The sequence below is a fragment of the Streptomyces sp. SID13031 genome, from assembly GCF_010548305.1.
Lineage (GTDB): Bacteria > Actinomycetota > Actinomycetes > Propionibacteriales > Kribbellaceae > Kribbella.
Map to the genome: position 1 here is coordinate 803,143 of NZ_JAAGLV010000001.1, position 57,671 is coordinate 860,813.

The window sequence follows — 57,671 nt, forward strand, 5'->3', positions numbered from 1 at the left end:
TCCCGCGCAACCCCTCGACTACACCCACCCCCGGCAGTTTGCGCTCACCGACAGCCATGGGCACCACTCGTCCTGGACAGTGACTGTGGCGGAGGAACAGAAGAGCATTGTCATCAGCAGTTCGAACGATGCGCTGGTCGACACCTTCAACTGGGCCAAGTGGCGCGCCCGACAGCACGTCCAGACCGGTAAGCATGGACCCGTCGACGTCGAAGGACCCGTCCCGCCGAACGCGCGCGAAGCCGACTACATCCCGTCGTACTGGGCGGGCTACGCCAACCGGACAGCCTTCTACATCCGGGACTACGCACACCAGGCCGCCGGAGCGCACCTGCTGGGGCTCGACCTGGAGAACAAGTCGATGCTCCAGGCGTACGCCGCGACCTCGACCGAGACGCGCAACTGGTTTCCCTTGTGGGCGCTCAACTTCGACGGCAGCCCGTACTTCCTCGACCACCCGAGCGATTCGTACTTCGTTCGCGAGGTGCCCGCCGTCTTCGAGCTGGTCGACAAGGCCGCCGAGCAGTACCGCTGGACGGGGGACCGCACGTACCTCGAGGACCCAGTTCTCTGGGACTTCTACACCAAGGCCGTGACCAAGTTCGTCGAGTTGCACGACACTCAGCTGCCGAACGGGGTGGCCGAGGGGACCGGCCGGGGGATTTGGTACGGGGCGGCCAGCTACAACGAGAGATCCGACGCGGAGATGATCGAGGCCGGAGACGGCTTCGCCGCGCAGTACCAGGCGTTCCGTGGCTACGCCGACCTGGCGCGCGCCCGAGGTGACGTCGCGATCGCCAAGCAGTTCGACGCTCGCGCCGCCGAGCTCTTCAAATACTTCAACAAGGACTGGGGGATCACGCTCGGCTCCGACGAGTACGTCCGCGGCCGCACCCCCGACGGCGCCAAGGTGACCGGCTGGGGTCAGGAGAACTCGATGTTCATGGCGTACGACGAGATCATCGACCCGAACAGCCGGAAGACCGACCAGTTCCTCGACTACCTGTACAAGAAGTACGTCGAGAACCGGCCGACCAACATCGAGTCCAGCACCTATGTCCCCGACGTCATGTTCGCCTACGGCCGGTCCGAGCAGGGCTGGGCTTGGATGAAGGACATCATCTCCGTACTGGACAAGCCGCACGAGGTCCCGCAGCAGGGCACCAACGGCGACTACCCCGAGGTCAGCTACACCCTGCTCTCCCAGACGGTCGAGGGGCTAGCCGGAGTCGTTCCGGATGCACCGTCGCACGCGGTCTCAACCCTGTCCCGGCTGCCTCAGGAGATCGGCTGGCTCGACCTCGACCACATCACCGTGGGTGCGCACGATCTCGGCGTACGCCACGAGGGTGGCACCCGGACCACCGTGACCCACAACAGTGGGCCTCAGCCGCTGAAGACGACGATCAGCTTCTACGGGGGCTATGCCCAGATCGAGGTGAACGGCCGTCGCGTGCGGGCGGAGCACACCCTGCAGCGCGGGAAGTCCGTCAGCTCGATCACCGTCTCCCTGCCGCCCGGAGCTCACGTGACCGCCGAGGCAGTGGGCCGGAACGACCAGAAGCGTTGGGGCGACGCGATCACGACGCACCCGGACGACTTCGCGTTGGTGTCCCCTCAGGACGGGGCCGACCGGGTCCGATCCCGGAATGCGTTGCTGCGCTGGAGCCGGTCGGCGAATGCGACCGAGTACCGGGTCACGGTAGCCAGGGACCCGCAGTTGAGCGACGTCGTTCGCAGCTGGACCGTGACCGGCACAACAGCTTCAGCTCAGCGCCTGGAGCCGGGACGCAAGTACTACTGGTCGGTGACGGCTGTGAACGCCCGGACCCATCAGGAACTGCCGGTGCCCGGCGGTCCGCACAGCCTCCGGACTATGCCGGCCGCGGCGCCCGCAGCTCCGACCCACCTCGGCGCCTACCGGTCCGGCAACCGCGTGGCACTCAGCTGGAACAGTGCGCCCGATGCGTTGACCGCTACCGTCGAGCGAGCGCCCGTCGGATCGGAGGACTTCAAACCGGTGGCCGAGTCAGTGGCCGGCGACGGCTGGGTGGATCGCGAGGCCGGCGGAGGGCCATGGCGGTACCGGGTGACATCGGCGAACGAGCGCGGGCCCGGAGCTCCAGCACAGGCCGACGAGCAGGCGCTGCCGGCGGATCTGACTGCCACCGCGCTCAGCGACCGGAAGTGGGAATCGGCGACCATCGGCTGGGGAACGCTGGGCCACGACCGCTCGGTCTCCGGAGGGCCGATCTCGCTGGCCGGCGTCGAATACACCAAGGGCATCGGCACCCATGCCAACTCCGAGATCGTCTACCGCCTCGATCCGGCCGACGTCCGCTTCAGCGCCGTGATCGGAGTCGACGACTTCCAGCGGAACTCGCCGTACTCCTCGGTGATCTTCCAGGTGGAGGCCGACGGCAAGCTGATCTATGAGTCGCCCGTGATGCACGGCAACTCCGAACCGCAGCGGATCGACCTGGACGTGCTGGGCGACGACCAGCTGACCCTGCGGGTCACCGACGCAGCCGACGGCAACAACTCCGACCACGCCGACTGGGCCGACACCACCGTCCACCGATTGCCCTAACCGCCGGCGACGATCTGCACACCTGACCGCCACCGGTCAGGTGTGCTTGAGCTCGAGGACGGGGATGGTCCGATGTCGAGCGTGACTTCGACATCAGAGGTTGCGTGTCAGGCGCGTGAGCAACCGAACAGCCGGCGAGGGGTTGTCGGCTGTTCGTGGGCTGCGCAGCCGTCGCGCTTGACCCCAGAGCAGGCCGATCCAAAGGACTGGCAGCACCAAGTCGGTTAGCTGGCGCCAGCCAAGAGGGGACAGGGCGAGTTGGATTGGCCATGCCGCTACTAGGCACCAAGACAGGGCGAGCACACTCGCTAGCGCTCTGCGCTTCGTGCGGTTCGCATCTAGAGATAGAGGCTGAGCATCGACGTAAGCCTTCATCAGGCAGATCAGAACGACACCGACGACTGACTCCATCGGCTCCCATGGGCCGTCAGCAGCTGAAATGCTTACCGAGGCGGCGAGCGCAGCGCCAAGGACTGCGGCTTGGTCGACTCGATGGTTCGGCGGCGACGGCGGAAGCTTGGGTGAACCATGAGGTACCGGCTTGCGCGGAGATTGTTCGCCGGTCGTGTCAAGGGCCTGACGGTCCGCGGGCGTTGGTAGCTCGCGTTCACGGCGTCGGGTGTCTGCTTGATGGCGCAATCTATTTGCTGCGGTCATTCGATCCCCACCGATCCCACCTGGGAACACCCCATGGCAGCAATCCGACTGCGTCGGCCTGCCCCAAGACGGACGCAGACAAGGTCGGTTCGGTTCCATTCTGGTGGCAAAGTGCCGGAGCGGGGTAGCTATCGGCGGTATACGTGCTGGGCCCAGGGCCGAGCGAGAGGCCCCTGGCGACCAGCAGGCTGCAATTGAATGACGAAAGCCACGGGGCCTGTCAAATAGCGTCGACACAGCTCATAGTGGCCGCAAGTTGTATCGGCATTGGGGGAGAAATGGCAGCTACATGGATCGCGTATGGGGTGACCTTAGGGCTCATGGTGCTGGTGGCTGCAGTCGCGGGCGCCAAGCGCAGTGGATCGATATGGGGCATTTTCATAGATGCCCGCGACACTTGGAGTCTGACTCAGTTTCAGCTTGTCCTGTGGACCTTCACTATCGTCCCGGTGTTGGTGGCTGCCGTGATCGGTCGCGCCACCGAAGACCCCTCCACAGCGTGGGATCTCGTGGTTCCTGGAGAGATCTGGGGATTGCTCGGAATCTCGCTCGGCAGCACTGCGCTCGCGGTCGCTATCAAGTCACAGAAGAACGGGCCGCCAGGGAGCCCACTGGGTGCTGGCGATCGGGTGCTGGCGCGAATCGATGCGAAGAATGCGCGGATTTCCGACATGTTCGCGTATGACGAGGGCATTGGCGCCCTTACCCGGCTGGACGTCACGAAATTTCAGAACTTCGTTTTCACAGTCGCACTCGCGATCACGTACCTCTGGAGTTGCCTGTGGCTTTTCGCCAAGGCCGGCGACCCGTCGGCCATCACCTCACTGCCAACGCTCAGCGGGGCTGCTCTCGGAATTCTCGGGATCAGCCACGCCGGCTATCTGACCGGAAAGTCGATACCGCAGAGCGGAAGGCCAGCCACCACCACGCAGGAGACGGAGCTGGCGACCACGAAGTTCTCCTGAGGCAATCAAGTCACGCAGGATGGTGGCGTGGCCGCTGGTGGCGACACTCGCAGTTGTGATCAGCCCTTGGTTGATAGCCGGCTCCCCGCTGCAGAAAGGTGGATGCTGCGGCCTGGCTTCGTCCGAGCATCTGTGGTGTTTCGGAGCAGGTGGGCTTACACGCGTTGAACTCCACGCTCCGGCGTACCCGAAGTACAACGTCTTCCAGGACTGCAATGGAAGGAAGCCGAAGAACACTGGCAACGATCAGGTACGGCGTCGCAACGTCGAGCTGGTGAGACATGCCGAGGCGGTTGTCGAGGTGAGCCGCACTCGCTTGCCGGTGTCCGCTGGGCGGAGCACGGACACCGGCGGGTGCGGCGCGACGGTCATCCGGCGCTGCGGCCGGTTGGCGGGATGATCGGTAGTAGCAGCGAGGATGCGTGCTGCCCGCCGGTGAAGAGGGTGGTGGTGCCGCCGAAGACGGTGTGCGGACGGGCGCGTTCGTCGGTGTGGACGAAGATGCCGTTGCCGCGCATACGGACGCCGTACGCTTCCGGCCACGGACCTTCGCCGGCGAACGTGAAGTCGCGGCTGCACAGTGTGACGCCGAGCCGGTATCCGGCTGGAATGATCACCGAGGTAGGCCAGACCTCCATGTCGACGCCGACCGGCTGGCCAGGCGTGAGCGGCTGCGATTCGGTGTAGGTCTGCCAGGGCCGGTACGGCGTGCTGAGCGCTGGGTCGGTCGTGCGCAGCGAGGCGCGTAGCCAGCCGAACGCGATGGCGCCCTCGGGGTCCATCGCACCCGGGAACGTGACGTCCCGTCCGTTCATGTCCTGCACCCGCAGTACGAGGAACAGGTCGGCGTCTATGGTGCTGGAGGCAACGGTCAGGTGCGCGGAGGCCGGCCCGGTGATCTCGGTCTCCTCGCTCAACGGGTCCGTCCACAACGTGACCCCGTCGCCGAGTGCGGCGAAGTCGATGCTTGTCGCGGACTGCGGCGGTGTGGTGGCCAACTGCTGTCGGTCGAGGTCGAGGTGGAAGGTTGTCCAGGCGGTCCGGGCCAGTGGCCACTCGTTCTCGGCGCGCTGCGCGAAAGTGCCGTCCACGCGGCGTAGGTTGAGGTACACCGGTGGCTGGTCTGCCCAGCCGGTGTCCTCGTTCTTGAGGAAGTGGCCGAAGAACCGTTTCTGCAGCCGCAGGCCGTAGTCGGTGTAGAACTCGACCCAGTGCTGCTGCCCGTGGACCTCGAGCCACTTCTGGCCGGCCGGGATCGTGTTGTAGCCCTCGAACCCGCCGCGGGTATGCAGGTGGTGGCCCCAGTTCGTGGCGGACAGGGTGGGCACGGTGATCCGGGTGAGGTCGGCCGACCGGTCCCGGTAGTAGTCGTCCAGTATCGGGCGGCCGAGCATTTCGGCGACCACGTCCGCCCGGCTCTTCTCGAGCACGTCCGGATCGAGCGTTTCCGGGCCGGCCACTGGCACTCCGGTGACCGGATTGCGTGCCCCGCGGTCGCCGACGCCGTGCTGCATCGCCTCCACCTGCGGCGGATACCACTCGCTGAGGAAGTCGCCGGGAATACCGCCGTGGTGGGTGAACTCCCGGTAGTAGTCGGTCGCACCCTCCCACGGACAGATCGCTGCGAGGTGCGGTGGTCGAAGCGCGGCAACCTGCCATTGGTTGACGGCGTAGTACGAGATCCCGAGCAGGCCGACGTTGCCGTTGCTCCATTGCTGCACCCCGGCCCACTCGATGCAGGTGTAATAGTCGCGGGCCTCGCGCGGCGAGAAGATGTCGACATACCCGGGGGATCGGCCGGAGCCACGGGCATCGACGCGGATGACGACGTAACCGTCGGGGACCCACTTCTCGGGATCGACGGTCTCCCAGTTCTGGTAGCGGTTGGACGAACCGGCGAGTGCGTCGGGATGCTCGGCCTCCAAGTTCGACCACGCGAACGTGAACGCCTGCTGGAACGACAATCCCTTGGCATACGGCCCGTGGGTCATGATGACCGGATAACGGCCGTCCGCGTCGGGCCGGAAGATGTCGGCCCGCAGGACCAGGCCGTCGTCCATGGTGATCGGGACATCCCAATCGATGCGCATCGAGTTCTCCTTTTGTGGGTGTCTGGGTGCCATTTCCAATGAACCGCGGCCAGAGCGGCCCCAACAGGGGTACCGCGGCAGCGGCGGCAGATACTCTCGATCCGCTCAGCAGATGGAGGTTCGGGCATGGAGCTGCGCCAGCTACGCCATTTCATCGCACTCGCGGAGGAGCGCAGTGTGACCGCCGCGGCCCGTCGCGAGCTGATCGTGCAATCCGGACTGTCGAACTCCCTGCAGGCCCTGGAACGCGAGCTGGGCACCGAGCTCTACGTCCGCGGCACCCGGCCGGTCCGGCTCACCGCCACCGGAGAGGCTTTGTTGGCGCCGGCCCGCGAGGCGTTGCGCGCCGCGGAAACCGCCCGCCGCGCGGTGCAGGAGACCCGGGACGTGCTCGTGGGCCGGCTCCGCCTCGGCATCGCCCTCTCCGCCCAGTACCTCGTACCGTTCGCGGGTTACCTCGGCGCGTTCCTGCGCGACCACCCGGGCGTCGACGTCCGGATGCGCGGCACCGCCGCGCTGGCCATGCTCGACATGGTGGACAACGGCGAGCTCGACTGCGCAATCGGACCAGCTCTGGAGCAACGCGGCCGGTTGCGCCTCACCTCGCTGGCCAGCGAGCCGCTCGCGCTGACCTGTCGCAGTGATCACGAACTTGCCCGTCGTGACCGTGTGACGGTCGCCGACCTCGCCGGCGAGCGCTTCGTCGACGTGCCCCCAGGCTGGACCGCGCGGCTGCTGTGCGATGCCCTGTTCGCCGGGGCTGGAATTACCCGGCGGATCGTCGCTGAGGTCGGCGACTGGGAGGTCCTGCTGGAGATGATCGCCGCCGGCGCCGGTATCGGATTCACCCCGGTGGGACTCCAGTACAGGGTCCTGACCGGTCCCGACAGCCTGCTGCGTTACCTCCGAGTGGACGGCGCCCAGATGGATCGCCACCTCTACCTGATCCTGCCGCCGCGCGCCGAGACCAGTCCTGCGGCAGCCGCGTTCGCGGCCGGCATGCTGGCCCGGCACAGCAGCGCGCCGACGTAGATCTCGAGTGCCCGGGCTCCCTACCTCAGGATCTCCAGGAGAGATGGAAGCCATCTCATCCAGGCCCACGAAGTCTGGTATAGGCCTACGCGAGCAGGAGGTTCTCATCGAGTGGAAGCACCATTCGCTCGCGAGAGGTTTTGGAAATGAGTACAGCTACCCGTTCGTCCCGTGTTCCGGTTGCCAGCGCTGGGCGACATCTGGCCGGTTTCTGGTTCGTGGCTGCCGCGTTCCTGACCGTGATGGCGTTCGGTACCGTCCCCACCCCACTGTGGCCGATCTACCAGGTCCGGGATCACTTCGGCGCGACCACGGTGACGATCGCCTTTGCGGTGCTGGTCGTCGGCACCGGCTCCAGTTTCCGGCTGCTCGGCCACCTGTCCGATCGGCTCGGCCGCCGCCGGGTGATCGTTCCTGGACTGCTGGTCGCTATTGCCGCCGATGCGGTGCTGGCCTTCTGGCCTGACCTGCCCGGCCTGATCGTCGGCCGGGTGCTGACCGGTGTGGCGATCGGTCTGATCGCGTCGACAGCTACCGCCTATCTCGCGGATCTGTACCACGAGGCGCGGCCCGAGCGGGACGGATCACCTGTTCCCGCACTGGTCGCGACCGCGGTCAATCTCGGTGGTCTCGCACTCGGCCCGCTGGCAGCGGGAGTACTGGCCCAGTGGGCGCCGTCGCCCTTGCGTACCCCGTACATCATCTTCGGAGCGTTGATGGCGGGGCTTGTCGTGCTCGTGCTGGCCAGCCCGGAGACCATCGACACCGCAGCGGCGGATCAGGACCGGCCGGTGCGCTTTGCGCTGCGTCCAGGTCAGCGCGCAACCTTCGGGGCAGCAGCAGCCGTCGGGTTCTTCGCGTTCGCGGTGATGGGATTGTTCGCCTCGCTCGGCGCCATCATCGTGCGCGGCGAGTTGGGCATCACGTCGTACTTCGTGGCCGGCCTGGTGCCGTTCGCCGCCTTCGCCGCGTCAGCCGTCGCGCAGCTCGCGCTCGGTAAGCTCGCCCAGTCGACGGTGCTCTTGATCGGCGGGCTATTGTTCCCGATCGGGCTGGCGCTGACCGCGGTGTCGCTCTACCAGCCGACGCTCTGGCTGGCGCTCACCTCTGCGGCTCTTGCCGGCGGTGGCGCGGGGCTCCTCATCAAGAGCGGCGTGACTCAGGCCGCGATCGTCGCCGTACCGGCTTCGCGGGCCGGCGTGCTCGCCATGTTCTTCGTCATCGCGTACGTCGGCATGGGGCTGCCGTCGATCGCGTTCAGCCTGGTCATCCAGCATGTCGCGCTCCGGCCGTCGATGATCGGTTTCGCCAGTGTGCTGTCGGTGGGCGCATTCATCGCCATCGTCACCGCTCGGCGATCGGCCGCCGCCACCTCGAGGCCGCGCTGAAAATGCCGGGCTGAATGCACGGCCCGATGGCGAGGGATCACTCTCGCCGTTCGTCCGGGATCGACTCCAGGGCTGTTGTGAGGACGGCGTCGAGTATCGCCTGGGCCTGGTCGCCTGCGGGGAGGGCGCGCGCGATCGTGACGGCGCCCACGATCGAGGCGACGAGGGCCCAGGCCTGCTGCGCCTGTTCCTCCTCGTCGCCGGGCATCGCGGGGGCGATGGTGGCGATCACATCGACCATCCGGCGGCGGTATGTCTCGCGGACCGAGTCGCCCGCCCGTGCCACGTCGGCGCTCAATGACGGCATTACACAGCCGTCTCGGGGGTTCTCACGGTGCAGGTCGCTGAGGTAGATGCGGAGAACGTCGCCGAGCAAGCGTCGTCGTACGGCCGGCTCCTGGTCGGCGAGGCTGGCGAACTCGATACCCAGCTGCGTGGCCACGACCTCTTCGAGGACGGCTTCCTTGTTGGCGAAGTTGGAGTAGAGAGCGCCCGAGGTGACCTGGGCTGACGCGGCCAGTCCGTCGACGCCGACGCCGTGGAAGCCGCTCTCCTTGAGCGTGCGGCCGGCCTCCTGCACGATCGCGGCCTTGGCCTGCGCTCTGTGCTCCTTCGTGTACCTCATCCTTCACGTCCTTCCGGTTCACCGGACCTTAGCGTAGCGCTCGTTATGTAACGAGCGCTACGCCAGTACCCAGTTGATGCCGGCCCGGCCTCGATGCTTCCGGGTTGTTCAGTGGCGCAGGAAGTCCAAGGTCTGCTGCACGAAAAGGGCGTGATACTGGAAGATGCCGCCATGCCCGGAGTCGGGGTAGATGCTCAGCAGTGCGTCAGGGAGTAGCTGTGCCAGCTCGAAGGAATTGATCGTCGGCAGCATGATGTCCTCGTCACCGTTCACGACCAGGGTGGGCTGCGCGACGGTCGCCAGTCCGGCGGGTGAAGTGCCCTGCTCCCACTTGGCGAGCGCGGTGAGCTGGGCGCCGATCGACTCGTTCGTCACAGGCGTATCCCGGTCCTGCAGCGTGCGCTCGTCGAGGCGGCCCAGGAAGGCGTCGGCGGCTGCCTGACTGGTCGGCGTAGACGAGAAGAACAGGCTGTGCTTGGGGTGCTTCCCCTGGTTCGTCGCCTGCTGAATGGCACTCTGGAGCACAGGTCCGGCGTTCGCCCCTCCCTTGCCGCCGGCAGGGCCGGTTCCGGCCAGAACGAGGCGCCGGACGAGGTCCGGACGCTTTTGGGCAACGACCTGGGCGACCATGCCGCCCAGGGAGTAGCCCAGCAGGTCGACTGTGCCCAGTCCGAGGGCCTCGAGGAACGCCACGGCGTCGTCGGCCATGGCCTCGACGTTGTCGGGGGTCGTACCTCCGGATCGGCCGACGCCGCGGTTGTCGAAGGCGATCACGTGCCGCTCGGAGGCGACGCCATCGATCACCGCGGGGTCCCAGTCGTCCAGTGCGGCCGTGAGGTGGTGCAGGAATACGACTGGTACGCCGCCTTCGGTGCCCACCTGCCGATAGGCGAAGGGGACTCCGTTGACATCGACCGTGATGGTCGGCGCGTCCTTGTAGCTCACTGTCATCTGTTCACTCTCCAGCTTGTGCCGCCGTGTCGGCGGCGGGCTCAGCGGCGTAGGATAACGACCGCTATATAGCGAACGTTATCCTATGCTGGCAGCGTTCACCAACCGGACAGCGAAGGGGCAGAGATGCGATCCACCGACGAGCGCGAAGCCGGAGCGGGTCCGAACACGACCGGTTCCACGAAGATCCAGGTACTGGTGGTGGGAGCCGGGCCCGTGGGGCTGGTCGCCGCCTGTGATCTGGCACGCAGGGGGATCGCGGTACGTGTCATCGACGCCGCCGACGGATCGCCTTCAGGTTCTCGCGCGAAAGGGCTGCAGCCCCGCAGTCTCGAAGTACTCGATGACCTCGGTGTGGTCGGACGGATCATGGCGTCTGGACGCTCCCGTACGCCGATACGCAAGTACAAGGCCACGACTGTCCTGGGAACGAGCGAGGTGAACCCCGATGCCCAGGAACCGAGCAGCTCCACCCCCTACACCCGCACCATGCTGATCCCGCAGTGGCGCGTGGAGGAGGTGTTGCGCGAGCGGCTCGGGGAACTGGGCGTGATCGTGGAGTACGGGTCGCAGCTTGTGGGACTGGAACAGGACGGCGAACTCGCCCACGTCACCATCCACAACGCGGGCGGACGCGAGACCGTCTCCGTGCCTTTTGTGGTGGGCAGCGACGGGGCGTCGAGTGAGGTGCGAAAGCTCATCGGCGTCGGCTTTCTGGGCCAGACGGACGAGACGGTCAGGATGCTTACCGGTGATGTCGAACTGAGTGGCTTGGATCGCGACTTCTGGCACTGGTGGCCCAGCCCCGACGGGAAGCTCCTGGCGCTGTGCCCGCTGGCGTCGACGGACACCTTCCAGATCCAGATCGGTGTGTCTGCCGGTGCTGCTGAGGAGTTTTCGCGGGAGGAGATTCAGCGCCTGATCGACCAGCGGAGCGGGCGAAACGATATCCGCGTCCGGCGCGTTGTGTCCCAGTCCATCTGGCGTTTCAACGTGCGGATGGTCGACCGGTACAGGGTCGGCCGGGTCTTCCTCGCCGGTGATTCGGCCCACGTCCACTCGCCGGCCGGAGGGCTGGGAATGAACACCGGCATCCAGGACGCATACAACCTCGGCTGGAAGATCGCTCATGTGCTGGACGGAGCCCCGGAAGCCCTCCTCGATACCTACGAGGAGGAACGGCTCCCCATCGCCGCCGACATTCTGAGTCTCTCCTCGAAGCTCATCACCGAACGCCTCAAAGGGGGCGTGCCGAGTGAGGGGCGAAGCACGGACACCCTGCAACTGAATCTGAACTACCCCGCGAGCGCGCTCAACGAGGGCCCCGCGCGAGCTGGTGCCGTCGTCAACCCGGGGGACCGCGCACCGGACTCGCTGGGTCAGGCAGCCGACGGCACTGCCGCCCGGTTCTTCGACCTCTTCCGCGGTCAGCATCTGACCGCCCTCGCCTTCGGGCCGCAGAGCCGCAAAACCGCCCAGGTCCTCGCCGAACGCTTTCCTCGGGAACTGCGGTCGTTCGCTGTCCTTCCGCCCGATGCTCTCACCGCCGGCCTGGATACGAGTTCGGTGATCGATCACGAGGGCCACGCCCACCGCGATTACGGCATCGACGGCGACACTCTCCTGATCGTGCGGCCTGACGGTTACGTCGGCATGCGCGTCACCGACCCGGACCAGGTCCGCGCCTTGGAATACCTCGGGCGAGTCCTCCCGCCAGGAAGGCCAGTCGGCAGCTGAACCACCCGGCCGGCAGAAGTGGATCTCCAGGAGAGATGGAAGCCATCTCATCCAGGCCCACGAAATCTGGCATCGGGCTTCGCGAGCAGAGGTTCTTATCGAGTGGAAGCACCAATCGCCTGCGAGAGGTTTTGGAAATGACTACAGCCAAACGTTCGTCGCACCTGATCAGCGTGCGTGCACTCGCCATCGTCATCGCGGCGGTCGCCGGCATCGCCGGGCTGCTCACCACGGCCGGACCGGGGGCGTCCGCCCAAGCCGGATCCGCTCATGCCCAATCCGCCCCGGGCGGCGTTGCGCTTGCGGCCCAGCGGGCCTGCCCACTCAACCCGTCACCCCCGGCCGGCTTCGTCGAGCGCAAAGTCAAAGTCAACGGCATCGGCATCAACTACGTGCGCGGCGGTCACGGGCCCACCCTGCTCCTGCTGCACGGCTACCCGCAGACCTGGTACACGTGGGACCACGTCCTGCCCGCGCTCGCCCGGCACTACACGGTCGTCGCGCCCGACCTGCCCGGGGCCGGGCTGAGCGATGCTCCCGCCTCCTCCGCCGCCTACACAAAGAAGGCCATGGCCGCCGACATTTACGCGCTCATGGTCAAGCTCGGCCTCAGCCGCAACCTCAGGATCGTCGGCCACGACATCGGTACTACGGTCGCCTATCCCTACGCCGCCGCCCATCCCACTGACGTAGTGAAACTCGTGCTCAGCGAGGCCCCGATCCCGGACCCGGTCATCTACACCTTCCCCTCGCTGACTCCGAACGGTCCCGGGCTGTGGTGGTTCGGCCTGTTCGCCGAGAAGAATGGCCTGGCCGAGGACTTGATGACCGGCCGGGAGCAGCAGTGGGTGACCGACTTCATGCCGACGAGCGAGGTGGTCAAGGGCGCCGTCACCGCATGCGACATGGAAATCTACGCCCACGCTCTCGCGCAACCTGGACACCTGCGGGCGAGCATCGCGTGGTTCGCCACCCTGCCGCAAGACGTCAAGGACAACGCCATCTACCAGAAGACCAAGCTCAGCATGCCGGTCCTCGCCATCGGTGCCTCGGGCAACCTGGGCACCCGTGAGGCCACCTGGGTCCGCGAGTACGCCACCAACGTGACCGGGCTGGTCATCCCGAACTCCGGGCACTGGCTCTACCAAGAACACCCCGCGGAACTCACCAGCGTCCTCCTGCAGTTCCTGCGATAACCGGCGCTCGGGCGGCTGCCACTGCGACCAACGGCAGCCGCCAAGTGGCCGCTGGCGTCCAGGTGGAGATTCCGGTCAGCAGGCATGCACGGTGGCGGCTGACGAGGAGGACTTGCGGCCGAATCCCGGCCAGCCTTGATGCTTGAAGAACTTTCCGGTGTAGCGGCAAGGACAGCTCTGTGATCGAGGCGGGCGAACAGTCATGACGAACCCATGGACGCCGCAGCCGGCCACGACTGATGTGCCGGCGCAGCGGGTGCTGCTGGTGGAGGACGAACCGCGCATCAGGCGGGTGTTGCGTCTCGCCCTCGAAGACGAGGGTTACCAGGTCCTCGAAGCCACCAACGGGGCGGATGCGCTCGCCGCGATGCGCCGTGACCCGCCGGACGTCGTTCTGCTCGACCTGATGCTGCCGGACCAGCACGGGTTCGGTGTCTGCCGTGAGATCCGCCGGGACAGTGACGTCCCGGTGATCATGGTGACCGCCAGAACCGACAGTCACGATGTGGTCGCCGGTCTGGAATCGGGTGCGGACGACTATGTCACGAAACCCCTTGTCGCCAAGGAGTTGTCGGCCCGGATCCGCGCGGTGATGCGCCGGGCCGAGCCTGCTTCGATGCCGCAGTCGCAGCAGTTCGCTGTCGGCGATCTTCGGATCGACGTCGCCGCCTCGGAGGCAACCCGGGACGGCGTGCAGTTGCCACTGACCAGGACCGAGTTCAAGCTGCTGGCCGAGTTGGCTGGTGCCGAGGGTGCGGTCCGCAGCCGGGAGCATCTGCTCTCCAAGGTCTGGGGGTACGGCTACTTCGGCGACAGCCGGATCGTCGACGTACACATCCGCCGGCTCCGCCTGAAGGTCGAACCCGACCCTGCCAACCCTCGCCGCGTGGTAACCGCTCGCGGCCTGGGATACCGCCTGGTCGTCTGATGTCGCGCCGGCTCCACCACTGCAGTCAGTAGCGAGCCTGAGCGCTCGGTCGGGACGATGAGACTTCGAGAGGTGGGAGATGAGGCTGATGACGGTGTACAGGCTCTTGTGGGGTGCGTTGTCCGGATTGATGGGCGTCCTGGGCCTCACGGCAGGACTGTTCCTCGGGCCGGACGATCTGGTGTTCCCACTTCTCTTCGTCGCCGGGCTCGTCGGATTGACTTTGATCACCACGGCCTGGTCGAAGCCGGAGGAGAACACGGTCCTGGCCAGATCGAGGAGGAATGCTGTCATCGCCGGCACAGTGATCTCAGGGATCCTCGCGTGCGCAGGCTGTGTCGTCCTCCTGGGCGCCGCTGGTCTGGGTTTGCCCGTGGTGCTTGGTGTCACCTCACCGGCCGCGATGCGCTGGTGCGGTCGCAAGCTGGGGCGCATCCCAGGCAGGCGCGATGGCGGGGGCGCGCTCACCACTGCCGAGCTGTGCAAGCACTGGCAGGACAGCTACGAGGCCCTCCGGGTTGCGACGACGGCGGCCGCTCGACTGCGTATCGTCGAAACCAGACAGCTCTATCTGGACGAGCTCGAACGGCGCGACCCCATCGGGCTCAAGGCCTGGCTGGGAGAGAACGCCAGCGCCGCTGGTGATCCCAGCCGATTCCTGGTCAGGGATGGCGAGGACTTCCCGCCGGCTGACTGATGCTGAGGACCACGTGAGATGCTCGGATTCCTGCAGCAGGTCGGCGGACAGTTCGGGGCCTGGTTCTACCTGATCGCCGGCGGTCTCGCCTTTGCCGAGGCCGCGGTCATGGTCGGACTGGTTCTCCCCGGCGAGACGGCGTTGGTGGTGGCTGGATTCGCGGCACACCAGGGCTGGATCGCCTTGTGGCCGATGGTGGGAGTCGCGGTCTGCGCTGCCGCAGTCGGCGACAGCGTGGGCTACGAGCTTGGTCGCCGATCCGGCCCGTGGCTGCGCTCGTCCCGATTGGGCCGCCGGGTGGGAGACGACCGGTGGCGCCGTACCGACGACTTCCTTCGTCGGTACGGCGGAAGGGCGGTGCTGCTCGGTCGGTTCACCGCCGGCCTGCGAGCACTGACCCCGGGCATGGCTGGGATGGCGCGGATGCCCTACTTGCGTACCTTCCTGCCGTGGAACCTTGCCGGTGCCGCGGTCTGGGGCGCGGGCTGCGTTCTCCTCGGCTACGGGTTCTCCGCCTCGCTGGCAACCATGAGCCGCGCCGTCACCTACGCGCCGCTGGTGTTGATCGCCGTGGCTGCTGCCGTCCTCCTTCTTCTCAGGCTCCGGAAGAAGCGCAGTCCGGGGCCGACCTGGAGGAGATCGACACGATCCTGAAGTACGCCCTACCCGTCTGGGTCCACGCCCGGAAGATCTGTGAGAGGAGTACGAGATGGCGAAATTGGCATTCATCGGTCTCGGCCTGATGGGCACACCCATGGCCACTCGGTTGTTGGAGGCCGGCCACGACCTCACCGTCTGGAACAGGACCGCCCTGAAGACCAGACCGCTGACCGATCAGGGCGCGGCAGTCGCATCGACGCCGGCGCAGGCAGTCGCGGGTGCCGATGCTGTGATCACCATGGTCACCAATGCGGAAGCGCTCGAGCAGGTGGTGCTGGGTGACAACGGCCTGGCCGCCGCACTGGTACCAGGCCAGCTACTCATCGACATGTCAACGGTGGGTCCGGACGCGGTGCTCTCCGTGGCCGCCCGGTTGCCCCGAGGTGTGGCCATGGTCGACGCACCGGTCAGAGGAAGCGTGCCCCAGGCAACTACTGGCCGGCTCGCCGTGTACGTCGGCGCGGACCCGTCCGACTTCGAGCGTGTGGAGCCGATCCTGGCGTCACTCGGCACGCTGCACCATGTTGGCGGACTGGGATCCGGCGCGGCCACCAAGGTCGTCGTGAACTCCACGCTGGGCGCGGCGATCGCCGCCTTCGGCGAGGCCCTTGCCCTCGGCGACGACTTCGGGCTGGATCGCTCCGTCGTACTGGACGTACTGGCCGACACCCCGATTGCCAGCACCGTCGAGGCCAAGCGCGCCAACGTCGAGTCCGGCCGATACCCGGCCAACTTCAAGCTCAGCCTGGCCCTCAAGGATCTCAACCTGGTCAACCAGATCGCCGAGCAGACCGGCCGGCGCCTGGAGCTGGCTTCGGCATCGCGTGACTGGCTGGAGCGAGCTGCCCAGGCCGGCGCGGGCGACCTCGACTACTCGGCGGTGATCCCCACGATCACCACTGACGGGGGACGACGCCCGGCGTGACCACCAGGGAAGCCTCCTGACCGGCACGAGCGCGCCGGTTCGCCGGAACTCAGCTGGTGGTGCCAGGCGGCCGGTGCCGGACGAGGTCGACGGTGGCTAGCAGCAGGGCCAGGAGCATGAGCGCGGATGCGCTCAGCATTGCGTCGGACACCGCCGTCGGGTAGTTGTGGCCGGAGCCTGTGAGGACGCGGTAGAAGATCGTGGCCAGTACGGCGGTGCCGATCGCCGAGCCGATCCGCTGAGCGGTCTGCAGTGCGCCACCTGCCGCGCCGGCCATCCAGACGGGGACGTCCTGCAGGGAAAGCGTGACGTTGGGTGAGGTGACCATGCCGCCGCCGAGTCCGGCCAGCAGCAGTGGCCCGGCAGCCGCCCACGCCGCGGCGTCGCCACCGACGTGACGTAGCAGGAGCGCGGTGGCCACCAGGCCGGCGATCGTCGCGGTCAGGCCTGCCACGGTCAGCACGCGACCGACCCGCGACACCAGGCGACCGGCGATCGCCGCTGAGACCGCGACCCCGATCGCGAACGGAGTCACTGCCAGGCCTGAGCGCAGCGGCGAGTAGCCGAGGCCGTCCTGGAAGAACAGTGCGAGCACGAGCCAGATGCCGGTGAAGCCGATGAAGTAGACCATGCCGATGACCGAGCCGGCGGCGAAGCCGGAGGTGTGCGCCAGCCGTGGGTCGAGCACTGGCTCCCGCCCCCGCCGTACGGTGCGTAGCTCCCACCGAGCGAAGGCTGTGAGCAGCCCCACGGCTACCACGAGCAGCCACCAGTCCTGGCCCAGACCGTTGCTCTCGGCATCCACCGCCGGAAGCAGCAGGCAGAGCACGCCCCCGCCGAGCAACAGCGACCCGATCAGGTCCAAGTGGACGCCGCGAAGGCTGCTTGGAGAACCTTTCGGTACCAGCCGTGCCGCGAGCACGAGGGCGACCAGGCCGATCGGCACATTGACGTAGAACACCCAGCGCCAGGCATCCGGCCCGGCGATCAGGGTGATGATCAGCCCGCCGACGATCGGACCTGTCGCCGTGGCCAGTCCGACCGTGGCACCCAGGATACCGAAAGCCTTGCCGCGTTCGGCTCCCTGGAAAAGTTCCTGGATCAAGCCGGAGTTCTGCGGCAGCAGCATGCCGGCGGCGACACCTTGCAGCAGACGGGCGGCGATCAGCAGGCCGATGGTCGGCGCCGCACCGGTCAGTGCGCTGGCCAGTACGAACGCCGACAGGGCGATCAGAAACATCCTCCGCCGGCCTAGTACGTCGCCGAGCCGGCCGGCCGGCACCAGGGCCAACCCGAGGGCGAGCGCGTAGCCGGACACAACCCATTGCGCGGTTCCAGCCGGCACACCGAGACCGCGCTCGATCGAGGGCAGCGCCACGTTGACGATGCTGACGTCCAGCAGCGCCATGAACGCAGCTAGCTGGCTGACCGCCAGCACCCGCCAGCGCAGCGGATGGCCAGTCGTGCTGGACGCTCCGACCACGGCGCTCATCTGCTCTCCCCGGGGCCATTGCCGGCGCCGACGGCTCGCTGGCCGGCGAGGTGACGGCCAAGAATCCGGTCGACGTCGGTGCCGTCGATGGTCTCCTGCTCCTGCAGTAGTTCGGTGAGCTGGTCCAGTTCGGCGCGATGGTCGGTGAGCGCGGTGGTGGCGCGTTGCTCCGCCTCGCGCAACAGGTTGGCGACCTCCTCGTCGATCACCCGCTGGGTGGCCTCGGCGTACGGGCGGTTGCCGATCTCCTCACCGCCGAGGTATTTCGGGCTGCCCGAGCTGAAGCCGACCGGACCGAGAGTGCTGCTCATGCCGAACTCGCGCACCATCCGGGTGGCCAGCGCGGTAGCGGAGGCGAGGTCGTTGGCGGCGCCGGTGGAGATTTCGCCGAGGACGATGCGCTCCGCGACCCGTCCGCCCATCCGGATGGACAGCGAGTCCTTCAGGTATCCCTCGGACTGCAGATGGCGTTCGTCGACCGGCAGTTGCTCGGTGACCCCGAGCGCCTGCCCGGCCGGCAGGATCGTGACCTTGGCGACCGGGTCGCCGTGCTCCGCCAGGGCGGCGACCAGTGCGTGGCCGCTCTCGTGGACGGCGACCGCATGCTTCTCGTCCGGCAGCAGCGCGTTCGAGCTGTCGCGATGCCCCAGCAGGATGCGGTCCCGGGCCTCGGCGAAGTCGAACGCCTCGATCACCTCGCGACCAGCGCGGACTGCGAAGATCGCGGCCTCGTTGATCAGGTTGGCAAGATCGGCGCCGGAGAATCCGGGGGTCGCGCGAGCGACCACCTCGAGGTCGACGTCCGGGCCCAGCGACTTGCCCTGGCTGTGCACTCCGAGGATCGCCCGGCGTTCACGCTGTGCGGGCAGCGGGATGACGACCTGCCGGTCGAAGCGGCCAGGACGCAGCAATGCAGGGTCCAGGATCTCGGGCCGGTTGGTGGCCCCGATCAGGACGACGCCGGTGGCCGGGTCGAACCCGTCCAGCTCGGCCAGGAGCTGGTTCAAGGTCTGCTCGCGCTCATCGTTGGTGCCGAACTGCCCACCACGACGCTGCCCGATCGCGTCGATCTCGTCGATGAACACGATCGACGGCGCGCGCCTCCGGGCGTCCGCGAACAGGTCACGAACCCGGGCGGCGCCGACGCCGACGAACATCTCGACGAAGCTCGAGCCGGTCACGGAGATGAACGGCACCCCCGCCTCGCCGGCCACCGCGCGGGCCAGCAGCGTCTTGCCGGTGCCTGGCGGCCCGACCATCAGCACGCCTTTAGGCCCGACCGCGCCAGCCTTACGGTAGCGGTCAGGGTGTTTGAGGAAGTCGACCACCTCGGTGACCTCACGCTTGGCGCCCTGGTAGCCGGCGACGTCGGCGAACGTCGTACTCGGCCGCTCGGTGTCGAACAGCTTGCCACGCGACCGACCGATCCCGCCGAGTCCGGCGAGCTGCCGGCGGGCCGCGCGCCCGGTCCACACGAACAGGCCGACGATGATGGCCAGCGGTAGCAGGTTCAGCAGCACCGACGTGACCGACGTGCGTGCCGGCTGGGTGGTGACCTGCACTTTGTGGTCGTCCAGCAGTTGGGTGAACTGCGCGTCTTGCAGTCCCACGGGGTAGCTGGAGGTGAAGCTGGTGCCGTTGGTGAGATTTCCGTTGATGCTGCCGTCCGGGCCGATCGCGACTGACGAGACCTGGCCGGCGCCGATGTCGGACTTCAGTTGCGAGTAGTCGATCTGCTGGACATTCCGGCCTGGCAGGAGGAACAGCCCTACAGTGACCAGCAGGCCGGCCAACAGCAGCCAGTTCCGCCATTTGGGTGGTGGCGGTGGGGCAGGCGGGGTCGGTCGGTCTGGTGGTGGGCCTGCCTTGGCCGTCCCGGTCCGGTGTATGAGTCCGTTGTGCACAAGTTCAGCATCGGCGGCCCGGTGGCCGCCGGCATCGCCGTCAGCCGCCATTCACACTGCCCGGCAGGAGGGAGCCCGCACCCCTGCTAGCTGGTGGCACATTCGAGGTGGTTGGAATCTCCGAGGCCGCGAGAGGTCCCACGTTCACCTGCACCGTGACGGGACCGGCTTGGGCGAAAGTGAAGGTCACCGGAATCGCCTGGCCAGGGATGAGATGCTCACGCGTCCCTTCGAGTTCGACACCGGTGGCCCACTCGAGATCGGTCTGACTGTCGGCGCCAAGGACGATCCTGCTGACGGTATGCCCGCCGCTCAGCAGAACGGCGCGCCGGGCGGCGGGGGTCGAGACTCCCACGAGGGTATCGGCGGTCGTCGCGGACTCGTTCGTCACGGTCAGCCGCAGTGCGGCGTCGGCCCCCGGCTCGAGTCCCTGCGGCCCGTCGATCCAGACGTCGTCGATGACGAGTGGCCCGCTGAGACCATCGACTCCGCCGGCCGGGAGGTCCTGGAAGGGATCCTCAGCACTGCAGCCGGCCAGCAGCCCGATAGCAAGCACGGCAGGCAGCCAACGAAGCGTTCTCCAGCCGGGCCGCTTCGAATTCAGAATAGTCATCAGTTGTCCTGTCTGGTTGGCATCCTTGGCAAGGGTGCTGTTCCGCGGACCTGAATCCCTTACCGGCAACGGCCATCCGCCCTACCTGCTGGCCGCATCTTGGGCCGCCGAGAAACCGCGAGGGAAATTCTGGCCAGCCGGTACTGGGGATGACCGCAGACCGGGACGACCCCAAGCCGCTGGGGCGAGAGCCTTGAGCAATGACGCCAGCCATCGGGAGCAAGGTCAGCCAGCGAGCAGTTGCCGGAGAAGCTGGTCGGACTGGCCTACCCGAACTGACCTACTGGCTGACGCGAATCTGCAATCCGTCGAGGAGGCTGTCCAGGCCGAAGGCGAAGGCCTCGGTCTGGATCGTGTCGACGTCGGTTCCGGAGGTCCAGTAAGCCTGGCCTCCCGGAGCCCGGTCGTCCGCGGCGGTCTGAGTCAGTTCAGAGATCTCGCGAGCCCAGTCCTCCATCGTTTTGCCGGTCTTCGCGATGGTCGTCCGGACCGATACCTCGGAGCTGGCCGAGCCGATCACGTACGACATCACCGCCCCCATCGCATAGTCGACACCACGCCCGGTGAAACCGGCTGCGCCGAACAGGACTATCGCGCGCGAGCCGACCGACATCGCGTTCGGGCCGAGCCGTGGCCGGCTGTACAAGACCTCCGGCAACCACGCGTGCCGCAGTACGGTCGCCCGGAGGCTGTGGGCGAACAGCGTCACCCCGGCCCGCCAGCCGGCCAGCTCCGGCTCCGGTACGTCGATCTCGGCGTAGATCTCATCGATGACCAGGTCAATCAGGTCGTCCTTGGTGTGCACATGCCAGTAAAGACTCGTCGCGCCGGCGTCGAGCCTGGCGGCGAGCTTGCGCATGCTCAGGCCGGCCAGGCCCTCGGAGTCCAACAAGACCATCGCGCCTCGCACGATCTGCTCCCGGCTGAGGGTCTCGCGCGCCGCTGCTGCCGCCTTCTCCCGAGTCCAGATCGAGTCCATAGCGGCCAGTCTAGCCCGAGTCGCACGGGGTTCGGGTTGGTCGTACAGTGTGCGAGTAGCTCTCGCAGCGTGTGACAGACCAACTGCGAAAGGAGTAGTCATGGCGGTGTCGGCCACCCAAGAAGCCGTCCTGCGGGACGCCTTGTCCTACTCGCAGTTGTTTTCCAATCCCAGCAGGCGATGCCGGCCGCGGCCGCCAACATCACGGCCAGCGATTTGCTGGCGACCTTGTCAGTCCAGGTGGAGAACGGGACCGGCTACGACCGGGCGTTGTTCCCGCACTGGATCGACGCCGACAGCGATACCTGCGACACCCGCGAAGAGATCCTGATCGCCGAATCCACTACGACGCCGACGACCGGCGCCAGTTGCAAGGTCATCTCGGGCACCTGGAACTCGTGGTACGACGGTGCCATCTGGATCAACCCGAGCGACGTCGACATCGACCATGTGGTGGCGCTGAAGGAAGCCTGGGACTCGGGCGCGAACGCCTGGACCACCGCCAAGCGCCAGCGCTACGCGAACGATCTCGACTATGCCTGGTCGCTCGATGCGGTGACCGACAACGTCAACCAGTCCAAGAGCGACAAGGATCCAGCCCAGTGGCTGCCGCCGCTCGCCTCGGTCAAGTGCACCTACGCGATCCACTGGACCGCTGTGAAGTACCGGTGGCACCTCGCCATCGACACCGCCGAAAAGAACGCCCTGGCCGCCATCCTCACCGGCAGTTGCGGCAGCACATCGATCCCGACTCCGCCCCTAGGCTCGTAGAAGCTCTCTTGGATAAGTGAGTGGGGCCGCTCCCAGGCCAGAGACGATGCGTTGACAGCTCCCTGCATCAGGTGGGGAATCCGCGAATCGCCTTCCTGGCCTGGGAGTTCGTCTGAGCCGAGATCGGCTCCGGGATTGCTCGCTTTCACCTCGCAGTAGTGGAGACGAGCGGCGAACCGCCGGGCCGATGGCCCTGGCGGCTCGCCGTGTTGCTCGTCTCCTCCGGTTCGGGTCAGGCGACAGGCGAGGTGTACCCGGAGATCGCCTTACCGTTGACGGAGGCGGATCCGCGCTGGAAGGTCCAACGGTTCACCTTGTGAGACTGGTTGCCGCCGACGGCGGTGATGGTTCCGGTGCTACTCACCGAAACCACGACGTTCACGTGGTCGTCACCGGTGCCCGACGTGCCGAACTGGTAGCCGATCACGTCGCCAGGCTGGATTCCGTTCAAGCCCGGGCCGGCGTGCCAGGTGCCGCGGGTGGTGCCGTAGGTCCTGAAACTTATGGCTCCGGCGTCCAGTCCTCCGGTTACGGCCCCAGCCTGTCCCCAGGTCCAGCGGGCGAAGTCGGCGCACCAGTCCTGATAGCGCCACCCGTTGTTGCATACGCCGCTCCCGGAGATTCCGGCACCGAGGGCGGTGGTGTAGAAGTTGCATTTCGTGCCTGTCGGACTCTCGAGGTTGCGCGCGCCGTTGTCGGCTTGTGCGGTGGCGATGGTTGCGATCTTGGACCGGACGCTGCTCTGTGAGCTGCTGCCGGGGTCGCCGTTCCCCCAGTAGCGCACGGTTCCGTAGGCGTAGACCTGACCGTAGCCGGAGATAGCGGTGTAGCCCTGCCCGTCTCCAGTGACGGATACGCCGGCGATGCCGTTGGTGAATCCAGTCGGGTTGCCACGATGCTGGACCGTCCCATAGGCGTAGACCTGCCCTGTGCTGGAAATCGCCGCGTACCCCTGCCCATTTGCCGTCACCGAGATGCCCACGATGCTGCCTGTGAAGCCGGTCGGATTGCCGCGAGACTGCACCGTTCCGTAGGCGTACACCTGGCCCGCGCTTGAGATGGCCGCGTAGCCCTGGCCGTCGGCCGTCACCGAGATGCCCACGATGCTGCCTGTGAAGCCGGTCGGGTTCCCGCGAGACTGCACGGCCCCGTACGCGTACACCTGACCCGAACTCGAGATCGCTGCGTAGCCCTGGCCACTCGCGGTAACCGATACCCCGGTGATCACCCCGGAGAACCCGGACGGGTTGCCGCGGTACACCGTGGAGCCGAACGCGTAGACCTCTCCGGCGTTCGAGATCCCGGCGTATCCCCGCCCGTCAGCGGTGACGCCGATCGCTGAGTAGGTGCGAGCCGCCGCCTGTGCGGGTGCCATGAAGGCCGTTAGGAGAGCGACGAGCGCGACAACGCCTCCAACGAGCGCGCCTGGCAGAGCGAATTTCCTGGTTCTTGCTCGATGAGCCATCTTCTCTATCCATTCCGCCACCGCAGTGGCCGATCCTCGAGGCGGCCACGGCGGCCGCATCTCCTGAGACTGATCGACTGATCTGGAAGGCCTTCTGGAAGCGGAGCAGGAATCCCGTCTGGAAATCTGGGATTCGTTCTGACGAGTGCGGTTCCAGCGGCCAGTCCCGTCACGAACCCGGCATGACTGCGACAATTACAAGATGTCGGCGTACGAGGATCGATGAACCTGGACTTCCGGCTGCTGGGACCCGTAGAAGTCTGGGCCGGCGGTCGCGCCGTCCACCTCGGGTCTGCCTCCTCGGCCAAGGCTCGTTGCATCCTCGCGGTGCTGCTGCGGTCGCCTGGTGAGGTCGTCCAAACCGACGTGCTCGTAGAACGAGTCTGGGGTGAGCAGGTACCTGGGCGAGACGTTCGGTACAAATACATCGGCTGGCTGCGCAGCGTCTTAGGCGAGCACGGTGCAGCACTCGACTATCGCGCCGGGGGATACGTCCTCAACGTATCTGCCGAGCAGGTCGACCTGCACCGCTTCCGGAAGGCGGTGGCCGAGGCTCATCGGGGGTCGTCAGACGCCCCAGGTCGGGCGGTGGCGGCCTTTGAGCTCGCTCTCTCGCAATGGCGCGGCGATGCGTTGACGGGTATTCAAGGATCCTGGGCGTCCTCGTTGCGGGCGCAACTCGAGCGGGAGCGCGTCGGCGCGGTCGTGGACATGTGTGAGCTACGCCTTGATTCGGACACTGCTGGAGATATCGCCGGCATAGCGGCCGGATGGGCGGAGAGCCACCCGACCGATGAGCGGCTGGCGGAGGTTCTCATGCGAGCACTCGATCTGGCCGGCAGACGGTCCGACGCGCTCGCCGTGTACGCGGGAACGCGGCGCCGGATCGTCGAAATGCTGGACACCCTTCCGGGTCCGCGACTCGACGCGGTGCGCGAGGATCTGCAGAACGGCAGGTCGATGGCCCCGCAGGAAGTGCCACTCCCGCATTCTTCGCAACCCACAGTTGGTCCCTGGTCTGCCCGGCCTCCTCCGCACCCCGTGCCCCGCCAGTTACCCCCGGCTACGCGACACTTCTCCGGACGAGAGCGCGAGCTCGACTGGCTGACCAACCAGGCGAACCTGCCTCGACAACCTGGCAGCCCGGTGATCTGTCAGGTGACCGGCATGGCCGGAATCGGAAAGACGGCCCTGGCGCTGCGCTGGGCGCATCTCGCAGCCGGCGCGTTTCCCGATGGCCAGCTCTACATCGACCTCAACGGGTTCGGTCCTGGCACACCAGTCGATTCGCAGGCAGTGATTGGCAACATCCTGGATGCGTTCGCCGTATCGCCAGATCAGATACCGCGTGACTCAGATGCTCGAGTCTCGTTCTACCGAAGCCTCATCGCTGGTCGGCGGTGCGTGATCATTCTCGACAACGTGCGCGATTCGGCTCAGGTTCGACCACTTCTTCCGAGCACCTCTTCGTGCCTCGTTATCGTCACGAGCAGGCGGCGCCTGACTGGGCTCCTGACGACAGAGGGCGCCGCCTATTTGCCGCTCCAACTGCTGGACGATCGCCAAGCCCGCGACCTGATCACCGCAAGGCTCCTGGCCGTCCGCGGGTACACCGACGTGCAAGCTGTCGACGACCTTGCGGGGCGGTGCTCCGGTCTCCCGCTCGCCCTCGCGCTGGTCAGCTCACGAGTCGCAACTATGCCGGACCTTCCACTCGACGCGCTCGGCAGCCAGTTGCGGAGTATGCATTCACGCTTGGACCTGCCCGTGGAGACGGGTGGTGCTGAGAGCCTGCGCGCCGTCTTCTCTTGGTCGTACGAGTACCTCGACCCCGATTCTGCTCTGCTCTTCCGGACGCTCGGTGCTCATCCGAGCACGGAGATGTCATTCGCATCGGTGGCTAGCGCCGGCGGCTTGCGACCGGCGATGGCGCGAATGCTTGTCGACCGGCTGCTCGAGTCCAACCTGATTGAAGAGAAGGCCCCGGACAGGTACCGCATGCACGATCTACTGCGTGAGTACGCACTTGAGCTTGCCGCAGATCGCGACCCTGCGGATCAGAGGCAGGCCCGCATGCGCAGGCTTCTCGGTCACTATCTGCACAGCGCTTTCACCGCGGCGATGCTGATCGACTCTCAACTCGACCCGATCGACCTCCCTGTCCTTGAGTCCGGAACGTGGGTGGAGGCACTGGAGTCCAGGGACGAAGCGTTGCAGTGGTTCACTCGCGAGCACGCGTCGCTTCTCGCGGTGGTCGGCTGGGCTTGCGAGTCCGGCTTCGAGACCGTCGCCTGGCGCCTGGCATGGACACTTTCCATCTACCAGCAGATCCGAGGGCACTGGTTCGACCGAGTCGACGTACAGCGCCGAGCTGTGGAGGCCGCATCTCGGATCAACGACGCCTTGGGAGAGGCGCATGCACGACGCGGCCTCGGCATCGCCACCCAGCGAGTCGGCGCCTACGACGAGTCGGAACGACAGCTCGAACGAGCCCTCGAGCTATTCGAGCAGCTTGATGACGTTGTCGGACAGGCACGAACGCGAAACGACCTTGCTTATATCTACGATCGCCTCGACCAGTCAGAAAGTGCATTACACCAGGACGAGCAGGCTCTTTCCCTGTTTCGATCAATCGGGCACCAGGCGGGCGAGGCGACCGCCCTGAACTCAATCGGATGGAACCTGGCCAGGCTAGGTCGCTATCAAGACGCGCTCACGTCATGCACTCGCGCGTTGCAGATCATGGAGGAGGTCGGCGACAGGAGCGGCCAGGCCGCGACATGGGACAGCATCGCGCTCGCCCACGAACGTTTGGGAGATTCTGAGCGCGCCCTGGAGTGCTACGCGCTCGCGGCGGAGATGGCCCGTGACCTCGGCGAGCTTCCGCTGGAGGGAGAAGTGTTGCATCGGCTCGGCAAACTCGAGTTGGGCATGGGTCGCCGAATCGAGGGGCTACGCAGCCTCGAGCGAGCAGCATCGATCATGGAACGGATCGACCCGCCGGAGGCGACAGCGATCCGCGCCGACATGCAAGTCGACCCATAGGCCAACTAACACATTCAGCCTGACCAGCCAGCGACATCTGGCCGATGAGTGGCCAGGTGCAGCTCTTGTCCTTGGAATCGTGACTGCGCCGGTGCACTGAGCAGGCCCGGCGGCCCGGAACGAAACCTACTCGGCCGGCCTCGAGAATCCTCGCTATACGGGGTACGCGATCTATGGGCGGTGGCAGAACGCAAGTTCCTCCCGAGACAGCGATGAGTCGCGAGGAACTGGAGCGCTGAGGCTCTCGCTGGTTTATCACCACGTCGATCAGATTGTCGACGTGGAGGTCGACCCATTGGCCGACCGTGTGGATAAGTTGCGTGTCCGAGGAGCAACACGCCTGGAGCTCGGCGAGCAAGCCGTCGGACGGGGCTTTGTAGGCCTTTGCTGAGCGGCACGGGGCGAGCTGTTGCGGCGCATTGGCGAATGGGTTGCCGATGCGAGGACATGAAACACCACGTCGCAGACACGTCTGCAGCGCCCGTGTCGCCAGACATGCGAACGGCGGAACGACTCAGACCACCGTGTGGCTGGCGGACAGACGCTAGCCTTCCGGGGACGAATCGATCATGGCCTCCGGAGGGACATCGTGGCGAAGAAGCAAGCCGACCCGTTGCCGCAGCACACGGTCGAAGAGATCCGCGCCGCGTGCGAGGCTCCTCTGCCCGCGGGCGTGACGATGGTCCTGATGAACAAGACCGTTACCGGACTGCACGTCCACGAGGGCGGCGTCTCGGTCCTCGAGCGCCCCGACCGTCCATGGCGTCAACTGCCCGCGGTGACGAGGGTGTCCCGCGGCGTGTTCATCCGCAGCCGCATCAGGCTGCGGTTCGCCGACGGGAGCAAGGCGACGGTGCGCCCGTACAAGCCGAAGTCGCGGTGTCTCCTCGAGACGGGCAAGCGCGACAGCTTGAACTTCTCCTCACCGAGCAGCGGCGACGCCCGCAGCAACGACTCGGCCCTGGACAGCCTCGCCGCCATCTTCGTGATCCTGGTGGCGATCGTGATGTTCCCGATCTCGCTGCTCCTGCTGGCTCGCGAGATGTTCGGTATCTCCGCGCGGGCGAAGCAGGCGGCACTACTGCTGCCGCAGTTGCAGGCCGTCGCCCAGGCCAAGTGAACCGGCGGGCGCTCATCCGTCGGCGTTACTGCTGCGGACGTTCCGCGGCTCAGTTGGAGAAGCGGAAGAAGCCGATCGGTGGGGTCGTCGAGTGGTCGTCGAGGAGTCGGCAGCGAATTTCGAAGAAGCGGACGTACGAGCTTCGCCGGCGGATCCGGTGTGGGATCTGCGACAGGAAGATGGAGGGAGCGGCGCGGCACCAGGCGGTGAAGTATTACCGGTGCAATGCCCGGACCTTGGTACGGGAATCGGCTACCGCGTTGGCGCATCGGCCGCAGATTTACGTTTGGGGGGATCTGGTTAGGCCGGCGATCAATCGGTGGATCGGGGACCTGTTCGGGCCGTTGAATCGACAGGTAATGATTGACTTACTTCTGGAGGGCGACGACAGTTCGGCGCGTCGCAACGAGCATGTGGCGCAGTTGCGGGATCGCGTTGCGGCGGCCGACGTGGTGATGGGGCGGCTGCAGCGGGCGTTGGATGCGGGGTGGGATCCGGGGGCGCTGCGGGAGCAGTACAACGCTGCTGTGGCAAAGAAGCGGGCTGCTGAGACGGTCGTCACGTAGGTGCCTCCCGAGACGCTGAGGAGCCGGAGGGCTACATCGATGTGCCTGGGTGCATCACCAGGTGGTCGATAGAGCAGGGGGAACAAAAAGCCGCTGACCTCAGGCCTGCGGCTGTTTGTGTCCGAGGCCGAACACGCACCGTAACCACACGCCTCGCGCTTGACCCTGCCGCACAGTGGACCGATCGCTAACGGACTGAGGTCAGGGGGTGGCTGATAACGCGTGGACATTGGAGGCGGCGGCCGGCCCCGAGCAGCCGCCCCGAACTCGTGTTGCGGCTCTCCAATTGATCGTTACGGACAACCCGCCATGCGGCCGCCAATGGGTGCTGAGAGGGTTTGGGCATGAGATTTCCGTTGCGCGTCGTCCTCTGGCTCTACGTCGCGTTCAACCTGCTGCAGGCCGTGGTCCTCACCTTCGACCCCGAACTCACCGACCGCGCCTACCTCGGTGGCGAGATGACCCCGACCCGCCATTTCCAGTGGTACTCCGTCGCCGGCTACCACGTCCTGATCATCGCCGTCACGATCATCGCGATGACGCTGGCCCGCGCCGTCGACCGCCGCAAGCTCGTCATCGTCAACGCGCTGATGTACCTGCTCTGGGACGCGACCTCACAACTCGCCTACTGGGGCCACGAGATCGGCATGGCCACCTCCGACCTCCTCACCAACGCCGGCGTCAGCATCGTCACCGCCCTGATCCTCTTCGCCGTCGCCTACTTCGACCGCGATCCCGTGACATCCGCACCACGGTGACTCCATTGATCAGCGTTCGGCTCGTACTGTGGCGCCTGGAGCGATTGCGCGACGTGGCGACGCTCGACCGGCGGCGGCGTCCAGGCGTCACTCGTGGGACAGTTGCCCGACGATGACGATCTTCACGTTCCACCTCGCGGAGCTTCGTCCGACGACGACGGCGGGGGCACTGTGGAAGGCGCCGGCTGTGGCTTCGACGCCCGGGTTGCGGCACGCCGAGTGCCTGGCGCTGATGCGCCTCGGTGCCCCGACCGTCTCGCCGGCCCGGATGCAGTTGCGTCGGATGGCGATGTTCGCGCGGTGGGAGGACGAGGCGGCGGTCGAGACCTTCCTGGCGGACGACCCTCTGGGTAGGCAGTTGGCGGCAGGCTGGCACGTGCGCATGCAGTTCTTGCGCCGCTGGTCGCGGCTTGCGGCGCTGCCCGACCTTCCGGCGAGAGCGGGCGAGTGGGATCCTGCCGAACCCGTCGTGGCGGTCACGTTGGCCCGGATGCGCCTCTTGGAGGTGCCGAGGTTCCTCAAGTGGGGCAAGCCCGTGGAACGGCTGGTTCGCGACCATCCGGGGACCACGCTGGCGCTGGCCGCGATGCGCCCGCCCCGGACGATCTCTACGTTCTCGGTCTGGCGGTCCGTGCGGGAGATGGAAGAGATGGTGCACGGCCACAGCACCGTTCCGGAACCCGACCGTCATGCCGCCGCAATGGCCGAACGCCGACGCAGGGACTTCCACCACGAGTTCGCCACCCTGCGGTTCCGGCCGCTGTCGGAGCACGGCTCGTGGCAGGGGCGGACCGAGATCGTTCCCCGGTAGGGGCGCTGCTGCTCGTCGCCTCCAGTTGGGCGCAGAGGCCCAGGACCGGAATTCACGAGGGGTTCAACGTCGCCCACTAGGCACTAACGCGATGTGCACCCGGCCACCGGCCGGGTCCAGCTCGACCACGTGATGCTCAACCTTGCCGACATCCAGACCAACAAACACCTGGTACTCGGCCTGCCGGCCAACCGCGGGCCGGCGGCTGAGCTGCTGCTCCAGCTTGACGGTGATCCTTCCGCCGATCGGTCAGCGATCACCTGCCTCGGTGAGCAATTCGCTGAGCCTCCGTCGGATGGCGTCCTCGTCCCCATCAACGTCGATCAGCTTGTCGCGGCTGGTTGCGCCACGCACCAAGGTCACCGCTGCCCGCCGTACGCCGAACGCCGCTGCGACGGACTCCAGGACGGCCTTTGTAGCCCGTCCCTCCACTGCGCGGGCTGCAACCGCTACCACCAAAGCCGGTCCAGCGACACCGTCGTATCGGCCGCCGACCGCTGAGCGGGAGGCGCCTGGCCGGACCCGCAACAGGATTCTCACACCTGCATTCTTGTCTGACCATGAACTGTTCGCCCGGTGCCGCAGCGATGAGCTTCTACGGCAGTCGCGCCCTGCGCTGACGGCGTACGGCGTAGCGGTGTGATGCGTCCATGCTCAGGGCCTGGGGTGGCGCCCAGTCCGGGGTTCGGCATCCGCTGACAGGCCGGGTGGGGGAGCCTCTTCTCGGAGTACGCCGGGGCATCGGCTGCCCCACAGGGCTACTGCGTGTATGTCCTACCGCGTCATGGCGACGGCGACTCGAGCTGCGATGGCGGCGTTGTTTCGGGCTAGGGCGAGATTGGCTGGGATGCTCTGGCCGTCTGTTTCCTTCTCGATCCTTGCGAGGACGTACGGGGTGACGGCGGGACCGGTGACTCCCGCGCCGGCGCTCGCCTCCAGGGCGACGGCAAGAACGGCGCTGATTCGCGACTCCGGGATCTCGTCGGCTTCGGGGATCGGGACGGTGAGTAGGACGCCGGTGGTTGGGCGTGTGCGATAACGCAGTACGTCGCAGACCGTCTGCTCGTCGTCGACTCGGTGGGGGATCGGCAAACCACTCGACCGCGTGTAGAAGGCAGGGAACCAGTCGTGCTGCCAGCCCAGGACCGGGACGCCCGCGGTCTCGAGGTACTCGAGTGTCCGTGGCAGGTCGAGGAAGGCCTTGGCGCCGGCCGAGACGGTGATGACCGGGTGGTTGGCGATGGCGTCGAGGTCGGCCGAGATGTCGCCGGTGAGTTCGGATCCGCGGTGGACGCCACCGATGCCGCCGGTGGCGAAGACCGAGATGCCTGCCGCGTGGGCCAGGGCAACCGTCGCCGAGACGGTGGTGACGCCGACATCCCACTTCTGTGCGCGTGCCACCGGCAGATCGCGCTCGGCGACCTTGCGTGTGCCATTGAGCACTCGCTTCTCTTCGTCCGAGGTGAGCCCGAGATGGGGCCGGCCGTCGAGGATGGCGGCCACAGCGGGCGTGGCGCCCTGATCGAGAACTGCTCGCTTGCAGACCTCGAGTGCGTCGGCGTTCGCGGGGGCGGGCAGGCCAAGGGTCGAGAAGATGGTCGACTCGAGCGCGACGACCGCGCGGCCTTCGCCCAAGGCCCGCGCCACGTCATCGGAAAGGACGGCCTCGGTGTTGTCAGTCACGAACAGCTCCCTGGTCATCAGTGGTCAGATTGGCGCCAGGTTGGGTGAGAACCCTCCTGGCGAGGCTGTGGCCGGCTTCAACCGCCTCGACCGGCTCGGCGTTGTCGAGTACTGCAGCAAGGAAGGCGGCCGCGAACGCATCGCCGGCGCCGGTGGTGTCACGCACTTCGTCGACCGGGGCCGGCCGGACGGTTGCGGATTTGTTGCCAGCGGCATGGACCTCGGTCGGATCCATGCCGTTCTTGACGACAACCGTCGTACCGGGGCCGGCGAGTTCTCGCAGCGCGCCAACCTCGGCTTCGGCTCCGTTCGCGAAGACGTACGTGGGCTGCAGGGCTCTGATCAAGGTACGGAATTCCGCGGGCCCGACGGAATCGATGAGAGCGACAGAAGCAGCATCGATGGTGAGGATCGCGCCTTCGGCACGGGCGATTTCCGAGGCCCGGCAGAGAACGGGCCATGACGATCCGGTCAGTGAGTACGCCGAGAGGTGATAGGCCTCGGCGCCGGAGATCCACGCGTCCGGAACGTCGGCGAGCTCGCCCGCGGCGGCTCGGTCTGGGAACATCGTGCGTTCCCCGGAGGCATCCACCAAGATGACGATGGTGCCGGTTCGCCCCTGTCGCTGGACCTTGGGATCAACGCCCGCCATGACCAGTTCACGCACCAGTGCGTCGCCGGCAGGGTCGTCCCCGACCCGGCCGACGAACCGAACCGAAGTACCAAGGCTGCTGGCGAAAACGGCGACATTGGACGCCGCGCCGCCTCGTACGCGCTGGATCCGCGCCGGGTTGTCCGTCCCGGACCGCGGCGCACCAACTGACCAGACCACGACGTCCTCGACCAGGTCACCGATACAGACAAGAGTGCGGCGCTGGCTCATAGGACCACACTATGGTGGCGAGGGGCCCGACGTTGCCCCTAGCCAACTACCGACGGGGACGGGGAGCCGGTTACGTCGAGAGCAGTTCCACGAAGATGCGTCGTCGGCGCAGGCGCAACCCCGAGTCTCGAGTAGACGTCGAGTGAACCACCCCGGGTTTGATGCATACCTCCTTCGTTGGGAAGGTGGCATCTATGCCGAGCAAGTACGACGAGCAGACCAAGGTCAAAGCGGCCCGGTTGGTCACTGAGCACGTTCAGGACTACGAGTCTGAGTGGGCTGCGATCACGGCGGTAAGAACGCCGAGCTGGAGCGCACGGTCGAGATCTTGAAAGCGGCAACAAGTTTCTTCGCGCGGGAGAGCGACCCGCGATCTCGTTGATCTGCCGGTTCATCGCCGAGCACAAGGCTCGGTTCGGGGTCGCTTCGATCTGCCGTGCCGCGGACCACTGGCCGGTCTGGGCTGTGTCGAGGCCATCACCGCCGACTGGGTGCACTGGTACAACACCGGCCGGCTCATGCACCGCCTCGACCGACGCCCACCCGCCGAAGCCGAAGCTGACTACTATTCACAAAACTCGCGGCGACCGGCAGGTCGTCCACACATAACCGAGGGTGCATCAAACCCGGTGCGGCTCACCTGCCGCTGACCTGAGTTCATCGACGTTTCGTCAGGCCATCCGGGACTGCCGCGGCGAACCTGTTCTGTGCAGCGTCCGAGGGGTGGTCTGGGTCGCTTGAAGGTCCCAGACCACCCGTGTGCCGCTACGCGGTCGTGTACCGGATCATGTCGTTGCGGAGGAGGGTGCCGGAGACCTTCACGATGCGCAGTGTGTGGTCCGTGTTGCCGAGGCCGGATCGGGTGAAGACGCTTTGCAACGTGCCGCGGGTCGCGCTTTGCAGGTTCACTCGCTGGATGAGGACGTTGTCGACGTATACGTCGGCTTCGCCTTGGTCGGGGGCTACGGCCGTGAGCCAGGTGACGCTCGTGCCCTTGAAGGCGAACTCGAGCGATGCGCCGTTCGCGGTCGTTGCGTGGATGTCGTTGCGGTAGTCGCTCCTGAAGGTGAAGTTCAGGTTGCTGTAGCCGATGGGTTGGGCTGCGAGATAGCTCTTCTTGATCGTGACCACCGCACCGGACGCGGTGTAGTCGGTGCCGTTGACCAGCGTCGTACCGCCCCGCTGGATGGAGGTCAGGTCGCTCGCTGGTCGGCCGAGCTGTACGACGACGTCCGCCTGAGCGGATGTCTTCTTGTCGAAGACCGCGGTGTCCGGCGTGAGAAGACTCGGCTGTCGTACGTCGAGTCGGTCGACCAGCATGAACTGGCCGGACTTCTTCACCCCGCGGATTGTGTGCGTGCCGTTCGCCAGCCCGGAGATGCTGTAAACGACCTGCTGGGCACCACGGCCGCTGGCCTGGCTGGCGTTGACGGTCTGCTTGAAGGCGCCGTCGATGTAGATGTCGACCTCACCCTGTGACGCATGCGTCTCGGTCACGTAGTCGACGCCCGTTCCGACAAAGGTCGAGCTGAACGCGTCGCCGTTCGCCTCGGCGTACTGGACGTCGTCGCGGTAGTCGCCGAAGCCGCGGCCGGCGCTGTTGCCCCATGAACCGGTGTAGGTGATCTGTGCGTCGTTGTTGTTGAGCGAGATGGTGCGGACACCGCCTGGCGTGCGGACGTTGAACTTGTCGAGCAGCATGAACTGGCCAGTCTTCTTCACGCCCCGGATTGTGTGGATCCCGTTGGTGAGGCCGGAGATGCTGTAGGCGACCTGCTGCGCGCCACGACCGCTGGCTTGGTACGTGCTCACGGTCTGTTTGAAGACGCTGTCGACGTAGATGTCCACGTCGCCTTGTGACGCGTGTTTCTCGGTCACGTAGTCGACGCCGGTCCCGGTGAAGGTGTACGAAAATGCGTCGCCGTTCGTTTCGGCGTACTGGACGTCGTCCTGGTAGTCGCCGAGTCCGCGGCTCCAGCTACGGTTCCACGTGCCTGTGTAGTTGATCGCCGGGTTGTCGTTGTTCACCTCAGTGGTACGGACGCCGGCCGCGGGCGCCGTACCGCCAGCCGTGGTGTCTGCGACCGTGACCGCCAGGGAGTCCGTGATCGTTGTGACCTCACGACCGCCGTTGCGCTGCCAGGTTCCGGCGTACCCGACGCGCTGGTCGTCGTCGTTCACGTTGATCGTTGAGCCTGTCTGCGGCGTCACTTTCAGCAGCCGTACGCCGTGCGCAGGTACTGCGGTCGCCGTGAACCCTGATGCGAAGCTGCCGAGGTCCTGCTTGGCCCAGAGGTCACGTACCTGGGCTCCACCGGTCAGGCCGAGGTCGGACCAGTTCGCGGTGACCGTGGACTGTGAACCGCCGAGGTTGAACAGGGCAACGGTGTAGCTGTTGTCCGCGTTGAGCGAGTACCAGACCTGCTGGTCGGTCGCGGTCGAGACCGGCTGTGCTGGGCGGCCAGCTTGGTTGACCGCGAGCACTTCGGTGTTCGTCAGCAGGCTCAGGCCGAACTGATCGAGCTGCGTGAGGTCGTTGCCGACGTAGAACGGTGCCGCCGACACAGCCCACAGCGTCGCCGCCGTCCGTCGTTCGTCCTGGGTCAGGCCGTCCATCGCGCCATTGCCGACGTTCAGTGAGTCGAGGTCGTTCCAGCCGCCGGGGCCGCCGTGTCGCCACCACTCGGCGAGCTTGGGGAACAGCCTGCTGATGTTCGGCCAGGCGGTAAGAGCCTGCCCGGGGCAGTAGCACTCGACGTCCCAGTCGATCCGCCAGCCGTTCGCGTACTGCTTCCAGTAGTCGGCGTAGTTGATGTCGAGCGCCCAGGACAGTTCGAACCAGATCCCGTGCGGCGTCAGCGCCTGCGACCAGCCGGCCACCTCGGCGCGCGCGTCGAGCGAGAGGTCGTTGTGCCCGGAGCCTGGGGTGACGCTGTCGAACTTGAGGAAGTCGATGCCCCATTCGGCGTACAGATCGGCGATCGAGTTGAGGTAGGCCTGCGCGCAGGGTTTGGCCATGTCGATGCGGTGCCCGAAGCCCCAGTAGTCAGCCTGCTGCAGCGGCTGGAGTGCGAGGTCACCAGTCCGGCACTCCGGGTGCCCGAAGACCGGGAGGTTGGCCTGTCGGAGGGCGGGCGAGATGCCGGGGATGCTGTAGATCCCGACCTTCTGGCCGTTGGCGTGGATGTAGTCGATGACTTCCTGGAACCCATTCGGAAACAGCGCCGTGCTGGGCATCGGGCGCCCGTAGGCATCGACACCGTCGTTCCAGCCGGCATCGATGTTGATGTACTTGTACCCGTATGGCTGCAGCTTCTGGTGCATCGCGTCGGACTGTGCCTTGAGCTGTGCGGCGTTGATCCAGGTCCCGCCGTTGGGGGAGTAGACCTGCATGCTGTAGCTGCTCCAACCCATGTACGGCGTTCGCGCGGCCTCACCGGCGGGTCCTGTTAGCGGCTGCACAATTGCGACGTCTGCCGCTGCCGCCGTGCGGGTCGGTGCAGCGACTGAGGTCGACGACAGGCCGAGAGGGATGAGCGCGGCAACCATCAGCGTCGCCGCAGACACACGTAGGCGTCTGCGTCCAGGGGAATTGGCCATGGCAGGGTGACCTTTCTGTCGGTCCGGAGCAGGCCGGACTTCGCCGCTAGTTAATTCACGGCGTTCAGAAAGTCTGCACCGCACTGCGCTGCGTGGCTATGGCTCACCGACAAGTCGCGCGGGCCGCTAGTTGGTCGGAGATAGAGTCCCGCCCTCTGCAGCGGGCTAGCGCCGGACATCGAGCTCGGCCGAGCCTGCGCATGGCGTCCAGGGTGCGGTGCCGCGCCGGAGCCGACCGTCAAGCAGAGTCAGGCGGTCCGTGGCAACGACGGTCCGGCTGCTAATGCCACTCGCGGCACCTACAACTTGGGCATGCTGGTTGCGACAGTAGTCAGCGCGATCGCTGCCATGGTCGCGCTGATACCGCGTTGAGCTGAAGGTGCCAGTGGCGCTGGCGAAACCCCTGCTCAGCCCCAGTGGCGGCGTCTGGTGACGTAACGGACCGGGATTTCTGATGGGTGAAGGGGGCGCTCGACGACGGGGCGGACGGATTCGGGGGTGATGCGGTCGTCTTGTAGCTCTTGGGCCATGGTGTGGGCGAGGTCGAGGTTGCCTTCGTCGGCGAGGGCATCGATGAGGCGGTTGACCAGCGCCTCTAGGCGGATGTTCTCGGCTTCGGACGCTGTCAGGCGCTCATGGAGGGTGGCCGCTCGGTGTCCGCACCACTGCCGGAGGAGTTCGTGGATGGGACGGTGGTATTTCCGGTACCACTCGTATTCCCAAGCTGGGTCGGTGTCGTAGTCGCCGGCTTTGCCTCCGTGCTTCGACTTCTCGCGGAGCTCCATCTCCTCCACGATGACTGCCTCAAGGAGTTCTAATGGCAGATTCTTCGGACTGGGTGAGCTCGAACTCGTCGAGTCTTCGCCAGTTCGCCATCAGTTCGTCGTACTTCGTGGCGTCGGCCCATCGGCCATGCAGCATGTTGGCGGGTACGTTCTCGGTTGTGCCTGCGGCATCGCCCTCGCGGAGGAGCACCTCAGCGCGGTAGCTGCGCTTCTTCTCGTGAATGGCGGTGATCTGAACACGCTCCGAGGGCGAATACGTGCGAGCGCGATAGATCCACTCTGTTCCGACCTCGGGCTTCAGATCGTCGCCTGGCCAGTGCCACGTCATTAGTGTTCTCCTTCACTCGCTGCGGATCTGTGGATGCCACCAATTTGAGTGGACAGGGCGGCCGTGAGTGTCGGTACGGCTTCTATCTCCCAGCGGCGGGGATCGATACTCCTTCTCTGGGCGATGTGGACTCCAGTCGCCGAGATAGGGGCGGAGGTCATCTGGACTTGGGGCGCGATTGAAGTCGATGTCGCCCAGGCGGCTGTGAGTGATAGTCGGATCCAGCTCATCCGCCGCTGCTCGGGCCCAATCGATCCACTCGGGCAGATGGCTAGGGGAGCCGGCGTCCTTGGCGGCAGCCTCGAGCGCAGCGCAGAATGCCCGGATCTGGCCCGCAGCCGTCCACTGGTCGTAGGCACGGCGGAAGGTTCGGTGGCGAACATCCTCGAGCGCGGGAACCCGCGCAGCAGCCAGCGCATTGTGCCACAGCGATCGTTTCTCGGCCTTCGCACGATCCCATTCAGCTTGCTGTTCGGCCCACCGTCGGTTGGCTTCGAGCCGCTCCTGTTCATCTTCGGCCAAGCCGAGTCGTACCTCTTCGAGTATGTCCGCGAGGCGTCGTTCAAGGCGTGCGCCTTTCTCGTCGCTCCAACTGAACGTCTTGTCCGATCCGCCACGGTCGATCAGAAGCCTCAGACGTCCGGACGCAACCTTCTCGTAGGCCGGTGGCGGTCTCCAGAAGCGTTGGCGGAGTGCTTGACGGTCTTCTGCAGTGGTGACGTGCCGGATCTCGTCGTACTCCTCTTCCAGGGTGAGGTCGCGTTGCCATTGGCCAGCTTGGAAGAACAGTTTCGGGGTTTGCGGTTTGGTGTTGATCCCGATGCTGTAGCCGGCCGCGATGGCAGCCTTCGCCAGCGCGCCGGTCAGCTTGATTGCTCGCGGCACGGAGGAATCGGTGACCTTCAGGCAGTGCGGCTTCTCCGCGATCGCGGCAATGAGCGCCTGTGGATCTGTGATAGTTCTGCGGACGTTCAGGCGGATCCGATTCCAGTCGGTTGCGTCGCCTGGGCTGCCTTGCGAGAGCCGGATGATGAGGTCGCCAATGCCATCAGGGTCGCTCAGGTCGTCGCCGTCCGCGATCCGGTGCAAGAGCTGAATCTGACCATCAGTCAGTGAGTTCCGAGGCACGTAACGAGTCATTCATAGTCGGCCGTTGGGCCGCAAGGGATGAACTGCAGGCGGCTTGGTTCGTGGTGTGTTGACGGGCGCTGAACAAGACGAGAGCTCACTGGTTCTTGGTCCAGATGTTGTGCATTGTGGCCTCGTACTCCTCGAATGGTTCCAGTCCGACGGCGCTTCGGCGTTCATCCAACGCGTCTGGGTCGTCGATGGGTTGGGGTCTCAGCTCTCCGGCGTCGTCGCTAACGAACTGGGTGCCGTACAGCTGGGGGCGGTTTCACTGGACTAGTCAATCCTGGTGCTAGCAACAGCTGTCCGTCAGTAGCCATGGAGTTGGCGGGGACAGGTCAGCCGAGCTCCATCACCATGTCAGCTCGAGATAGCGGTCCCGATGCACCCTCGCCAGTTCGAGTGGGGATCCGGGTTGGGACTCTCCGACGAGCATGCTGAGTTCACACCTCGCGTTGTAGGCGATGACCCAGCTGGCGGCGGCTGCTGCGACTCTTTGTTGGGTCTTGCTGAATGACCGAGAGATCGCGGCTTCGTAATCCTTCAGAAAGGCAACGACATCGTCTGGGCTAGGAAGATCTGACACGTCACCACCGTTGTCGGTGTAGGCGGCGGCGCTGAGGCCTGCGATCACGGGTTCGGTGTCGGCGACCAGGTCCCAGTCAAAGGCAGCTACTAGGCGGTTTCCATCGAACCGGAGGTTGCCGCCGTACCAGTCGGCGTGGCCGACCACGATGGGTTCGTGATCGGCCGGCCTGATCAGGCGGTCGGCGGCTGTCCGAGCGAAGCTGTCCAGCCAAGAGTAGCCTTCGGGCGTCGTCCGGAAGTCGAAGATCGGATCATGTGGGGTGGGCCATGGTCCCGATTGATACTGGCACCACGCTGGCCCGGGACCGACCTGTGGCGTCAGTTCTGGGTGGCCACGGAGGATCTCGACGTGCTCGGCGAGTCCGGCTGCCATGGACCGCCGTACGCTCGGATGTCGCCCAGATCCGGGCCTCCCGGCCGTCATGAGGGTCTCTGCACTCAGGACCAGTCCTTCGAACTGGTCAGGTCCGCTGGCCGGCTGCGGGCAGGGGAAGCCGGCATCCGCCAGTAGCCGCTGGGCGGTTGCGGTGGCGTGTCGAGCCGTCAAGTCAACCGGCTGACGATGCGCTTTGACGATGACGCCCTGATCGTCCCCGGTGCGGACCGCCCAGACGGCGTCGACGCGTCCGGCGCGGAACAGTACCTCGGTCACGGGGCTATTTAGCTCGCGGGTGAGGTACCTGTCGAGGAGGTCCGCAATCGCGTCAACGCTGGTGTCGCCGAAGATCGCTCGTTCGGTGCCGCTTAGGCTCTCCATCGTCGTCAGTCTACGAGCTCGAGTCGCCGTCCCTCGGCAGCAGAGGTCCAGCCCTCCCGCCGGGATCGCGCCAGACTTTGCCTAGGGCAACACGGGCCGGATGAAACCAGGCTGGCGCCTGGTCTTGTCCGGCCCATTAGCGATGTAGTGGCTCAGCTCCGGTCTGGGCGGGGGTGATGGTCGTGGCGGTGACGCGGCTGAAGTCGGGGCATGCCGAGGTGGATGGTCGGGAAGCGTTGCTCCAGCCGTTTCATTTCCTGGAGTTTGTCCTCGGCTCCGGCGAGGCTGATTTTCAGTCCGTCGACTTCGCCGAGCCATCCCTCGCGTTCCGCTTCCTCAATGCGTGAGATCAAGTTGTCTCTGATCTCGGTGATGCGGGGGCGTTGGGCTGGGTCGGGCCGGAGCATCGAGCAGCGGACGCAGGCGTGTTCATGGATGCAGGGGGTTCCGAAGGCTCGCCCGCACGATCCCTTGGATGGAGGGCGTGATGTCGGTCGGATGGTAATTGATGACGGGATCGATAGAGGAATTGGAAAGATTTGTTCCTCCCTGGTGAAACCCGGCTGCTGGTGCGATCGTGCTTCGGAATGTGCCTAGGGGAGGGGAATCGGACAATGCTGTCTCGAACTAGGAAGTACGGCGCCGTGCTGGCTGCCGGGGTGGTGATCGCCTCGATGCTGGGGGCAACGCCCGCGGCGGTCGCGGCGAGGGGGCCGAAGGATCTTGGCTACGGTGACAAAGTGCTGTTGCAGAAGGCACGGGCCAAAGGCCAGAAAACGGTCACGCTGCTGATTGCCGCAGACAAGGGGAAGAGCAACCAGGTTGCCGCGAGCCTCGAAAAGCTCGGCGGCACCGTTGAGGAGCGCACCGACTCGGTGGGCTACCTGCGGGTGAAGATCAGCATCGACAAGGCGCAGGACGTCGCGAACGTCGCGGGCGTGACCACGGCTGACGTCGACGATCTGATCCCGCTCGACGATCCACGACCGCTTGGCAGCGAGGATCCCATCCCGCAGCAGGCGCCGAACGCGTCGACCGAGCGGGCCAACCCGTACTTGCCGACTCAGGACACGGGCGCGGCACAGTTCGTCAACACCAACCCGACCTGGGACGGCCGCGGTACCACGATCGGCATTCTCGACAGTGGCGTCGACCTGAGTCACCCGGCGCTGAACACGACCTCGACCGGCGAGCGCAAGATCGTCGACTGGGTCACCTACACCGACCCGACTTTCGTCGGCAACGTGAACGCCGACAACGACCCGACCTGGCTGTTGATGACCCAGTCGGTCGATGGGGCGACCGTCGGTCTGCCCGGCCAGGCCGTCCGGACCGCCACGTTCAACGAACGCGACCCGCGGCTCGGCGGCGAAGTCGGGAACGACGTCAACCGGGACGGCAATCCGGCGGGGTCGTCCGGGCTTTTCCCGGTCGCGTGGAACAAGGACACCAGCACCGTCTGGGTGGACACGAACCAGAACGGCACCTTCGCCGACGACCAGGCTATGACCGACTACAAGGTCAAGTACGACACGGGCGCGTTCGGCACCGACAACCCGGCGACTCCAGTCAAGGAGTCGGTGCCGTTCGTCGTACAGACCGACCCGGCCGACAATGCGGTGAACATCGGCATCGTCTCCGGTGCGCACGGTTCGAACGTCGCCGGCATCGCTGCGGGCAACAACATTTTCGGCGGGAGCGCCGACGGCGCCGCGCCGGGCGCGAAGCTGGTGTCCGTCCGGGTCTGCCTGTTCGTTGCCGGCTGCACCAACCACGCGCTGCTCGAGGGGATGATCTACGCGGTCACCGTCGCGCACGTCGACGTGATCAACATGTCGATCGGCGGTCTGCCCGCGCTGAACGACGGCAACAACGCTCGCGCGGTGTTGTACAACCGGCTGATCAACGACTTCGGCGTCCAGATGTTCATCTCTGCCGGCAACAGCGGCCCCGGAATGAACACGGTCGGCGACCCGTCCGTGGCGACCCAGGTCGTCAGCGTGGGTTCGTACATCAACAAGGACACCTGGATGTCGAACTACGGATCGCGGACCGGCCAGTACGACAACCTGCACCCGTTCTCCTCGCGTGGTCCGGCGGAGGACGGCGGCTTCAAGCCCCAGATCGTCGCAGCGGGCGCCGCGGTCTCGGCCGTACCGACCTGGCAGAACGGTCAGCCGGTGGCCGGAACGTACGCGCTGCCGCCGGGGCTGGGCATGTTCAACGGGACCTCGATGGCCTCACCGCAGATGGCGGGCGCCGGTGCGTTGCTGTTGAGTGCCGCGAAGGCCAAGGGGATCACCGTAACGCCGGCCCAGTTGCGCAAGGCGCTGCTGTCGACGGCACGGTTCATGCCGGAGTACGGCGCCTACGAGCAGGGCAACGGTCTGGCCAGGGTCAGCGCTGCCTGGGACGACTTGAGGAAGAGCCCGCGGACCGACACCATCACCGCTTCGGTTCCGGTCAGCACGGCTCTGTCGAGTTTCCTCGCCACGCCTGGTGTGGGCACCGGCATCAACGACCGCGAAGGCGTCACGCAGGGCGTCCAGTACACCCGCACGTACACCTTGCGGCGCACGTCCGGCCCAGCCGGACCGGTGAACTACAAGCTGTCGTGGAAGGGAGAGGGTGGCATGTTCGAGGCGGCGAACAACGTCACGCTGCCGCTCAACACGGACGTCACGTTGCCGGTCATCGTCAAGCCCACGAGCGCCGGAGCGCATTCGGCGATCCTGAACTTCGACGATCCCAGCTCACCGGGTATCGAGTTCCAGACACTGAATACGTTCGTCGTGCCGTACAGCCTGACGCAGGCGGCGGCCGCCAAGACGATCACCGGCAAGATCAACCGCAACCAGTTCCAGAGCTACTTCTTCCAGGTCCCCGCCGGGGCACCGGCCTTCAAGGTCGACCTGACGGGTCCGAACGGCTCGCAGGGCACCGGCCAGGTGCGTTTCCTGCGGTTCCACCCGTACGGCACGGCCAGCGAGGGCAACATCAACAGCCTCTATTGCTACAACCCGCCAGTACCGGGTGGGACTTGCCAGGGCGATCCGGCCAGCCGCACGGTGGCCAATCCGCAGGCGGGTGTGTGGGAGATCGTGGTTGAGGCACGGCGTACGTCGGACCGCACCCAAACCCCCTTCGTCCTGACGGCGGCGGTGCTCGGCGCGTCGGTGTCCCCGAACCCGGATGTGATCGCGTCGGCCACGCTGGGAACGCCGGTGAGCCGCTCGTACACGGTGACGAACTCGTTCGGGCCGTTCGTCGGGCGGGCGGTGGGAACCGCGCTGGGTAGCGCGAAGATCGCCAGGCCGACGGCCACGGAGGGTGGAGCACAACAGCAGTTCGTCATGCAGGTACCGGCCGGAACGACCTCGCTGCGCGCCACGATCGGGAATGCGAGCGACCCGGGCGCGGACCTCGACCTGTTCGTCTTCAACTGCACGTCCGGAAGCTGTGTTCTGGCAGCGCAGAGCGCGGGCGGCAGCGCGGAGGAAACGGTCACGGTGAACAACCCAGCGGCAGGAACCTGGGTCGCGCTCGTCGACCCGTTCGCGGTACCGGCGGGATCCGCGACGTACGACTACCGTGACGTGTTCACCAACCCGGCCTACGGCTCCCTTGCCGTCACGGACGTCAACGCATCCCGGGCCGCGGGCGCGCAATGGACCGTCCCGGCCACTGTGACCGCCAACGCTGCACCCGGAGCGGGACGAGTCCTGCTGGGAGCCGTCGAGATCCGCACGGACTCCAACGTTCTGATCGGAAAGGGAGACGTCATAGTCCAGTCAGTGAGCTGACCCAAACCCTGACCGTAGGAGGGCACCCAACCTGGGCGCCCTCCGCGGCCAGGCCGATACGGATGACTCAGGGCTGCCGTCATACGAGGTGTTCCCGGGTGTCCGGACCGGCCTGCCGGCGCCGCAACTGCTTCCAGACGGTGATGCCCGCGCACATTAGTTCTTCGACATCGGGCAGTCTCGCTCGTTGCCGTGGACGGGTTGGTTGTTGGTTCGGTAACCAGTTCAGCCTGACTTGGCCGACGTTCGATCGGTAGGCGTCGCTGTGGATACCGAGCTTGGGTGGGCGGTTCGATCCTGAGAACACCGTGCATGACATGGCGATGACGTTTACTGGTGGGTTGTCGAAGTCTGAGCGGCAGCATGTGCAGCGGCGGGTTCGGGCGGCGATGGCTGCGCAGGTGTTGATTGATGGGCGGTATCAGGGTGGGCGAATCGGGATGGGGTGCCGTGTCCGTCTGCGCATGCGCCTCAGCAGAATCTCCATCGGAAGATGGATGGTTGGCAGCACTCTGCTGTGGTGGCCATTCTGGAGAATCCTCGGTACACGGGGTACGCGATCTATGGGCGGTGGCAGAAGGTCGAGGAGTTACTCGATCCGGAAGATGTTGCCACGGGCTACGTTGCGCGGTTTCGGCGCTCGCCGCTGGCGAAGATCGTGCGGTCGCGGGAGCCGGCGCATCCGGCGATTGTGTCGGTGGAGACGTTCACCGCGGCTCAGCTTGAAAAGCGGAGAGGCGGACTGGTGGGGTGGCGGAGTGGTCGTCGAGGAGTCGGCAACGGACTTCGAAGAAGCGGACATACGAGCTTCGTGGGCGGGTCAGGTGTGGGATCTGTGAGCGGAAGATGGAGGGAGCGGCCAGGCACAAGGAGGTGAAGTACTACCGGTGTAATGCGCGGACCTTGGTGCCGGAGTCGGCTACGGCGCTGGCGCATCCGCCGCAGATTTATCTTCGGGAGGACCTGGTCACGCCGGCGATCAATCGGTGGATCGGGGAGTTGTTCGGGCCGTTGAATCGGCAGGTAACGATTGACTTACTTCTGGCGGCCGATGACAGTTCGGCGCGTCGCGACGAGCATGTGGCGCAGTTGCGGGAGCGGGTTGCGGCGGCTGACGTGGTGATGGGGCGGTTGCAGCGGGCGTTGGATGCGGGGTGGGATCTGGTGGCGCTTCGGGAGCAGTGCAACGCTGCTGTGGCAGAGAAGCGGGCTGCTGAGACGGCTATCACACAGGTGCCTCCCGAGGCGGTGGTGATGAGCCGGGAGGAACTGGAGGGCTACGTCGCGGTGCCTGGGCGCATCACCAGGTGGTCGATACAGCCAGGGCAACAAAAAAGCCGCTGACCTCTAGGTCTGCGGCTATGTCTGTGTCCGAGGGGGGACTTGAACCCCCACGTCCCGTAAAGGACACTAGCACCTCAAGCTAGCGCGTCTGCCATTCCGCCACCCGGACGAGTGGTCTGCCGCTCAGTGTTGCCTTGTGCGGCGCCGACTGGAGAACCTTAGCAAACCCCACGGGTGAAATTCACATCGGGGCTTGGCAGGATGGGGGCATGACATCTTCGAGCCCCGGTGACCGGCTGTCGTACGCCCCTGACGGGGAGGTGGTGGAGCTGTGTAGTGAGTTGATTCGGTTCGATACGACCAACTACGGGAACGGGAAGAGCAACGGGGAGCGGGACGCGGCGGAGTATGTCGCGGCCAAGCTGGATGAGGTTGGGATCGAGTCGACGATTTATGAGTCGGAGCCTGGGCGGGCCTCTCTGGTGGCGCATTGGGAGGGTGAGGACAAGGACGCTGATCCCCTCCTGGTGCATGGGCACCTGGACGTAGTACCGGCTGATCCGAAGGACTGGAAGGTTGATCCGTTCGCGGGGGAGATCTTCGACGGGTGTGTGTGGGGGCGCGGCGCGGTCGATATGAAGGACTTCGACGCGATGGTGTTGTCGGTGGTTCGGGCGCGGCAGCGGGCCGGGGTCAAGCCGCGGCGGCCGGTGCGGTTGGTGTTCACGGCTGATGAGGAGGCCGGTGGGCTGTACGGCGCGCAGTGGCTGATCAAGAACCATCCGGAGACTGTGCAGGACTGCACCGAGGGGATCGGTGAGGTCGGCGGGTTCTCGTTGACGATGAAGGACGACCTGCGGCTGTACCTGATCGAGACGGCCGAGAAGGGCATGAACTGGATGCGCCTGAAGGCTCGCGGTACTGCGGGCCACGGGTCGATGGTGAACAACGACAACGCGGTGACGAACCTGGTCGAGGCGGTTACCCGGATCGGCAATCACGAGTGGCCGTTGCGGTTGACGCCGACGGTGAAGGAGTTCCTGAGCACGCTCGAGGATGTGCTCGGGACCAAGCTCGATCCCGAGGACATGACCGAGACGCTGGTGAAGCTGGGGAGCTTCAGCCGGATGTTCGGGGCGACGATTCGCAATACGGCCAACCCGACGATGCTGAACGCCGGCTACAAGGTCAACGTCATTCCGGGTGACGCCGAGGCGCACATCGACGGGCGGTTCCTGCCCGGGTACGAGGACGAGTTCTTCGCCACCATCGACGAGCTGCTCGGCGACAAGGTGACCCGCGAGACGGTGATCGAGGACATCGCGCTGGAGACCGGATTCGACGGTCGGCTGGTCGAGATCATGAGGTCGGTACTGTCCGCCGAGGACCCGCAGAGCCGGACCGCGCCGCTGCTGATGTCGGGCGGTACGGATGCCAAGTCCTGGTCCCGCCTCGGCGTCCGTTGCTTCGGTTTCGTGCCGCTCCAGCTTCCGCCGGACCTGGACTTCATGGGTATGTTCCACGGCATCGACGAACGCGTCCCGACCGCCTCCCTCGAGTTCGGTTCCCGAGTCCTCGACCGCTTCTTCACTGAGGCCTGACGGTCCGGTGGCCGCTGACCTTGGAGCTCGGCAGCCGGCCCGCCTTGGCGTGGCCGGCTAGCAGTTCTCCGGTGACGGTGACCTCGAAGATGAGGTTGAGGCGCATAGGCCTGCGGACGGCCTGTGCCCAGGTCAGCACGTCACCCTCGAGGGCTAGGTCGGTCAGCTGCACCTCGTCGCCGTGCTTCTCGTCGGTGGCGACCCCCCGCAGGGCGCCGTTCACCTGAGTCAACTCGAGTACGGCGTACTGCTTGCCGATCGGGGTGTCGATGACCAGCCGCCAGGTTCCGGTGACCGTCGCCATGGTCAGACCCCCTGCTTCAGTTCGGCTCCGGCAGGGCGCCAGACAGTTCCCCGCCGCTCGTGCGCGATGAGCTTCTCCACCGCGATCGCTACCTGCGGACCGAGTTCCCGTTCCAGCAGGTACAGCCCAAGGTCCAGTCCGGAGGTCACCGACGAGGAGCTGATCAGGTTGCCGTCGTCGACGACGCGGACATCGAGCATCTGTACTCCGGTGGCCGCCAGCAACTCCAAGCCCAGCTGGTGCGTGGTCGCCGGGCGTCCCTCGATCAGCCCGGCCATCGCCAGGATCATCGACCCTCCGCAGACCGTGGCCACCGTGACGCCCTCGCGAGCAAGAGCCTCTTTCAGCAGCGCCGGCAGCTCGGTGTCCAGCGTGCGCGCGAGGAGGACCGGGATGCTGTCATCGGCAGGTTCACCGCCATCGGGCAGGCTACCCAGAGCACCCGGTACGACGATGAGCTCGGCTTGCTGCGGGTCCAGCCTCCGGGTTGCGCGCAGCGTGAGCGATCCCAGCCCGCTCGGCACGTCGCGAGCACCCTCGGCCGAAACCAGCTCCACCTCCGGGCCCTGGTCGGTCACGAAAGCAGCGGCACTGAGCACTTCGTAGGGGGCGATGACGTCCAGTGGGTCGAACCCGTCGAACAGCACGATCTGTATGAGCATGACGCCACGCTATTCACGGCAGAGCTGCTCCGGCAGTGGCCGGATTGCCAGCCTTCAACGGGATCTCGCCAACCCCTGATTCCGGCTCCTACAGTGGCGCCATGCATACCGTGGCAATCCTGGCGCTGGACCAGGTCACCCCCTTCGATCTGGCCACTCCACTCGAGGTGTTCACCCGCACTCGGCTGCCAGACGGCCGTACGCCGTACCGGGTGCAGGTCTGCGGTGCCACGCCCACCGTCGACGCCGTCGCCTTCGCTCTCACCCCACCGCGCGGCCTGGACCTCCTCGCGGAAGCGGACACGATCATGCTGCCCGGCCGGAGCGAGTTCCCGCCCGTTCCCGAGGTTGCGCTCGATGCGTTGCGCCGAGCCGCGGCCACCGGGACCCGGATCGCCACGATCTGCACCGGTGCCTTCATCCTGGCCGAGACGGGCCTGCTGGATGGACTCCGCGCGACCACACACTGGCTGGCTGCAGGTGAGCTGGCCGCGCAGTACCCCGAGATCACTGTTGATCCGGACGTGCTCTACGTGGACAACGGGCAGTTCCTGACCTCGGCCGGAGCCGCCGCAGGCCTCGATCTCTGCCTGCACATGATCCGCCTGGATCACGGGTCTGCAGTCGCCGCCGACTCCGCCCGGCTGTCAGTGATGGCCTTGGAGCGCGAGGGTGGGCAAGCACAGTTCATCGTTCACGACCTGCCACCGGTCCCGCGCGGCTCGGAGCTGGAGCCGGTACTGCGGTGGCTGGACGACAACAGTGCCCGCGAACTCACCCTCGAGGCGATCGCAGCCCAGGCCGGTATGAGCGCGCGGACCCTCAACCGCCGCTTCCGCGAGCAGACCGGCAGCACACCCCTGCAGTGGTTGCTCCGGGCCCGTATCCGGCGTGCCCAGTACCTCCTCGAGGCCACCGGTCATTCCGTGGACAGGATCGCCACGCAGGTCGGATTTGGGTCCACCACCGCCTTCCGGGACCGTTTCCGCCGCGTCGTCGGCACCACCCCACAGTCGTACCGGAAGAGCTTCCTTGCGGCGGACTGACCGAAAGTTGAAGATGGAACCATGGATCTTCAGCTGGCAGGGCTCAAGGCGTTGGTGACCGGTGGGACCAAGGGGATCGGGCACGCGATCGTCGAGGGGCTGGTGGCCGAAGGGGCCGCCGTCGCCTTTTGCGCGCGGACCGAGGCTGATGTGGTGACTTCCGTCGAGACGCTGCGCGCGGGCGGAGCGACCGTCAGTGGGCGAGCCGTGGATGTCGGCGACGCGGAAGCGCTCTCTGCGTGGGTGCGGGACAGTGCGGACGAGCTCGGTGGCATCGACATCGTCGTGTCCAACGTCAGTGCGCTGGCGATCGGGGAGGGTGAGGAGTTCTGGCAGAAGAGCTTCGAGGTCGACATGATGGGGACGGTCCGGCTGGTCAACGCCGCGATGCCGTTCCTGGAGGAGAGTCAGGCGCCGTCGATCGTCACCGTGTCGAGCGTGTCCGGCCGGGAGATCGACTTCGCCGCCGGGGCGTACGGGACGTTCAAGGCGGCCATCGTGCACTACACCCAGGGTCTCGCGTATCAGCTTGCAGGCAAGGGGATCCGGGCCAACACGATCTCGCCTGGCAACACCTACTTCCCGGGTGGCGTGTGGGAGAGCATCGAGCAGAACAACCCAGCGTTCTTCCAGGAAGCGCTCTCTCTCAACCCGACCGGACGGATGGCGCGCCCCGACGAGATCGCCCGCGCCGCGGTCTTCCTGGCCAGCCCCGTCGCCAGCTTCATCACCGGCACCAACCTTGTGGTCGACGGCGCTCTCACCCGGGGCGTGCAGTTCTAGCCTACCGGTGCCGGACGGGGAGCGGTGTGATGCCGCTCCCCGTCCCACGGGTGGTGGATCAGTAGGAGAACTGTTGGAGTTGGGTGCCGTCGGGGCTGTAGGTCCAGGCTGTGCGGGTGGCTGGGTCTAGTTGGACAGCCTTGTCCTGTACGCCGTGCAGGAGTAGGCCGCCGCGGTTGGTGACGATCCCGACGTTCAGGGTGCTGATCAGCTTTCCGGTGGTGAGGTCGACGACCGCTACCTGGCTGGTCGCGTTGTTGTCGGACAGAGTGCCCTGCTGGGAGCCGAAGTAGATGGTGCCTTCGGGAGCCGCGAACGACACCAGGGCGATGTGGTGGATACCGTCCACGGCGAGCGTGCTCGGTGCGCCCTTGCGCAAGGCGAACCCATCACCGGTGGTCTGGGTCGCTTCGTCGTACGGCGTGAGGGTGGTGGTCGGTGCGATCTTGGTGCTGACCGAGCCCGCCGCCAGGTTGTAGAGCGTGCCCGCGCCGTCCGAGGCGATGCCATGGCCGCAGGCGGACACCGACTCCACGGTGGTCACAGTCCTGGCATCGAGGTCCACCTTGGCCGGCGCGACGCCGCCGAGGCAGATGAACGCGGTGGCGATCTTGCCCAGGAACACAGTGCCGGTGGACTGGTCGATGTCCAGCAGGCTGTAGGTCCCGGCTGGGATCTTGCCGTTGCCGTCAGCAAGGATCGGGGTTCCGACGGTGCCGTCGGCGAGGTCGACCGGGAGTACCGAGTCGGTGTTGCCGGTGATGGCGCGAACCAGTACTGCGGCCCGGTTGCGCTTGGCATCGACCCTTCCGGCGACGACCCGGTACTCCGAGGCACGTAGTACTGAACTCCCGATCAACGTGCCGGTCACGGTGTCCCACGTCTCGACCTGGATGTCGCCACCTGCTCGGGTCGCGTGCCCGAGCAGGACCCGGTGCGACTCCGGAGCTACGCCGATCACGTGGTAGTCGGAACCGGCGCCCGGGTCCGACGTGAGTACTGCGCCGTAGGTACCGGTTGCGGTGGAGTAGCGCCGCACCTCCGTGCCACCGGCGATCGTGCGCAGTGCGGCGATCGAGTCCTTGCCGGCGGCAATGAAGCTCAGCAGCGTGCTGCCGTCGGGGGCCAGGCCGTCATTCACGACCAGGTTGGAGACAGGTGAGGCCTGGCCGATGACGTGCTGCCGGTTGTCGAGGGCAAGTACCCGAACGCTGTAGGTCGCGGAGGTGGCCAGGCCGACGGACAGTACATTGAGACGGACGGTGCCCGAGGTGGCGGACAGCGCCTTGGTCGCGATGGACGGGGTGTTCACTCCGTCGTGGTCCAGCGCCGATCCGTTGGCGTTGGTGAACGTGTTCAGTGAGCCGAAGAGGGTCGGTGCCGGGGCGGAGAACTCGACGATCGCCGACCTCGCGCCAGGGACATCGCGTACGTCGTAGCGCAGCTCGAAGGCAGGGGCGGTGCGGGTGACCTCGGCTGTGTATCCGTAAACGCCCTTCTTCTGGAGGGCTCCGGCGAGGGTTGGTGCGTCCGGCCGGGTGGCCTCAGAGCCGCCGGCGATCCGGATCGCGGCGAACTCGCCGTACTTGGTCAAGCTGGGGTTGCCGCCGAAGCCGGACAGGGCGATGCCGATGCCATAGAGGCCGCCGCCGCCCTTGAAGGCGTCGGCCGGGATGGTGACGGTGCCGGTGGAACTCGTCAGGGTCTGGTGCCAGGCAGCGGAGAAGATCGGGCTGAGGGACGGGTTCCAGTGCCCGACCGTGGAGACGACCAGTTCGGGGGCGGTTGCGGTGGTGACACCGGTGAGGTCGTAGGAGACGGTGACCGACTTCCCCGCCTGGGCGGTTGCCGGAGCGAGCGGGGCGGTGGACTGGACGTAGCGGCCGTCGCTCGGGCCGATAGCCAGGGTGCGGTGGACTGTGGTCTGTGCCTTGCCACCGATCAGCACCTCGAATGTGAGGTCGACGCTGCGGTCGGTGGTGGAGATCACCGGAAGCCCTGCCGCGGACAGGAGTTGGCGGGGCGTCACCCTGATCGACGGGGTGCCGGAGGAGAAGGTGCGGTCTTTGCCGACGGTGAGTCTGTACTGCGGCTTGGCGCCCTGCGGCAGTCCGGTGACGTCGGCGGCGAAGGTCACGGGGCCGACCAAGCCCTCGCCGTTGCCGCCGGAGGCCATGTCACCAAGATCGATCCGGTTCTGGTCGGTGGTTTCCAGGAAGGTGCCGCCGAGGCCGCCGACGGTGACCCGATGGGCGACGGAGAGCCTCACGATCGAGGGGCGGGAGCTCTTCAGTTTGCCGCCAAGCACCTTCTCGGTCGCGGCGGTCACATCGATCTGTGGTCCGACCTGCAGCTTTCGGTCGATCTGCGGCGGGGTCTGGACCGCACGGCCGGTCTCCTTCAGCACCTCCCGGACCTGCTGGGGGCTCAGCCGATGACCGGCCAGCCGGCCGGCCTGGAGCACGACCGCCGCGGCCGCGGCGACCATCGGTGCGGACGCCGAGGTGCCACCGTTGAACACGGGAGTGACGGCCTGCGCGCTGCCGCCTGCGGGATGCTGGAAGGCGATGATGTTGTCACTGGGGGCGGACAGGTCCAGCCGGCTGCCGAAGCCGGAGGAGAAGGTGCCGAAGCCGCTGATCCGGGTCTCCGCGTAGGTGCCGGTCTGCGGACCGCTGGAGTTCGCCGGTACTGCGAGGGTGTCGTCCAAGGTGGTTCCACCGGCGGCGATGGCGCCGGAATCGGGCACCTTCGACGGCGTGGTGGTCAGCGCGACGTCGTCGATCGTGGTGGCGGAGGCAGCGTTCGCGGCCTTGTCGGTGGGGGTGCTGCCACCGTCGGGGCCGACCGCGGCGGGGGTGTAGAGCCGGGTGCCGTCGTTCGAGGAGATCGACACCACGATGCCGTCCTTCTTGACGATCGAGGCGACCACGGACCGGACGTACGGGTCGTCCTCCAGGTAGCGGCCCGGGAAGCCGACCGAGTCGGTGCCGAAGCCGAGGCTTGCGGTGATGACGCTGGGCCGCGGCGTCTGGTGGGCGGCGGCCAGCAGCGCGCCGGCGATCTGCTTGATCGTCGGTTCCTGCGGGACGACCAGCCGGTAGCCGGCGCCCGGCGCGATCCCGAGCAGGTCGGTGTAGCCGCTGCCGGTGGCGTCCTCGCGCTGCTGATCGTGGGGTAGCGGGGCCATCACACTGAAGTCGAGGAGCACCTCGCCGAGCCCGGGGTCCTGGTTCTTGGTCGAGCCGGCCGGGTCGAGCGAACCGTCGGTACCGGCGACGTACGTGGGGATCAGGGGCATCGAGGGCAGATCGAGGTAGCGCCGGCCGTCCTTCAGCACTGTCGTCGGGCCATAGCCCTTGACGTAGTTGTCCCCGGCATCCGCCATCGACTGGTCGGTGAGGTCGCCGATGGAGACGTTGGTGATGATCTCGCCGGCGCCCGGCTGCTGGCCGTAGCCCTTCTGGAGGGTGGTGAAGGCACCCATCGCGTTGACGCAACCGGCGTTGAGGAAGGCCTGGGCGGAGTTCGACACGGCGTAGTTCGACGGCACCTCAGCGGCGCCGGACTCTGCGGGTGCCTTCGGAGCCGGGATCGTGGTCGCGGCACCGGCTGCGGAGGTAGGCAGGGGCTGCGGTCCGGCGTTCATCGTGTTCACGTAGCGGTCCGGTTCGGCGTACGCGACTCCGGAGGTGCCTTGGAGGGCACTGGCGACTGCCGTCGAGTCCTTCTCCTGGACGTTGACCACATAGGTCCGCGACAGGTCAGGTGCGTCGGCGCCTAGTTGGCCGCGAGCCGACTCGGTCAGCGAGCCGGCGTCAGCGGTGGAGAGCGTCGGGAACAGCGGGTGCAGGGAGGTGGCGCCGACCGCGCGCAGCTTTGCGTCGAGGGCTTTGTCGCTGGTCTGCGGGGCGTGGGCGGCGAGTCGGCCCTGGGCCGGTCCGGAGAGCGCGGGGCCGGTCACCGAGGTGTCCTGGTTCAGCGTGACGAGTACCTGGCCCGGTACTACGCCCTGACGCTGGGCGGGTGGCGTGGCTGCGCTCTTGGTAGTGCCCTGGGCGGTGCCGTCCAGCGGAGTTCCGCCGATGGACAGTTGACTGGAAGCGCTGAGTGCGGCGGGGGCGTTGGTGGAGGTGACGGAGGGCAACGGGGTGGCGGATGCGGTGCCGGAGACGACGGTGGCGGTCAGGGTCGCCAGGGTGAGAACCGCGGCGCCGTACCGTCTGTACTGGAGATGAGCGGGGAGCATTGGCAGGCCCTTCAGGCATGACGGAGCGGGCAGGACACAGCAGGAGGCCAGTTGAAGCGAACTGGTAGGTGAGGCGGGCGTGGACAGGGCGGGTGCTCCGCCTCTCACAGATGGAGAATGTCAACGCAGACATCAACGGCACAAGGAATGTTGGTGGCTGAAGTACGCCGGGTGGCGGAGAGTCGCCACCGGCACGGCGGAGGATTCATGAAACTGAACGTGCTGGGACTCACGGACGAAACAGAGCGCGTGTATACCGCTTTAGTCGGGCAACCGCAGTGCACCGCCTCCGAGCTGGCCGTGACCTGCGGACTGACCGCGGCGACTGCCGGGCGGCTCTTGTCCGCTCTGGTCAGGGATGGCCTCGCCACCCGCACCGCTGGACGGCCCCCGCGCTTCTCCGGCACCGTCCCCGACGTCGCGGTCGCTGCCCTGATCGATGAGCAGCAACATCGCCTGGACGAAGCGCGTTCCCTGGTCCACCGATTGATGGAGAGCTACCGGGAGGCGGCCCGGATCACGCATCCGGAGATGGCGGTCGAGTTACTCACCGACCGCGACGACATCAGCTCGGCGGTGAGCCGGATGACGGCTGACGCCCGCCGCGAAGTCCGTGCGTTCGACCGGCCGCCGTACGTCGACCGGCCGGGCGTCAACCTCGACCTGCAGATCCAGCGACAGCGCAGCGGCGTGAGCCACCGCGTGATCTACAGCCAGGAAGCGGTGGCCTGGCCGGGCCGGATGACCTCCGACATCGGACCCAGCATCAGGGCGGGGGAGAAGGCCCGGGTACGACCTGAGCTGCCGCTGAAGCTGGTGATCAGCGACAACCAGGTGGCCATCATCCCCTTCAGCCTCGCGGCCGGCGGCCAGTCGGCGGCCTACCTCATCCACCAGTCGCCGATGCTCGTCGCGCTCGAGTCCCTCTTCGAAGGCGAATGGGAGCGCGCGGTCGCACTGGCGGATGCCGGGCCACAGGCCGGCGACAACGGGACGCAGCCGGACGATGACACCCACTGCCTCCTGGAACTGCTCGCCGCCGGCCTCACCGATGCGGCCATCGCCCGCTCACAAGGCTGGAGCGAACGGACCACGCAACGACGGATCCATCGTCTGATGCATGAGCTCGGCGCCTCGACCCGCTTCCAAGCCAGCCTCACCGCGGCCCGCCGCGGCTGGCTATGACCTGGAGGATCGCCAGCAGCTTGCCCAATCCTGCCTACTTGGCGAGTGCTGGGCGGCGGACCGGCGTCAGATGCAGGGCTTCGCGGAGGTGGGGGAGTAGGGCGAGGAGGCGTGGCGGTGGGGTGGTTCCCGTGACCATGCTCAGGGTGAGGCGGTAGCGGAAGGGGGCGGGCACCAGTTGCTCGCCTGGGCGGAGTTCGTGTGAGAGCGCGCTCCGGGGGACCAGGGCGAGTTGTGAGCGGCGGCGGGCCATCGCGACAGTGGTGGCGAGGGTGATGCCGCGACGGGCGTTGGCGCCGTGGGCGATCAGGCGGGCGCGGATCTCGTCGGCGCCGAGATCGTAGGTGGAGAACGGGAGATCGCGCTCTCTGAGCGGGTACTTTCCGGTACCGGGCGGGGCCACCCCGGCCGGCACGAACAGGACGAGTTCGTCGCGGCCGACCGGGCGGGCGACGGCGCCACGCGGGAGCACCATCTGGTCCGCGATCGCGATGAACGCGGCGTCCATGGTGCCCTCGGCAACGAGTCCGACCAGGTACCGGCCGTGGTCGACGAACTGGGCGAGTTCGACGTCGGGGAGCTCGGCGTCGAGGACCGGAAAGAGGATGGGCGCCAGGCTGGCGAAGGTGCCGATGGATAGCTGCTGGCCGGCGACGGCGGCGCGGGTGGCGTCGTACACCTCCTCGAGGTGGCCGAGGATGTGCTCGGCGCGCCGGGCGAGCTCCTGGCCGGCGGGAGTCGGCCGGGCGCCACGGGTGTCGCGGCTGAAGAGTTCGGTGCCGCAGCTGCGTTCGATCCGGGCCAGGCGCTGGGAGGCGGAGGGCTGGGAGATCCGTAGTTCCCGGGCGGCGGTGCCGACCGAGCCGGTTCTGCTGATCGCCAGGACGAGTTGGAGATCCTCGATCGACGGTAATGAGGCCATAGGCCCAGCCTATGACTAGCCGCTGGTTGCTGCTGGCTACCAGTGGTGGCGCGACGAGACGACGATCGAGGGTGTGAAAGCTCGTCGGGATGCGCTGTTTCTGTTGGCCGGCAGTGGTTCTGCGGATCTGGCGTTCAGGTTCGCGCAGGTGGCGTTGCCGTTGGTGGTGTTGCAGGAGACCGGGTCGGTTGCAGCGACCGGGCTGGCCGGTGGTTGCGCGGGGATCCCAGTCGTGTTGTCGCCGTGGTGGGCACGGCGGGCGCGGCAGTGGATCGATTCGGGGAACCGGCTGGCGATGCTGGCTGTCGTCCAGGCGGTGGCGCTGGCGATGGTTCCAGCGGCCTCAGCGCTTGGGATGTTGCACGCCGGCGTACTGATCGCGAGTGGGCTGCTGCTGGGGTGTGGGGACGCGTTGTCGAGCCCTGGGCGGAGTGCGCTGCTGGCTGACACCGGCGACCGTTGGGACCGCGAGTCGGTGCAGCTCGATGGAGCGGGTGCGAGGCGGGATCACGCGGTGGTGTTGCTGACGTGGCAGGACGGGGTTCGGCGGGTCGGGATGGTGGTCGGGTCGCCTGCCGGGGCGGTGGCGGTGGCGGCGGGTTTCACCGATGAGTTGTTGTGGGTGGAGGCGGTCGTAGTACTGGCGGCCGGTCTGCTGGCGATCGGGATCGTGGGGGAGCGCTCTCCAGAGGCAGCCGCGGTGCCGTCGATCCGCGCCAGTCTGGTGGGGCGGCCCGACGTCCTCTACGGGTGGATCGCGCGGGGGACGGGATCGCTGACCTGGTTCGCGTTTCCGCTGGGGTTGTCGGTGCTCGGTGCCGAGCGGGGGCAGCCGGGGGTGTACCTCGCGGCCGGGATGTCGGGCTACGGGCTCGGATCGTTGGTTGGCACGATCGCGTCCATGGCGGTCGTCCGCCGGGTCTCTGCGGCGCCGTTGGCAGGGCTCTCCTGGACGCTGATGGGGCTTTGCTGGATCGGGATGGGGATCTGGACGACGCCGGTCGCGATCGCCGCCCTGGCCGCGTTCTCCGGTATGACGCTGGTGCTGGGGATCGCGGCGATCTCGGCGGTCATCACGAGATCGTCGGTGGGAGCCGAGCGGCGCGCGTTGCTCTCGGGTCAGAGCGTGGTCGTGAACGCGGGGAGCGCGGCCGGTCTGCTGGTCGGAGGACCGGTGATCGCGATGGCCGGCGCCGAGCACACGCTGATCGGCTCAGGCGCGCTGACAGCGTCAGTGGCTCTCGGCGTACTGGCGGCGCGGACCAGCCTCGGCGCGTGCACTGTGACGTCGAACACAACCATGCGGTGTACGTCGAACCGAGCGTCTGGGTCAGGCGCGACCTCTGAGCGCGACCGCTAGAACGTCCGCATCACCTTGATGACGCGGCGGCGGAGCCAGACCCGGCGGGTGCCGTCGGGATAGCGCCTCAGCCGCGCGAGCTCCCAACCGCCGTACTCGGCGTGCTCCGTGAGCAGCCGCCGCACAGCCCCGCGCGTCTCCGTCCTCGACACCTCGAACTGCTGCAACTCGTATTCGGCCATCCGCACCTCCGAACTTTCCGGAACAAGCACTACCTCACGAAACATCCTCCAGCGCCGCCACGATGGCCGGCGGCAGGGTGAGTTCCTCCACGCCCAGTACCGACTTCAGCTGCATCGCCGTCCGGGCTCCGACGATCGCCGCGGTCACCCCGGGCCGGTCCCTGACCCAGGTGAGCGCCACCTCGAGCGGGGTCCAGCCCAGTCCGTCTGCGGCACGGGCGACCGCTTCCACGATGCCCGAACCTCGCCCGTCGAGATAGGGGTCGACGAATCTGGACAGATGCTGAGACGCCGCGCGCGAGTCAGCGGGAATGCCGGTCCGGTACTTCCCAGTCAACACACCCCGCCCAAGCGGCGACCAGGCCAGTACTCCGATGCCGAGCCCACCGGCAGCCCGGATCGCATCCGCCTCGGCGTCTCGGGCGAGCAGCGAGTACTCGACCTGGTTCGACACTGGCACCGCGCGCCCCGGCCACGCCTGCTGCCAGGTGACCGCCCGAGCGGACTTCCAGCCGGCGTAGTTGGAGACGCCGACATACCGGACCTTGCCCGAGTTCACCGCGTGGTCGAGCG

General features: G+C 66.7%; 46 protein-coding genes, 1 tRNA gene and 2 pseudogenes (2 of these 49 only partly in view). 27 read left to right on the forward strand and 22 right to left on the reverse strand.

The genetic code is table 11. The features are described 5' to 3' along the window. On the forward strand, positions 1-2,590 hold the 3' portion of the coding sequence (locus tag G3I17_RS03445) for an NPCBM/NEW2 domain-containing protein (RefSeq protein WP_164593811.1). Its footprint begins 659 nt before the window's first position; 2,590 of the gene's 3,249 nt are visible here — the last part of the coding sequence; its start codon lies off the left edge, out of view; the stop codon is at positions 2,588-2,590. A gap of 977 nt (positions 2,591-3,567) precedes the next feature. Beyond that, entirely contained in the window at positions 3,568-4,212 is a 645-nt protein-coding gene (locus tag G3I17_RS03450) for a hypothetical protein (RefSeq protein ID WP_164593812.1), read from the forward strand. A 368-nt stretch (positions 4,213-4,580) separates the two neighbouring features. Here G3I17_RS03450 and G3I17_RS03455 read toward each other — a convergent pair whose 3' ends face one another. Then, positions 4,581-6,302: a CocE/NonD family hydrolase gene (locus tag G3I17_RS03455; protein ID WP_164593814.1), complete on the reverse strand. Its 1,722-nt coding sequence runs from the start codon at positions 6,300-6,302 to the stop codon at positions 4,581-4,583. 126 nt (positions 6,303-6,428) lie between these two features. On the opposite strand from G3I17_RS03455, the gene G3I17_RS03460 reads away from it, so the two are divergent. Both G3I17_RS03460 and G3I17_RS03465 read left to right on the forward strand, forming a co-directional pair. Continuing rightward, positions 6,429-7,334, forward strand: coding sequence for a LysR family transcriptional regulator (locus tag G3I17_RS03460; RefSeq protein WP_164593816.1), 906 nt, complete (start codon positions 6,429-6,431; stop codon positions 7,332-7,334). 146 nt (positions 7,335-7,480) lie between these two features. Continuing rightward, the gene (locus G3I17_RS03465; RefSeq protein ID WP_203589645.1) at positions 7,481-8,722 is read left to right on the forward strand and encodes an MFS transporter; all 1,242 of its coding nucleotides are present in this window, start codon (positions 7,481-7,483) and stop codon (positions 8,720-8,722) included. 37 nt (positions 8,723-8,759) lie between these two features. Here G3I17_RS03465 and G3I17_RS03470 read toward each other — a convergent pair whose 3' ends face one another. After that, positions 8,760-9,347 carry a TetR/AcrR family transcriptional regulator gene (locus G3I17_RS03470; protein WP_164593818.1) on the reverse strand — a complete coding sequence of 196 codons (588 nt, stop codon included), beginning with the start codon at positions 9,345-9,347 and terminating at the stop codon, positions 8,760-8,762. Positions 9,348-9,455: 108 nt separating this feature from the next. Continuing rightward, a complete protein-coding gene (locus tag G3I17_RS03475) occupies positions 9,456-10,298 on the reverse strand; it encodes an alpha/beta hydrolase (RefSeq protein WP_164593820.1) in 843 nt (280 codons plus the stop codon). 126 nt (positions 10,299-10,424) lie between these two features. Here G3I17_RS03475 and G3I17_RS03480 point away from each other — a divergent pair, with 126 nt between their 5' ends. The 6 genes from G3I17_RS03480 (at position 10,425) to G3I17_RS03505 (ending at position 16,441) form a co-directional block, all read left to right on the forward strand. Next, a complete protein-coding gene (locus tag G3I17_RS03480; RefSeq protein WP_164593822.1) occupies positions 10,425-12,035 on the forward strand; it encodes an FAD-dependent monooxygenase in 1,611 nt (536 codons plus the stop codon). A 137-nt stretch (positions 12,036-12,172) separates the two neighbouring features. After that, positions 12,173-13,231, forward strand: a complete 1,059-nt coding sequence (locus G3I17_RS03485; protein ID WP_164593824.1) for an alpha/beta hydrolase — start codon at positions 12,173-12,175, stop codon at positions 13,229-13,231. A 202-nt stretch (positions 13,232-13,433) separates the two neighbouring features. Beyond that, on the forward strand, positions 13,434-14,159 hold the full coding sequence (locus G3I17_RS03490) for a response regulator transcription factor (protein ID WP_164593827.1): 726 nt from the start codon (positions 13,434-13,436) through the stop codon (positions 14,157-14,159). 130 nt (positions 14,160-14,289) lie between these two features. Further along, entirely contained in the window at positions 14,290-14,856 is a 567-nt protein-coding gene (locus tag G3I17_RS03495) for a hypothetical protein (protein WP_164593829.1), read from the forward strand. Between the two features lie 18 nt (positions 14,857-14,874). Beyond that, a complete protein-coding gene (locus G3I17_RS03500; protein ID WP_164593831.1) occupies positions 14,875-15,510 on the forward strand; it encodes a DedA family protein in 636 nt (211 codons plus the stop codon). A gap of 55 nt (positions 15,511-15,565) precedes the next feature. Continuing rightward, positions 15,566-16,441 carry an NAD(P)-dependent oxidoreductase gene (locus tag G3I17_RS03505; RefSeq protein ID WP_164593833.1) on the forward strand — a complete coding sequence of 292 codons (876 nt, stop codon included), beginning with the start codon at positions 15,566-15,568 and terminating at the stop codon, positions 16,439-16,441. A 49-nt stretch (positions 16,442-16,490) separates the two neighbouring features. Here G3I17_RS03505 and G3I17_RS03510 read toward each other — a convergent pair whose 3' ends face one another. From G3I17_RS03510 to G3I17_RS03525, 4 genes are all read right to left on the reverse strand, one after another. Beyond that, a complete protein-coding gene (locus G3I17_RS03510; protein WP_164593835.1) occupies positions 16,491-17,933 on the reverse strand; it encodes an MFS transporter in 1,443 nt (480 codons plus the stop codon). After that, positions 17,930-19,888: an ATP-dependent zinc metalloprotease FtsH gene (gene ftsH / locus G3I17_RS03515; protein ID WP_164593837.1), complete on the reverse strand. Its 1,959-nt coding sequence runs from the start codon at positions 19,886-19,888 to the stop codon at positions 17,930-17,932. The genes G3I17_RS03510 and ftsH overlap by 4 nt, the downstream gene beginning before the upstream one ends. Then, the gene (locus G3I17_RS03520; RefSeq protein WP_164593839.1) at positions 19,878-20,450 is read right to left on the reverse strand and encodes a copper chaperone PCu(A)C; all 573 of its coding nucleotides are present in this window, start codon (positions 20,448-20,450) and stop codon (positions 19,878-19,880) included. Before G3I17_RS03520 ends, ftsH begins: the two co-directional genes overlap by 11 nt. Before the next feature lie 280 nt (positions 20,451-20,730). Continuing rightward, entirely contained in the window at positions 20,731-21,429 is a 699-nt protein-coding gene (locus G3I17_RS03525) for a TetR/AcrR family transcriptional regulator (protein ID WP_164593841.1), read from the reverse strand. A gap of 180 nt (positions 21,430-21,609) precedes the next feature. Here G3I17_RS03525 and G3I17_RS03530 point away from each other — a divergent pair, with 180 nt between their 5' ends. Continuing rightward, positions 21,610-22,200, forward strand: coding sequence for an HNH endonuclease family protein (locus G3I17_RS03530; protein ID WP_164593843.1), 591 nt, complete (start codon positions 21,610-21,612; stop codon positions 22,198-22,200). Between the two features lie 232 nt (positions 22,201-22,432). On the opposite strand, the gene G3I17_RS03535 is transcribed toward G3I17_RS03530, so the two are convergent. Next, positions 22,433-23,575, reverse strand: coding sequence for a CHAP domain-containing protein (locus G3I17_RS03535; protein ID WP_164593845.1), 1,143 nt, complete (start codon positions 23,573-23,575; stop codon positions 22,433-22,435). Between the two features lie 312 nt (positions 23,576-23,887). On the opposite strand from G3I17_RS03535, the gene G3I17_RS03540 reads away from it, so the two are divergent. The 6 genes from G3I17_RS03540 to G3I17_RS40360 all read left to right on the forward strand — a co-directional run bounded on the left by G3I17_RS03540 (position 23,888) and on the right by G3I17_RS40360 (position 30,466). Continuing rightward, on the forward strand, positions 23,888-26,710 hold the full coding sequence (locus G3I17_RS03540; RefSeq protein WP_164593847.1) for a BTAD domain-containing putative transcriptional regulator: 2,823 nt from the start codon (positions 23,888-23,890) through the stop codon (positions 26,708-26,710). A gap of 589 nt (positions 26,711-27,299) precedes the next feature. Beyond that, the gene (locus G3I17_RS03545) at positions 27,300-27,830 is read left to right on the forward strand and encodes a hypothetical protein (protein WP_164593849.1); all 531 of its coding nucleotides are present in this window, start codon (positions 27,300-27,302) and stop codon (positions 27,828-27,830) included. A gap of 359 nt (positions 27,831-28,189) precedes the next feature. Continuing rightward, positions 28,190-28,396, forward strand: a complete 207-nt coding sequence (locus tag G3I17_RS03550; RefSeq protein ID WP_164593851.1) for a hypothetical protein — start codon at positions 28,190-28,192, stop codon at positions 28,394-28,396. 344 nt (positions 28,397-28,740) lie between these two features. Beyond that, on the forward strand, positions 28,741-29,154 hold the full coding sequence (locus G3I17_RS03555) for a hypothetical protein (protein ID WP_164593853.1): 414 nt from the start codon (positions 28,741-28,743) through the stop codon (positions 29,152-29,154). A 112-nt stretch (positions 29,155-29,266) separates the two neighbouring features. After that, positions 29,267-29,965 (forward strand): hypothetical protein, encoded by a 699-nt coding sequence (locus G3I17_RS03560; RefSeq protein WP_164593854.1) that lies wholly within the window; start codon positions 29,267-29,269, stop codon positions 29,963-29,965. A gap of 93 nt (positions 29,966-30,058) precedes the next feature. After that, positions 30,059-30,466, forward strand: coding sequence for a hypothetical protein (locus G3I17_RS40360; protein WP_239062097.1), 408 nt, complete (start codon positions 30,059-30,061; stop codon positions 30,464-30,466). Between the two features lie 273 nt (positions 30,467-30,739). Here the strand turns inward: G3I17_RS40360 and G3I17_RS03570 are convergent, their stop codons facing one another. Both G3I17_RS03570 and G3I17_RS03575 read right to left on the reverse strand, forming a co-directional pair. Then, positions 30,740-31,648, reverse strand: a complete 909-nt coding sequence (locus G3I17_RS03570; protein WP_203589646.1) for a pseudouridine-5'-phosphate glycosidase — start codon at positions 31,646-31,648, stop codon at positions 30,740-30,742. After that, positions 31,641-32,531, reverse strand: a complete 891-nt coding sequence (locus G3I17_RS03575; protein ID WP_164593860.1) for a carbohydrate kinase family protein — start codon at positions 32,529-32,531, stop codon at positions 31,641-31,643. The genes G3I17_RS03570 and G3I17_RS03575 overlap by 8 nt, the downstream gene beginning before the upstream one ends. A 194-nt stretch (positions 32,532-32,725) precedes the next feature. On the opposite strand from G3I17_RS03575, the pseudogene G3I17_RS03580 reads away from it, so the two are divergent. Together G3I17_RS03580 and G3I17_RS40365 are read left to right on the forward strand one after the other, a co-directional pair. After that, positions 32,726-32,969, forward strand: a pseudogene (locus G3I17_RS03580) (IS3 family transposase); the annotation flags it as partial. A gap of 29 nt (positions 32,970-32,998) precedes the next feature. Then, a pseudogene (locus tag G3I17_RS40365) lies at positions 32,999-33,181 on the forward strand (hypothetical protein); the annotation flags it as partial. A 115-nt stretch (positions 33,182-33,296) separates the two neighbouring features. Here G3I17_RS40365 and G3I17_RS03585 read toward each other — a convergent pair. From G3I17_RS03585 to G3I17_RS03605, 5 genes are all read right to left on the reverse strand, one after another. Then, positions 33,297-36,098: a X2-like carbohydrate binding domain-containing protein gene (locus G3I17_RS03585; protein ID WP_164593862.1), complete on the reverse strand. Its 2,802-nt coding sequence runs from the start codon at positions 36,096-36,098 to the stop codon at positions 33,297-33,299. Positions 36,099-36,538: 440 nt separating this feature from the next. Further along, positions 36,539-36,925, reverse strand: coding sequence for a hypothetical protein (locus G3I17_RS03590; RefSeq protein WP_164593864.1), 387 nt, complete (start codon positions 36,923-36,925; stop codon positions 36,539-36,541). A 10-nt stretch (positions 36,926-36,935) separates the two neighbouring features. Continuing rightward, on the reverse strand, positions 36,936-37,244 hold the full coding sequence (locus G3I17_RS03595) for a hypothetical protein (RefSeq protein WP_164593866.1): 309 nt from the start codon (positions 37,242-37,244) through the stop codon (positions 36,936-36,938). A 12-nt stretch (positions 37,245-37,256) separates the two neighbouring features. Continuing rightward, positions 37,257-38,333 (reverse strand): hypothetical protein, encoded by a 1,077-nt coding sequence (locus tag G3I17_RS03600; RefSeq protein ID WP_164593868.1) that lies wholly within the window; start codon positions 38,331-38,333, stop codon positions 37,257-37,259. A gap of 391 nt (positions 38,334-38,724) precedes the next feature. Beyond that, entirely contained in the window at positions 38,725-39,717 is a 993-nt protein-coding gene (locus tag G3I17_RS03605) for a phosphotransferase (protein WP_164593870.1), read from the reverse strand. Positions 39,718-39,899: 182 nt separating this feature from the next. Between G3I17_RS03605 and G3I17_RS03610 the strand changes: the two genes are divergently transcribed. The 3 genes from G3I17_RS03610 to G3I17_RS03625 all read left to right on the forward strand — a co-directional run bounded on the left by G3I17_RS03610 (position 39,900) and on the right by G3I17_RS03625 (position 44,864). Beyond that, positions 39,900-40,064: a hypothetical protein gene (locus G3I17_RS03610; RefSeq protein WP_164593872.1), complete on the forward strand. Its 165-nt coding sequence runs from the start codon at positions 39,900-39,902 to the stop codon at positions 40,062-40,064. 267 nt (positions 40,065-40,331) lie between these two features. Beyond that, the gene (locus G3I17_RS03615) at positions 40,332-43,520 is read left to right on the forward strand and encodes a S8 family serine peptidase (protein WP_164593874.1); all 3,189 of its coding nucleotides are present in this window, start codon (positions 40,332-40,334) and stop codon (positions 43,518-43,520) included. A gap of 750 nt (positions 43,521-44,270) precedes the next feature. After that, on the forward strand, positions 44,271-44,864 hold the full coding sequence (locus G3I17_RS03625; RefSeq protein ID WP_203589647.1) for a zinc ribbon domain-containing protein: 594 nt from the start codon (positions 44,271-44,273) through the stop codon (positions 44,862-44,864). 24 nt (positions 44,865-44,888) lie between these two features. Here the strand turns inward: G3I17_RS03625 and G3I17_RS03630 are convergent. Next, a tRNA-Leu gene (locus tag G3I17_RS03630) sits at positions 44,889-44,973 on the reverse strand. Positions 44,974-45,073: 100 nt separating this feature from the next. Here G3I17_RS03630 and G3I17_RS03635 point away from each other — a divergent pair. Next, positions 45,074-46,405: a M20/M25/M40 family metallo-hydrolase gene (locus G3I17_RS03635; protein WP_164593881.1), complete on the forward strand. Its 1,332-nt coding sequence runs from the start codon at positions 45,074-45,076 to the stop codon at positions 46,403-46,405. On the opposite strand, the gene G3I17_RS03640 is transcribed toward G3I17_RS03635, so the two are convergent. Further along, positions 46,392-46,709, reverse strand: coding sequence for a hypothetical protein (locus tag G3I17_RS03640; protein ID WP_164593883.1), 318 nt, complete (start codon positions 46,707-46,709; stop codon positions 46,392-46,394). The two genes, G3I17_RS03635 and G3I17_RS03640, sit on opposite strands and share 14 nt — an antisense overlap. Positions 46,710-46,711: 2 nt before the next feature. Then, positions 46,712-47,371: a DJ-1/PfpI family protein gene (locus G3I17_RS03645; RefSeq protein ID WP_164593885.1), complete on the reverse strand. Its 660-nt coding sequence runs from the start codon at positions 47,369-47,371 to the stop codon at positions 46,712-46,714. 101 nt (positions 47,372-47,472) lie between these two features. Between G3I17_RS03645 and G3I17_RS03650 the strand changes: the two genes are divergently transcribed. After that, the gene (locus G3I17_RS03650; RefSeq protein WP_164593887.1) at positions 47,473-48,417 is read left to right on the forward strand and encodes a helix-turn-helix domain-containing protein; all 945 of its coding nucleotides are present in this window, start codon (positions 47,473-47,475) and stop codon (positions 48,415-48,417) included. Between the two features lie 21 nt (positions 48,418-48,438). Beyond that, a complete protein-coding gene (locus tag G3I17_RS03655) occupies positions 48,439-49,200 on the forward strand; it encodes an SDR family oxidoreductase (protein WP_164593889.1) in 762 nt (253 codons plus the stop codon). A 58-nt stretch (positions 49,201-49,258) separates the two neighbouring features. On the opposite strand, the gene G3I17_RS03660 is transcribed toward G3I17_RS03655, so the two are convergent. After that, positions 49,259-53,449: a S8 family serine peptidase gene (locus G3I17_RS03660; protein ID WP_164593891.1), complete on the reverse strand. Its 4,191-nt coding sequence runs from the start codon at positions 53,447-53,449 to the stop codon at positions 49,259-49,261. Positions 53,450-53,656: 207 nt separating this feature from the next. On the opposite strand from G3I17_RS03660, the gene G3I17_RS03665 reads away from it, so the two are divergent. Next, positions 53,657-54,634 (forward strand): helix-turn-helix domain-containing protein, encoded by a 978-nt coding sequence (locus G3I17_RS03665; protein WP_164593893.1) that lies wholly within the window; start codon positions 53,657-53,659, stop codon positions 54,632-54,634. A gap of 34 nt (positions 54,635-54,668) precedes the next feature. On the opposite strand, the gene G3I17_RS03670 is transcribed toward G3I17_RS03665, so the two are convergent. After that, a complete protein-coding gene (locus tag G3I17_RS03670) occupies positions 54,669-55,556 on the reverse strand; it encodes a LysR family transcriptional regulator (protein ID WP_164593895.1) in 888 nt (295 codons plus the stop codon). 73 nt (positions 55,557-55,629) lie between these two features. On the opposite strand from G3I17_RS03670, the gene G3I17_RS03675 reads away from it, so the two are divergent. Then, positions 55,630-56,916, forward strand: coding sequence for a hypothetical protein (locus G3I17_RS03675; RefSeq protein ID WP_203589648.1), 1,287 nt, complete (start codon positions 55,630-55,632; stop codon positions 56,914-56,916). Here the strand turns inward: G3I17_RS03675 and G3I17_RS03680 are convergent. Both G3I17_RS03680 and G3I17_RS03685 read right to left on the reverse strand, forming a co-directional pair. Beyond that, positions 56,913-57,098 (reverse strand): DUF5703 family protein, encoded by a 186-nt coding sequence (locus tag G3I17_RS03680; RefSeq protein WP_164593897.1) that lies wholly within the window; start codon positions 57,096-57,098, stop codon positions 56,913-56,915. The two genes, G3I17_RS03675 and G3I17_RS03680, sit on opposite strands and share 4 nt — an antisense overlap. Before the next feature lie 34 nt (positions 57,099-57,132). Then, on the reverse strand, positions 57,133-57,671 hold the 3' portion of the coding sequence (locus tag G3I17_RS03685; RefSeq protein WP_164593899.1) for an aldo/keto reductase. It continues 403 nt past the right edge of the window; the window shows 539 of its 942 coding nt (coding positions 404-942); its start codon lies beyond the right edge, outside the window; its stop codon occupies positions 57,133-57,135.

What these genes read in the sequence shown, in the direction of transcription:
- G3I17_RS03475 (WP_164593820.1), bottom strand. Translation starts at nt 10,298, where the DNA reads ATGACAGTGAGCTACAAGGACGCGCCGACCATCACGGTCGATGTCAAC.
- G3I17_RS03490 (WP_164593827.1), top strand. Translation starts at nt 13,434, where the DNA reads ATGACGAACCCATGGACGCCGCAGCCGGCCACGACTGATGTGCCGGCG.
- G3I17_RS03485 (WP_164593824.1), top strand. Translation starts at nt 12,173, where the DNA reads ATGACTACAGCCAAACGTTCGTCGCACCTGATCAGCGTGCGTGCACTC.
- G3I17_RS03520 (WP_164593839.1), bottom strand. Translation starts at nt 20,450, where the DNA reads ATGACTATTCTGAATTCGAAGCGGCCCGGCTGGAGAACGCTTCGTTGG.
- G3I17_RS03535 (WP_164593845.1), bottom strand. Translation starts at nt 23,575, where the DNA reads ATGGCACCCGCACAGGCGGCGGCTCGCACCTACTCAGCGATCGGCGTC.
- G3I17_RS03655 (WP_164593889.1), top strand. Translation starts at nt 48,439, where the DNA reads ATGGATCTTCAGCTGGCAGGGCTCAAGGCGTTGGTGACCGGTGGGACC.
- G3I17_RS03560 (WP_164593854.1), top strand. Translation starts at nt 29,267, where the DNA reads ATGACGATCTTCACGTTCCACCTCGCGGAGCTTCGTCCGACGACGACG.
- G3I17_RS03640 (WP_164593883.1), bottom strand. Translation starts at nt 46,709, where the DNA reads ATGGCGACGGTCACCGGAACCTGGCGGCTGGTCATCGACACCCCGATC.
- G3I17_RS03470 (WP_164593818.1), bottom strand. Translation starts at nt 9,347, where the DNA reads ATGAGGTACACGAAGGAGCACAGAGCGCAGGCCAAGGCCGCGATCGTG.
- G3I17_RS03670 (WP_164593895.1), bottom strand. Translation starts at nt 55,556, where the DNA reads ATGGCCTCATTACCGTCGATCGAGGATCTCCAACTCGTCCTGGCGATC.
- G3I17_RS03465 (WP_203589645.1), top strand. Translation starts at nt 7,481, where the DNA reads ATGAGTACAGCTACCCGTTCGTCCCGTGTTCCGGTTGCCAGCGCTGGG.
- G3I17_RS03680 (WP_164593897.1), bottom strand. Translation starts at nt 57,098, where the DNA reads ATGGCCGAATACGAGTTGCAGCAGTTCGAGGTGTCGAGGACGGAGACG.
- G3I17_RS03480 (WP_164593822.1), top strand. Translation starts at nt 10,425, where the DNA reads ATGCGATCCACCGACGAGCGCGAAGCCGGAGCGGGTCCGAACACGACC.
- G3I17_RS03460 (WP_164593816.1), top strand. Translation starts at nt 6,429, where the DNA reads ATGGAGCTGCGCCAGCTACGCCATTTCATCGCACTCGCGGAGGAGCGC.
- G3I17_RS03660 (WP_164593891.1), bottom strand. Translation starts at nt 53,449, where the DNA reads ATGCTCCCCGCTCATCTCCAGTACAGACGGTACGGCGCCGCGGTTCTC.
- G3I17_RS03540 (WP_164593847.1), top strand. Translation starts at nt 23,888, where the DNA reads ATGAACCTGGACTTCCGGCTGCTGGGACCCGTAGAAGTCTGGGCCGGC.
- G3I17_RS03645 (WP_164593885.1), bottom strand. Translation starts at nt 47,371, where the DNA reads ATGCTCATACAGATCGTGCTGTTCGACGGGTTCGACCCACTGGACGTC.
- G3I17_RS03510 (WP_164593835.1), bottom strand. Translation starts at nt 17,933, where the DNA reads ATGAGCGCCGTGGTCGGAGCGTCCAGCACGACTGGCCATCCGCTGCGC.
- G3I17_RS03595 (WP_164593866.1), bottom strand. Translation starts at nt 37,244, where the DNA reads ATGACGTGGCACTGGCCAGGCGACGATCTGAAGCCCGAGGTCGGAACA.
- G3I17_RS03500 (WP_164593831.1), top strand. Translation starts at nt 14,875, where the DNA reads ATGCTCGGATTCCTGCAGCAGGTCGGCGGACAGTTCGGGGCCTGGTTC.
- G3I17_RS03635 (WP_164593881.1), top strand. Translation starts at nt 45,074, where the DNA reads ATGACATCTTCGAGCCCCGGTGACCGGCTGTCGTACGCCCCTGACGGG.
- G3I17_RS03665 (WP_164593893.1), top strand. Translation starts at nt 53,657, where the DNA reads ATGAAACTGAACGTGCTGGGACTCACGGACGAAACAGAGCGCGTGTAT.
- G3I17_RS03450 (WP_164593812.1), top strand. Translation starts at nt 3,568, where the DNA reads ATGGTGCTGGTGGCTGCAGTCGCGGGCGCCAAGCGCAGTGGATCGATA.
- ftsH (WP_164593837.1), bottom strand. Translation starts at nt 19,888, where the DNA reads ATGGCGGCTGACGGCGATGCCGGCGGCCACCGGGCCGCCGATGCTGAA.
- G3I17_RS03455 (WP_164593814.1), bottom strand. Translation starts at nt 6,302, where the DNA reads ATGCGCATCGATTGGGATGTCCCGATCACCATGGACGACGGCCTGGTC.
- G3I17_RS03575 (WP_164593860.1), bottom strand. Translation starts at nt 32,531, where the DNA reads ATGAGCCAGCGCCGCACTCTTGTCTGTATCGGTGACCTGGTCGAGGAC.
- G3I17_RS03605 (WP_164593870.1), bottom strand. Translation starts at nt 39,717, where the DNA reads ATGGAGAGCCTAAGCGGCACCGAACGAGCGATCTTCGGCGACACCAGC.
- G3I17_RS03525 (WP_164593841.1), bottom strand. Translation starts at nt 21,429, where the DNA reads ATGGACTCGATCTGGACTCGGGAGAAGGCGGCAGCAGCGGCGCGCGAG.
- G3I17_RS03550 (WP_164593851.1), top strand. Translation starts at nt 28,190, where the DNA reads ATGATTGACTTACTTCTGGAGGGCGACGACAGTTCGGCGCGTCGCAAC.
- G3I17_RS03495 (WP_164593829.1), top strand. Translation starts at nt 14,290, where the DNA reads ATGGGCGTCCTGGGCCTCACGGCAGGACTGTTCCTCGGGCCGGACGAT.
- G3I17_RS03505 (WP_164593833.1), top strand. Translation starts at nt 15,566, where the DNA reads ATGGCGAAATTGGCATTCATCGGTCTCGGCCTGATGGGCACACCCATG.
- G3I17_RS03650 (WP_164593887.1), top strand. Translation starts at nt 47,473, where the DNA reads ATGCATACCGTGGCAATCCTGGCGCTGGACCAGGTCACCCCCTTCGAT.
- G3I17_RS03615 (WP_164593874.1), top strand. Translation starts at nt 40,332, where the DNA reads ATGCTGTCTCGAACTAGGAAGTACGGCGCCGTGCTGGCTGCCGGGGTG.
- G3I17_RS03555 (WP_164593853.1), top strand. Translation starts at nt 28,741, where the DNA reads ATGAGATTTCCGTTGCGCGTCGTCCTCTGGCTCTACGTCGCGTTCAAC.
- G3I17_RS03530 (WP_164593843.1), top strand. Translation starts at nt 21,610, where the DNA reads ATGCCGGCCGCGGCCGCCAACATCACGGCCAGCGATTTGCTGGCGACC.